52 protein-coding genes and 2 tRNA genes (2 of these 54 cut by a window edge) are annotated in these 57,671 nt (G+C 57.1%); 23 read left to right on the top strand and 31 right to left on the bottom strand.

All coding sequences use genetic code 11. The features are described from left to right. Positions 1-575, bottom strand: the beginning of a protein-coding gene (locus tag HNQ59_RS08860; RefSeq protein WP_184037940.1) for a GGDEF domain-containing protein. The gene continues 679 nt to the left of window position 1, outside the view; 575 of the gene's 1,254 nt are visible here — the first part of the coding sequence; the start codon lies at positions 573-575; its stop codon lies off the left edge, out of view. A gap of 22 nt (positions 576-597) precedes the next feature. Beyond that, on the bottom strand, positions 598-1,206 hold the full coding sequence (locus HNQ59_RS08855) for a glutathione S-transferase (RefSeq protein WP_184037937.1): 609 nt from the start codon (positions 1,204-1,206) through the stop codon (positions 598-600). Between the two features lie 140 nt (positions 1,207-1,346). Here HNQ59_RS08855 and HNQ59_RS08850 point away from each other — a divergent pair, with 140 nt between their 5' ends. Continuing rightward, complete coding sequence (locus HNQ59_RS08850) at positions 1,347-2,438, top strand: AI-2E family transporter (RefSeq protein ID WP_184037934.1); 1,092 nt, start codon at positions 1,347-1,349, stop codon at positions 2,436-2,438. Positions 2,439-2,509: 71 nt separating this feature from the next. On the opposite strand, the gene HNQ59_RS08845 is transcribed toward HNQ59_RS08850, so the two are convergent. Beyond that, positions 2,510-6,520 carry a Pls/PosA family non-ribosomal peptide synthetase gene (locus tag HNQ59_RS08845; RefSeq protein WP_425491374.1) on the bottom strand — a complete coding sequence of 1,337 codons (4,011 nt, stop codon included), beginning with the start codon at positions 6,518-6,520 and terminating at the stop codon, positions 2,510-2,512. 301 nt (positions 6,521-6,821) lie between these two features. Here HNQ59_RS08845 and HNQ59_RS08840 point away from each other — a divergent pair, with 301 nt between their 5' ends. After that, the gene (locus HNQ59_RS08840; protein WP_184037929.1) at positions 6,822-7,733 is read left to right on the top strand and encodes a recombination-associated protein RdgC; all 912 of its coding nucleotides are present in this window, start codon (positions 6,822-6,824) and stop codon (positions 7,731-7,733) included. Positions 7,734-7,893: 160 nt separating this feature from the next. Here the strand turns inward: HNQ59_RS08840 and HNQ59_RS08835 are convergent, their stop codons facing one another. The 3 genes from HNQ59_RS08835 to HNQ59_RS08825 form a co-directional block, all read right to left on the bottom strand. Next, positions 7,894-8,370, bottom strand: a complete 477-nt coding sequence (locus tag HNQ59_RS08835) for a hydrolase (protein WP_184037926.1) — start codon at positions 8,368-8,370, stop codon at positions 7,894-7,896. A gap of 484 nt (positions 8,371-8,854) precedes the next feature. Next, positions 8,855-9,400 (bottom strand): HD domain-containing protein, encoded by a 546-nt coding sequence (locus tag HNQ59_RS08830; protein WP_343074223.1) that lies wholly within the window; start codon positions 9,398-9,400, stop codon positions 8,855-8,857. 38 nt (positions 9,401-9,438) lie between these two features. Further along, positions 9,439-9,885, bottom strand: a complete 447-nt coding sequence (locus HNQ59_RS08825; protein WP_184037924.1) for a PliI family lysozyme inhibitor of I-type lysozyme — start codon at positions 9,883-9,885, stop codon at positions 9,439-9,441. Positions 9,886-9,980: 95 nt separating this feature from the next. On the opposite strand from HNQ59_RS08825, the gene HNQ59_RS08820 reads away from it, so the two are divergent. After that, the gene (locus tag HNQ59_RS08820) at positions 9,981-10,214 is read left to right on the top strand and encodes a hypothetical protein (protein ID WP_184037921.1); all 234 of its coding nucleotides are present in this window, start codon (positions 9,981-9,983) and stop codon (positions 10,212-10,214) included. A 146-nt stretch (positions 10,215-10,360) separates the two neighbouring features. Here HNQ59_RS08820 and HNQ59_RS08815 read toward each other — a convergent pair whose 3' ends face one another. Beyond that, positions 10,361-10,747, bottom strand: coding sequence for a VanZ family protein (locus HNQ59_RS08815; protein ID WP_184037918.1), 387 nt, complete (start codon positions 10,745-10,747; stop codon positions 10,361-10,363). A gap of 31 nt (positions 10,748-10,778) precedes the next feature. Here HNQ59_RS08815 and mltB point away from each other — a divergent pair, with 31 nt between their 5' ends. The 3 genes from mltB (at position 10,779) to HNQ59_RS08800 (ending at position 14,064) form a co-directional block, all read left to right on the top strand. Next, entirely contained in the window at positions 10,779-11,846 is a 1,068-nt protein-coding gene (mltB, locus tag HNQ59_RS08810) for a lytic murein transglycosylase B (protein ID WP_184037915.1), read from the top strand. Positions 11,847-12,146: 300 nt separating this feature from the next. After that, positions 12,147-13,115 carry an esterase/lipase family protein gene (locus HNQ59_RS08805; RefSeq protein WP_184037912.1) on the top strand — a complete coding sequence of 323 codons (969 nt, stop codon included), beginning with the start codon at positions 12,147-12,149 and terminating at the stop codon, positions 13,113-13,115. Between the two features lies 1 nt (position 13,116). Beyond that, positions 13,117-14,064, top strand: coding sequence for a lipase secretion chaperone (locus tag HNQ59_RS08800; protein ID WP_184037910.1), 948 nt, complete (start codon positions 13,117-13,119; stop codon positions 14,062-14,064). 48 nt (positions 14,065-14,112) lie between these two features. Here HNQ59_RS08800 and amaB read toward each other — a convergent pair whose 3' ends face one another. From amaB to HNQ59_RS08785, 3 genes are read right to left on the bottom strand one after another with little or no spacing between them, the layout of a single operon-like run. Continuing rightward, the gene (gene amaB, locus HNQ59_RS08795; RefSeq protein WP_184037907.1) at positions 14,113-15,666 is read right to left on the bottom strand and encodes an L-piperidine-6-carboxylate dehydrogenase; all 1,554 of its coding nucleotides are present in this window, start codon (positions 15,664-15,666) and stop codon (positions 14,113-14,115) included. After that, complete coding sequence (locus HNQ59_RS08790) at positions 15,663-16,862, bottom strand: saccharopine dehydrogenase family protein (protein WP_184037905.1); 1,200 nt, start codon at positions 16,860-16,862, stop codon at positions 15,663-15,665. Before HNQ59_RS08790 ends, amaB begins: the two co-directional genes overlap by 4 nt. Continuing rightward, the gene (locus tag HNQ59_RS08785; RefSeq protein WP_184037903.1) at positions 16,834-17,658 is read right to left on the bottom strand and encodes a DUF1338 domain-containing protein; all 825 of its coding nucleotides are present in this window, start codon (positions 17,656-17,658) and stop codon (positions 16,834-16,836) included. The genes HNQ59_RS08790 and HNQ59_RS08785 overlap by 29 nt, the downstream gene beginning before the upstream one ends. A 390-nt stretch (positions 17,659-18,048) precedes the next feature. Here HNQ59_RS08785 and HNQ59_RS08780 point away from each other — a divergent pair, with 390 nt between their 5' ends. Next, a complete protein-coding gene (locus HNQ59_RS08780; RefSeq protein ID WP_184037901.1) occupies positions 18,049-18,774 on the top strand; it encodes a YebC/PmpR family DNA-binding transcriptional regulator in 726 nt (241 codons plus the stop codon). Positions 18,775-19,169: 395 nt separating this feature from the next. Here the strand turns inward: HNQ59_RS08780 and HNQ59_RS19990 are convergent, their stop codons facing one another. The 10 genes from HNQ59_RS19990 to HNQ59_RS08730 all read right to left on the bottom strand — a co-directional run bounded on the left by HNQ59_RS19990 (position 19,170) and on the right by HNQ59_RS08730 (position 25,557). Next, a complete protein-coding gene (locus tag HNQ59_RS19990; RefSeq protein ID WP_184037899.1) occupies positions 19,170-19,457 on the bottom strand; it encodes an antibiotic biosynthesis monooxygenase family protein in 288 nt (95 codons plus the stop codon). A gap of 130 nt (positions 19,458-19,587) precedes the next feature. Further along, the gene (locus HNQ59_RS08770) at positions 19,588-20,022 is read right to left on the bottom strand and encodes a hypothetical protein (protein WP_184037897.1); all 435 of its coding nucleotides are present in this window, start codon (positions 20,020-20,022) and stop codon (positions 19,588-19,590) included. 23 nt (positions 20,023-20,045) lie between these two features. Further along, positions 20,046-20,456, bottom strand: coding sequence for a hypothetical protein (locus tag HNQ59_RS08765; protein WP_184037895.1), 411 nt, complete (start codon positions 20,454-20,456; stop codon positions 20,046-20,048). A 119-nt stretch (positions 20,457-20,575) separates the two neighbouring features. Next, positions 20,576-21,010: a VOC family protein gene (locus HNQ59_RS08760; protein WP_184037893.1), complete on the bottom strand. Its 435-nt coding sequence runs from the start codon at positions 21,008-21,010 to the stop codon at positions 20,576-20,578. Positions 21,011-21,085: 75 nt separating this feature from the next. Beyond that, positions 21,086-21,709, bottom strand: coding sequence for a hypothetical protein (locus HNQ59_RS08755; RefSeq protein WP_184037890.1), 624 nt, complete (start codon positions 21,707-21,709; stop codon positions 21,086-21,088). A gap of 86 nt (positions 21,710-21,795) precedes the next feature. After that, entirely contained in the window at positions 21,796-22,428 is a 633-nt protein-coding gene (locus HNQ59_RS08750; protein ID WP_184037887.1) for a M23 family metallopeptidase, read from the bottom strand. Positions 22,429-22,522: 94 nt separating this feature from the next. Continuing rightward, entirely contained in the window at positions 22,523-22,975 is a 453-nt protein-coding gene (locus tag HNQ59_RS08745) for a macro domain-containing protein (RefSeq protein WP_184037884.1), read from the bottom strand. Between the two features lie 141 nt (positions 22,976-23,116). Next, on the bottom strand, positions 23,117-23,485 hold the full coding sequence (locus HNQ59_RS08740; protein ID WP_184037881.1) for a DUF6404 family protein: 369 nt from the start codon (positions 23,483-23,485) through the stop codon (positions 23,117-23,119). A gap of 191 nt (positions 23,486-23,676) precedes the next feature. After that, on the bottom strand, positions 23,677-24,180 hold the full coding sequence (locus tag HNQ59_RS08735) for a single-stranded DNA-binding protein (RefSeq protein WP_184037879.1): 504 nt from the start codon (positions 24,178-24,180) through the stop codon (positions 23,677-23,679). Continuing rightward, positions 24,181-25,557 carry an MFS transporter gene (locus tag HNQ59_RS08730; RefSeq protein WP_184037876.1) on the bottom strand — a complete coding sequence of 459 codons (1,377 nt, stop codon included), beginning with the start codon at positions 25,555-25,557 and terminating at the stop codon, positions 24,181-24,183. 109 nt (positions 25,558-25,666) lie between these two features. Between HNQ59_RS08730 and uvrA the strand changes: the two genes are divergently transcribed. From uvrA to HNQ59_RS08715, 3 genes are all read left to right on the top strand, one after another. After that, positions 25,667-28,489: an excinuclease ABC subunit UvrA gene (gene uvrA / locus HNQ59_RS08725; protein ID WP_184037873.1), complete on the top strand. Its 2,823-nt coding sequence runs from the start codon at positions 25,667-25,669 to the stop codon at positions 28,487-28,489. Positions 28,490-28,555: 66 nt separating this feature from the next. Then, the gene (locus HNQ59_RS08720) at positions 28,556-30,235 is read left to right on the top strand and encodes a diguanylate cyclase (protein WP_184037870.1); all 1,680 of its coding nucleotides are present in this window, start codon (positions 28,556-28,558) and stop codon (positions 30,233-30,235) included. A 191-nt stretch (positions 30,236-30,426) separates the two neighbouring features. Beyond that, the gene (locus tag HNQ59_RS08715; protein ID WP_184037867.1) at positions 30,427-32,190 is read left to right on the top strand and encodes an alkaline phosphatase family protein; all 1,764 of its coding nucleotides are present in this window, start codon (positions 30,427-30,429) and stop codon (positions 32,188-32,190) included. A gap of 117 nt (positions 32,191-32,307) precedes the next feature. On the opposite strand, the gene HNQ59_RS08710 is transcribed toward HNQ59_RS08715, so the two are convergent. Both HNQ59_RS08710 and guaB read right to left on the bottom strand, forming a co-directional pair. Continuing rightward, positions 32,308-32,799 carry a nuclear transport factor 2 family protein gene (locus HNQ59_RS08710; protein ID WP_184037865.1) on the bottom strand — a complete coding sequence of 164 codons (492 nt, stop codon included), beginning with the start codon at positions 32,797-32,799 and terminating at the stop codon, positions 32,308-32,310. Positions 32,800-32,976: 177 nt separating this feature from the next. Next, a complete protein-coding gene (gene guaB, locus HNQ59_RS08705; protein WP_184037862.1) occupies positions 32,977-34,437 on the bottom strand; it encodes an IMP dehydrogenase in 1,461 nt (486 codons plus the stop codon). A 180-nt stretch (positions 34,438-34,617) separates the two neighbouring features. On the opposite strand from guaB, the gene pheA reads away from it, so the two are divergent. Both pheA and HNQ59_RS08695 read left to right on the top strand, forming a co-directional pair. Beyond that, positions 34,618-35,688, top strand: a complete 1,071-nt coding sequence (gene pheA / locus HNQ59_RS08700; protein ID WP_184037859.1) for a prephenate dehydratase — start codon at positions 34,618-34,620, stop codon at positions 35,686-35,688. Then, positions 35,688-36,269 carry an LOG family protein gene (locus HNQ59_RS08695; protein ID WP_184037856.1) on the top strand — a complete coding sequence of 194 codons (582 nt, stop codon included), beginning with the start codon at positions 35,688-35,690 and terminating at the stop codon, positions 36,267-36,269. The genes pheA and HNQ59_RS08695 overlap by 1 nt, the downstream gene beginning before the upstream one ends. Positions 36,270-36,398: 129 nt before the next feature. Here HNQ59_RS08695 and nosZ read toward each other — a convergent pair whose 3' ends face one another. Beyond that, on the bottom strand, positions 36,399-38,336 hold the full coding sequence (nosZ, locus tag HNQ59_RS08690; protein WP_184037853.1) for a TAT-dependent nitrous-oxide reductase: 1,938 nt from the start codon (positions 38,334-38,336) through the stop codon (positions 36,399-36,401). Positions 38,337-38,751: 415 nt separating this feature from the next. Here nosZ and HNQ59_RS08685 point away from each other — a divergent pair, with 415 nt between their 5' ends. After that, positions 38,752-39,087, top strand: a complete 336-nt coding sequence (locus tag HNQ59_RS08685) for a c-type cytochrome (RefSeq protein ID WP_343074222.1) — start codon at positions 38,752-38,754, stop codon at positions 39,085-39,087. Between the two features lie 201 nt (positions 39,088-39,288). On the opposite strand, the gene HNQ59_RS08680 is transcribed toward HNQ59_RS08685, so the two are convergent. Genes HNQ59_RS08680 through HNQ59_RS08660 form a run of 5 tightly spaced genes read right to left on the bottom strand, consistent with a single transcriptional unit; the run spans position 39,289 to position 45,015 of the window. Then, positions 39,289-39,915 carry a nitrous oxide reductase accessory protein NosL gene (locus HNQ59_RS08680; protein WP_246490919.1) on the bottom strand — a complete coding sequence of 209 codons (627 nt, stop codon included), beginning with the start codon at positions 39,913-39,915 and terminating at the stop codon, positions 39,289-39,291. Then, on the bottom strand, positions 39,908-40,729 hold the full coding sequence (locus tag HNQ59_RS08675; protein WP_184038056.1) for an ABC transporter permease subunit: 822 nt from the start codon (positions 40,727-40,729) through the stop codon (positions 39,908-39,910). The genes HNQ59_RS08680 and HNQ59_RS08675 overlap by 8 nt, the downstream gene beginning before the upstream one ends. Positions 40,730-40,731: 2 nt before the next feature. Next, positions 40,732-41,682, bottom strand: coding sequence for an ABC transporter ATP-binding protein (locus HNQ59_RS08670; RefSeq protein ID WP_184037849.1), 951 nt, complete (start codon positions 41,680-41,682; stop codon positions 40,732-40,734). Further along, a complete protein-coding gene (locus HNQ59_RS08665; RefSeq protein ID WP_184037846.1) occupies positions 41,642-42,898 on the bottom strand; it encodes a nitrous oxide reductase family maturation protein NosD in 1,257 nt (418 codons plus the stop codon). Before HNQ59_RS08665 ends, HNQ59_RS08670 begins: the two co-directional genes overlap by 41 nt. Beyond that, positions 42,895-45,015 (bottom strand): 4Fe-4S binding protein, encoded by a 2,121-nt coding sequence (locus HNQ59_RS08660; protein WP_184037843.1) that lies wholly within the window; start codon positions 45,013-45,015, stop codon positions 42,895-42,897. The genes HNQ59_RS08665 and HNQ59_RS08660 overlap by 4 nt, the downstream gene beginning before the upstream one ends. Positions 45,016-45,511: 496 nt before the next feature. Here HNQ59_RS08660 and HNQ59_RS08655 point away from each other — a divergent pair, with 496 nt between their 5' ends. From HNQ59_RS08655 to HNQ59_RS08640, 4 genes are all read left to right on the top strand, one after another. Next, positions 45,512-45,922, top strand: coding sequence for a hypothetical protein (locus tag HNQ59_RS08655; RefSeq protein ID WP_184037840.1), 411 nt, complete (start codon positions 45,512-45,514; stop codon positions 45,920-45,922). Between the two features lie 171 nt (positions 45,923-46,093). Next, a complete protein-coding gene (aroF, locus tag HNQ59_RS08650; RefSeq protein WP_184037838.1) occupies positions 46,094-47,116 on the top strand; it encodes a 3-deoxy-7-phosphoheptulonate synthase in 1,023 nt (340 codons plus the stop codon). Then, entirely contained in the window at positions 47,109-47,480 is a 372-nt protein-coding gene (locus tag HNQ59_RS08645; protein ID WP_184037835.1) for a hypothetical protein, read from the top strand. The genes aroF and HNQ59_RS08645 overlap by 8 nt, the downstream gene beginning before the upstream one ends. 56 nt (positions 47,481-47,536) lie before the next feature. Next, entirely contained in the window at positions 47,537-48,415 is an 879-nt protein-coding gene (locus tag HNQ59_RS08640; RefSeq protein ID WP_343074221.1) for a prephenate dehydrogenase, read from the top strand. A gap of 67 nt (positions 48,416-48,482) precedes the next feature. Here HNQ59_RS08640 and HNQ59_RS08635 read toward each other — a convergent pair whose 3' ends face one another. After that, positions 48,483-50,945 (bottom strand): DUF1631 family protein, encoded by a 2,463-nt coding sequence (locus HNQ59_RS08635; RefSeq protein ID WP_184037832.1) that lies wholly within the window; start codon positions 50,943-50,945, stop codon positions 48,483-48,485. 550 nt (positions 50,946-51,495) lie between these two features. On the opposite strand from HNQ59_RS08635, the gene ilvG reads away from it, so the two are divergent. The 3 genes from ilvG to acpA all read left to right on the top strand — a co-directional run bounded on the left by ilvG (position 51,496) and on the right by acpA (position 55,156). Continuing rightward, entirely contained in the window at positions 51,496-53,157 is a 1,662-nt protein-coding gene (gene ilvG / locus HNQ59_RS08630; protein WP_343074227.1) for an acetolactate synthase 2 catalytic subunit, read from the top strand. Beyond that, positions 53,142-53,378: an ACT domain-containing protein gene (locus HNQ59_RS08625; protein WP_184037826.1), complete on the top strand. Its 237-nt coding sequence runs from the start codon at positions 53,142-53,144 to the stop codon at positions 53,376-53,378. Before ilvG ends, HNQ59_RS08625 begins: the two co-directional genes overlap by 16 nt. Before the next feature lie 134 nt (positions 53,379-53,512). Continuing rightward, positions 53,513-55,156 (top strand): acid phosphatase, encoded by a 1,644-nt coding sequence (gene acpA, locus HNQ59_RS08620; protein WP_184037823.1) that lies wholly within the window; start codon positions 53,513-53,515, stop codon positions 55,154-55,156. Between the two features lie 96 nt (positions 55,157-55,252). Here the strand turns inward: acpA and HNQ59_RS08615 are convergent. Together HNQ59_RS08615 and HNQ59_RS08610 are read right to left on the bottom strand one after the other, a co-directional pair. Then, positions 55,253-55,328 (bottom strand) — tRNA-Glu (locus HNQ59_RS08615). A gap of 50 nt (positions 55,329-55,378) precedes the next feature. Continuing rightward, a tRNA-Ala gene (locus HNQ59_RS08610) sits at positions 55,379-55,454 on the bottom strand. A 182-nt stretch (positions 55,455-55,636) separates the two neighbouring features. Between HNQ59_RS08610 and HNQ59_RS08605 the strand changes: the two genes are divergently transcribed. The 3 genes in view from HNQ59_RS08605 to HNQ59_RS08595 are tightly spaced (at most 24 nt apart) and all read left to right on the top strand, a layout consistent with a single transcriptional unit that may run on beyond the window. After that, complete coding sequence (locus HNQ59_RS08605) at positions 55,637-56,467, top strand: squalene/phytoene synthase family protein (RefSeq protein ID WP_184037820.1); 831 nt, start codon at positions 55,637-55,639, stop codon at positions 56,465-56,467. A 24-nt stretch (positions 56,468-56,491) separates the two neighbouring features. Next, positions 56,492-57,262 carry an SDR family NAD(P)-dependent oxidoreductase gene (locus HNQ59_RS08600; RefSeq protein WP_184037817.1) on the top strand — a complete coding sequence of 257 codons (771 nt, stop codon included), beginning with the start codon at positions 56,492-56,494 and terminating at the stop codon, positions 57,260-57,262. Between the two features lie 16 nt (positions 57,263-57,278). Next, positions 57,279-57,671 carry the start of an NAD kinase gene (locus HNQ59_RS08595; RefSeq protein ID WP_184037814.1) on the top strand. 483 nt of this gene lie beyond the right edge of the window, so only the first 393 of its 876 coding nucleotides appear in the window; the start codon lies at positions 57,279-57,281; its stop codon lies off the right edge, out of view.

Genomic DNA, 57,671 nt, shown 5'->3' with positions numbered 1-57,671 from the left:
AGGCTGTTGATCTTGAGCTCAATGGCGCTGCCGGCCAGAGACATGATGGTGGGCCCCGCTGCCGCCATGATCAAGATCGCGCTGGCCAATGTGTACCAGAAATGCATGCGGACCACGATGCTGACATACATGAAAGTCAACATCAGACCCTTGACGTAGTGGATGGCGTTGGCATGGCTGCTCATGTTCATGATGAACACCAGGCTGATACAACAGAGCAGGCCCAGCGTCATGGCCATGGCGTCGAGATAGGGGTCGAGCTTGCCTAGTCGGCCCAAGGCGAGCATCACCAACATGAGCGGGGTCACCACCGTCAGCCGGATCATCCATGCTAGTTGGTAGACATCCGGCAACATCAGCTGATCAGTGAAGTTGAAGATGTTGAACAGTACCGCGGCGATCAGCCCCAGCAAGACATAGCGGCGTGACCGTGCGGGCGCGGTGTCTGTCAGATAGTGCGCTTCCAGTGGTGGCGCAAACCGGAGATGGGTGAATTTGCCGTGTAGCGTGGCTTCCAAGGCGGGCAGCAGCGCCGTGGGCGGGGTGGCTGGGTTGGCGGTTGGCTTGGCCGGCAAAATGGTGACTCCCGCTGGTGGGTCAGCTACTCGGTGGCATGGTCTGCAAGAACGACTCCCTGGTCATCAGCCGATCAAAGTAGCTGTGGAGCCTGGGGTGGCGGGCTCGCCAGTCGATCTCGGTCAATCGCAGATCCAGATAGCCCAACGCACAGCCAGCCACGATGTCGGCTAGGCTGAGCCGCCCACCGATCAGCCAAGTGTCATCCGCTGCTCGTTCAAGGGTGGCCAGCGCCGCGTCGATCTTACGCTGCTGTCGGCTGACCCACTCGACGCTTTGATGCGCAGGCGGTCGTTTCCGTTCCAGAAAGATGGCAACCGCAGCATCGCAGAGTCCATCTGCCAGCGCGGCCAGTTTGCGGGTTCTGACCGCCTCCAGCCCTGGTGGTGGAAGCAGGCTTGGCTGGCTGAGCACCGAATCGAGGTATTCCACAATGACGCTGGAGTCATAGAACACCTCCCCATCATCCGCCACCAGCACAGGCACCTTGCCGAGTGGATTGTAGTCTGGGACATGAGTATCGGCCTCCCACGGGATATCGACGATCAACTCGCAGTCGAGGCGTTTTTCGAGTAGGGCGATGCGTACCTTTCGTGCATAGGGGCTGGTCAACGACGCAATCAGTTTCATGATGGGCTCGTCAGAACGATGTGCAATCCAGTATAGCAACAATGCCTGCTTCCGTAGCGGGCTGTGCAAGCGCCCGGTGGCGGCGCTGTTGCGTCAGCGTTTATCGGATAGAATCCAATCAAGCCAATGAGGAGTCCTCCGTGATCAAAGACCCCCAGCACTATGCGTTATCGCGAATCGTGTTCTATCTGTTCATCGCGATCATCTTTTACTTGCTATACGAAATCCTGCAGCCCTTTCTGGTGCCATTGTGCTGGGCTGGCGTGCTGGCGGTCTGTGTGTATCCACTGCATCGCAAGCTGCAAGCCCGGATGAGCGCAAAACGTGCGGCATTGTCCACCACCTTTCTGGTCACATTATTGCTGGTGCTGCCTGCCCTGGGCTTGACTGCCGAGCTGGTGCGCCAGGCCTACCAGGGGATCTCGGCGCTGCAGAATGTGTTGGGCAATGGCAACCTGCCGGCGTTGCCCCATGTGTTGTCGCAGGCCTGGGATTGGGCGCAGCAGCATCTGCCGGTGCCGCCGATGTCGGAATTGAAAGCCATGTTGAACGATGGCATGAAAAAGGCGGCGGGGTTTATCGCTGGGCAGACGGCTGCGGTGGCAAGTAAATCAGCGCTGTTCCTGCTCGATCTACTGGTGACGTTGTTTGCGCTGTATTTCTGCCTGCGCGACGCCCCACGCTTGGCCGACTATGTGCGTCGCCTGATGCCGTTTTCAGTAGAGCGCCGTGACCGGCTACTGAGTCAGACACGCAATCTGATCCATGCCAGCGTGACCAGCAGCCTGTTGGTGGCATTGGCTCAAGGGGTGCTGGGCGGCACGATATTCTTTGCATTGGGTATCCATGGTGCCTTGTTCTGGGGCATGGTCATGACATTCCTGGCGCTGCTGCCTGCCATCGGCACCGCACTGGTGTGGTTGCCCACGGCTTTGTGGCTGATTGCGACCGGGGATCTGGTCAGCGGTCTGGTCTTGCTGGGGCTGGGGTTCGGGGTGATCGGCATGATTGACAACCTGTTGCGCCCGATCCTGATGTCAGGCCACAGTGAGATGAACGAGCTGCTGATGTTCATTTCCATCCTGGGGGGCATCGCGGTGTTCGGCTTTTTGGGGGTGGTGCTGGGCCCGGTGATGATGGCAACCGCGCTGAGCCTGACGGAAGCCTATCTGGAAGACGATGAAAAGCACCGTGAGGAAACAGCCCCCTCAACCGATCAAGATGTCGGCTAAGGGGGGACGGGCGAAAAACTGTAGCTGCCCGCAGGGCCTGGCTGCTCAGCCCATACCCTGGGGCGAGGGGCTCAGATCTGGTGCGGTTGGGCTGGGGAGCCGATCCAGGCGCTGCGGGCGGGTATCCGCTCACCCTTGAGCACCAGCGTCAGCGGCCCCAGTAACACATGTTGTCCGACCGCCGCATCGTAGAGGATGGTGCTGCGGGCACGCACACAGGCGCCGGTGGCAATCTGCACCTCTCCGATCTTCATGATGCGATCTTCAAACAGATGGGTCTGTGGGCCAGACCAGGCATTCATCTCGACATCATCACCAATGTGGACACAGTCGAATTCGGTCAGGTCGGTGGTGTCGAGATATACCCCCTTGCCGATGCGAGCCCCCATCAGTCGCAGCATCGGGCCGATCATCGGGGTGCCGCGCAGCATGTTGACGAAGTTGGGTACGGCAATCGCCTCATAGAGATTGGTCACCGCTTCAGATAGCCAGACGAACGGCGTCCACATCGGCGCTGCCTGCGGGCGATAACGGCCTATCAGCAGCCATTTCAACAAAAAAACGAATCCGAAGCAGCCCAAGCCATACAGCAGGCCATCTCTCGCCAGCTGCAAGGCGAATTGGCCCCATTCACCCCGCTCGGCGGCTGGCATGGCGGTGTAGACGATCAGATAACCTACACCGATGGTCAGCGCCAGCGGCAATACGATGCGGGCGGCTTCGACCAGCGCACGGCCCAGGCGCCTGCGCCAGGATGGCCGGTAGGTGAGGTGGTCAGGGAACCCGGCCAGGCATTCCCGGGCGGGCAGTCGCAAAGCGGGTGAGCCCATCCAGGTGTCGCCGGATTGCATGGCTGCGGTGGCCGGGCATTTGGTCTGCACGCCAATCAGGACGTTTTCCGGCAGCGATGTGCCATCTGGTACATACGCACCATTGCCCACAAAGCTGCGATGCCCGACCACGGTGGGCTTGAGGGTCATCCAACCGCCGTCGATCTCTTCGTCGCCGAGCATGACTGAATCGGCAATGAAAGTCTCGTCACCCAGGGTCAGCATGTCCGGCACGACACCCAAAGCGGTCGAGATCTCGGCGCGTTTGCCCACTTTGGCACCCAATAGGCGATACCACCATGGCGCGTATACCGTTGCATACACGCCATGCAAGACAGCCAGGCTCGACTCCTGAATCTGGTTGGCAAGCCATTTACGGTAATACACCCCGCCATGCACTGGATAGGTGCCGGGTTGCAGCCGGGGCAGAGCGATCCAGCGGATCGCCGCAGACAACAGGGCGGTGCACACCACCAGCAGCGCGCTCGCTGGGATGGCCAACACAAAGTATTGCAATGCGACCGACATCGGGCCGTGGTCGGGCAGGGACGGGGCCAGCCACCGGCCATCCAGCCAATCGACCAAGATGAATGTCGGAAAGATCGGTATGAAAAACAGAGCCGACGTGAACATCGCGCCCAGCGCGTAAAAGACCGCTTCCGCACATTGCCGTCGGGTAGACAACGCGGGGCGTGGGCGGCGTGTGGATGGATCGACTGACCCGACCTTACGGGCAGGCGCCCCTTCAAAACGTGTCCCTGCCGCCATCTGCTGACCATCTGCCAAGCTGGACAATCCCTCCAGGCGGCCCCCCTCACCCACCACAGTATGACCCTCCAGCACCGCATATGAGCCGATATACGCCTCGTTGCCGATGTGGATGGGCCCGATCACCAATTCGCCGCGCTCGACCCGTGCATTCTCCAGATTGACAAAGGCGCCCAGGCTCACGCCATCACCAATCTGCAATAGCGACGGGACACGCACCGAGACCGAGCCGATCACCACATCGCGCCCCACCTGCGCACCCAGGGCGCGCAGGTACCAGGCTTGCAGCGATGAGCCAGAGAGCAGATAGCGGGGGGCGATGTCGTGCAGGCGGTCTGACAACCACCAGCGGAAGTAGGTGATGCCCCAAAGTGGATACCGGCCAGGTGCCACCCGCCCCAACAGTCGCCGCCCCGCGATGGAGGCAGCGAAGGCGCTGATCTGCCCCAGCAGGAAGACCAGTAATGCGGCGCCAATCGCCAGAACGATGCTGTCGCCTTCCTCCCCGGTCAGAAAGTGATAGGTGAAAAACGGGGCCAGCCAGTGCACCATGTGCACGCTGATCAGAAAAGGCAGCGAGGCGGCCTGGGCCAGCCCACATAGCCAGTGGCGCCACGGGGGCGTGGCTTGGCGCGGGGGGGGCGCAGACAAATGCTGCTCGCCTGCGCACCGCGTCATGGCGTCAGCAATGGCCTGAATCGTCCGGGCCTGGTAAATCGCATTCAAGGTCAGGCTGTGATAAGTCGGCACGGTGCGCAGCTGCGATGCCAGTTTGGCGGCCAGCAGCGAGTGCCCGCCCAGATCATCGAAAAAGTCAGCGCCACGCCGAATGGCCTGCCCGGGGAACAGCGCCTGCAGGGCCGCGAACAGTGCTGTTTCAGCGGGTGTTTCTGGCTGGTCACCGTCCTCTGTGTGGGCGGGGGCGGCCAATGGCAGTGCCCGCAGCGCCTTGCGATCGATCTTGCCGGAGGTCAGCCTGGGCAGGCTGGGCTGCTGCTCAAAGCGACCGGGTACCATATAAGGCGGCAACGATTGGCGTAGCGCTTGGCGTAGGCTGGCTGTGTCGGGGGGCGTGTCGCCCTCTGCCACCCAAAAAGCCACCAACTGGTCCACGCCCTCACCCTGCCGGAGTACCACTGCCGCGGTACCCACACCGGGCTGGCGACACAAAATTGCTTCGATCTCCCCCAGCTCGACCCGAAAGCCACGGATCTTCACCTGATCATCGACCCGTCCCTGGCACATCACCTGCCCATGCTCATCGATATAGGCCAGGTCACCTGTGCGATAAAGACGCTGGTCGTGGGGCGTGGTGGCCCACGGGTTGGTCAGAAACTTGTCTGCTGTCAAATCTGGCCGGCCCAGGTAACCCATTGCCACGCCTGGCCCGATGATGCACAGCTCGCCGGTCTGCCCTTGTGGAACAGGTTGTTGCTGTTCATCCACAACCAACAGGCCATAATTGGGCAACGGGGTGCCGATGGTGACAGGCTCCCCTGCTCGTAATCTGGCCAGGCTGGCCGAGACGGTCGCTTCGGTCGGGCCATAGGTATTGAACATCTCCCGGCCTGTAGTCGCCCAGCGGTCAACCAGACTTGCCGGGCACATCTCCCCCCCCAGGTTGATCAGACGCAGGCTCGGCACATCCTGCGGGAACAAGGCCAGCAGCGTCGGCACGGCATGCAGCACTGTGATGCCAGCTTGTGTCAGCGCATCCGGCAGGGCCTCTGGGTTGGTGGCAAGCGACTTTGGCGCAATCCACAAGGTGGCTCCGACCAGATAGCTGATCCAGATCTCCTCGAACGACATGTCAAAAGCCACCGAAAAGCCCTGATACACTCGATCACCATGCCGCACGCCCAACAGGGCATTTTCACTACGCAGAAAGTGGCAGATACGTTGTTGGTCGATCAGAATGCCCTTGGGCTTGCCTGTCGAGCCAGATGTGTAAATGACATATGCAGGCGCTGAGGGCAATCGCTCAATCGGGCGCTGCAATTCGCCATGCACTGGCTGGCTTAGCTGATGTTCATCCAGGCTGGGGATCGACAGCGTGGCGACAGCATCCCGCCAAGCCGCTGCCGCTACCAGCAGCTTTGCCTGCGCATCCTCAAGGCACACCGCTATTCGCTCGATGGGCGTATCTGCATCAAACGGCAACCAACCTGCACCTGCTTTGGCAATGCCTGCCTGCATCACCAACAGCGCCATCCCACGCGGCAACCATAGCCCGACCAGATCGCCTGGCCGGACGCCAGCCAGCAGCAGGTGGTGGGCGACCTGATCAGCCTGTGTGTTCAAATCGCGATAACTCAGTGATTGCTCACCATCGATCAGAGCAATGGTGTCTGGGTTTCGGCTCGCGGTGTGTTGCAACAGATCGGCCAGCGTTTCCTGCCGAAGTAGATCGGGGCGGTCAGCGCCACGGATGATCAAGGGTGAAGACGGGGCGGAGGAGGAGGGCTCGGGATGCGCAATATTCAGTGACATGGTATCAAGGGTGTGGACGATAGATCGCCCGTTTATAAAAAGAGATATCGCCTGTTGTGTATGGATGGCCAAACAGAACAGCAGCCAGACTCTATCAGGGTAAGGACAAGACGGCCATCTGGCCGGTTCCCTGTATGGTACAGCATGGCATGGATCGGTTGCCGAGCTGCGAGCAAGTCAACCAAATAGTATCTGTTGCGAGGTGAGTACACCTGTTGCAATGGGCTTTCAGGTGCGATCGGGCACGGGCTGGGATAAAATGCCCGGCCTTTACCTGATTTTGGAAATCCCGCCTATGTGGTTCAAGAATCTTCAACTGTTTCGTCTGCAAGCCGAATTCAACCTCGACGCCGGCCAGATCGAAGATGGCCTGCGCCGCGCCCAGTTCCAGCGTTGCGGCAAGATGGAAATGAGCTCCATTGGCTTTCGCGCGCCACGTCCTAAGCTGTCGGATGCGCTGGTTTACCCGGTCCATGGCTGCTATTTGGTCGCACTGGCTGCAGAGGACAAGATCCTGCCGGCATCCGTCGTAAAGGAAATGGTGGAGGTCAAGGTGACAGAGATTGAAGAGCAGCAGGATCGCAAAGTCGGCAAAAAAGAGCGCCGCGATCTCGCTGAGCGCGTCACTGAAGAGCTGCTGCCGCGTGCCTTCAGCCGGGTGCGCCAGACTTGGGCCTACATCGACCCGGCCAATCGCTGGGTGGTGGTCGATGCCAGCTCACCCAAAAAGGGCGAAGAGATGCTGGAGTGGCTACGCAAATGCATCGATGGCCTGCGTGCCACCCCATTGCGCACCCAGGGCAATGCCAGCCTGATCATGACTGACTGGCTGCAAACCGGCGAGCCACCTGCCATCTTTACCATCGATGATGACTGTGAGCTGAAAACCCCGGGCGAAGATGGTGCCGTCGTGCGTTGCAGCCGTCAGGATCTGCACGCAGATGAAGTACGCAACCACCTGGCTGCGGGCAAGTTGGTCACCAAGCTGGCCGTCACCTGGCAAGACCGCCTGTCAATGACCGTCACCGAAGATCTGCAGATCAAGAAGCTGGGCTTCCTCGATATGCTGCAAGAGCAAGCCAAGGAAAGCGGCGCAGACAATGCCGATGAACAATTTGACGCCAATTTCGCCATCATGACCGGTGAGCTGGCCAACCTGCTACCCGAGTTGATCGACGTGATGGGCGGTGAGATGCCGCAGACCTGATCGGATTTCGGATCGCCCTGCCTGATTGTCGGGTAGGGATTGACGCTTGGCATGGCGCCCACATCAAGCGCCATCGCCATCCAGCGGCAGCGCTTGATGTGGGCAATCAGCCGCCCCGGCAGCGCAGAGCGCCTGAAGCGTTGCCCTGACGGTTGGATGGTCATACCTTCGCAATGAGAACAACGTAGTTCTTGCCATACTTTTTCGCGCATTTCGGGCAGGTGGTGTAGAAGAAATACAGCTTTTCGATCTGCTTACCCTGTTCTTTTACATAGTGCGACATCTCACTCATCCATTGCTTGATCTTGCTATATGAGCCTTCAAAGGCTTTTGCGAGAAAGGTGCCTGACAACTGGATGGTGGTGCGTGAAGGAATGGCCTTGGTGACCTCAAAGTAGACATCTGCGCCCCAGAGTGAATTTTCATCTGTCAGGATCAGCCTGGACTCAGGCAGGGCACCCGCAGCTTCAATGGCCTCCAGATTCCGGGCCATCACCGCACCATAATTCAGCGGAATATGCAGGAAGCTCGTGACGTGGTCTTTCACGAACTTTTTTTCATGCCAGATGACCGGATTTCCATCCCAAGGCGTTGGATCAAACTTCGGGCAGCATTCGCGGGTTGTGCTCGGCTCCATGTGCAGTCTCCTGTAAACGGGCTTGTGCCGCCTGCCGGCGCAGGTCAGCTCAAGCGTGGGGAAGCTTCACTTGCGTTTGACGATTCAGTTGGATAGGCTGTCCGTGCAGATGCCGAGATGCGTCCAGATGACGGAAGATATGACCACTCGCGTGCTTAAGCACAGATTTTTTCTCCTTCACAAACAGCCTGTTGCGTACCGCTTGTCTGAGAACGCGCAGCAGAGGCGCTCTGCGTGCATGCCGTCCGCTGCCAGTGCCATAGGGGCATGCCGTGGCAGCCAAATCGTCGGCGGTAAAGAGCTGATTGGAAGGGCGACCGTCTCCAGTTTGCGCCGAAATATGCTTGGGGACAAGGCCAGGTTTGAATGATATGAAAGCGTGTCAACGGAGCTGGATATGCCACACCCGCAACGCCTGTTCAGTTGTCGCACCCGTGGTAGTTGCAAGCTGATCTGACCGCGCCGGTTTGGCAGGGCGGGGCTGTCAGATCTCAATACCAGCGTCGAATGCGTCCTCCCGAAGCAGGTGATCGAGCTGGCTCCACAGTGTCTCGCACTGACCTGATCGGTAGGCCGCTGCTCGAAAGGCGGGGTGTTCCTCGCGATACCTGTTCCACAGCGAGGTCTTTCTGTCTGCGATGCAGGCTTTGACATTGGCGAGCCGATCCGCTGCTTTGACGATCAACGCCAGCTCTGCGTGCCCGCTCACACTAGCAAGCTTTTGATAGGTTTTCGCCTTCCGTTCCTTGCGGTCAGAGCCCGGCTCATCTGTCAACAAGGCCACACATTCCGCTACCAATGCGCCAAATTTTTCCGCGATTTCATCCAGCGATGTGGAGGTATCTTCAACCACGTCGTGCAGATAACCGATGGTTTCAGCCAACGGCCCAAAACCTGCCAGGTTTTCGACCACCTGATCGAGGTGAAAGACATATGGCTGCGCCCCATACATCTGTTCGCCGTGAGCGGTGATGGCGAACTCGCGGGCGGAGAGGGGTGTCTGGCATGCCAGTCCAGTGGTGGGCCGCACGCTGGGCCCACCATCATGGCTGCTGCCTGGGTGTCGAATCACCCCTTCGACTTCTTGGCTTTCCGGAGTGCCTCCACTGGATTGGCATCTGCTGCGAGCTCTCCTACTGCTGCGCGAAAGACCAATTTGTCTTTATTTACCGAAAACGCATGCGCCGAAAGATAGTTTCCGGAGCCCACGGAACGTACAACGACAATGATTTCCGGCTGCTTATTGCCATCGATATCGGCAAGCATGACCTTCTCGATGGTGCCGTCACGTGGGCGGATGAGTCCGGACGTGAAAAATGTCGTTTCATCCGGAGCCGCAGCGGCGTCATAGAGCCGTACACTGAAGCTACCAAGCGATCGAGCCTCGAAATCGCCTTCTGCCACGACCACTGTGTTGCCAGTTGGGAGTGTGATCTTCGAAACAAAGCGTTCTGGCTCTGCAGCATGAACGGAAGTGGTAAACAGCAACACCATTGCTGTGATCAATACTCTCATGATGACTTCTCCTTTTGGCTCATGGCCTTGATCTGGGGGATGTTCAAATTGACGTACTGGCATGGCCAGTCCCGCGTGACTGAGGTGGTCAGGCCATGCGCAATGGCCTGACCTTGATGGGGTGCAGTTTACTGGAGCCCGTTGTTGTCGCCAATGGCGGCTGGTGGCTGTGCTCCTCCTTTGTGGTGCTGACCGTGGCTCAGGGTGGTGCGTTGAGCGAGTGGCCATTGTTGAAGACACAGCGACCTCATCAATGGTTCACATTGGTGAGAAGGGAAAATATTTTAGGGTTGATATCCCGTGAATTGGCCGATCAGATCGAGCCATAGACACGGGGACATGACCAGAGCAAAGCGCAAGCGGATCAATGACCAAGCGGGTTACGTAGCTCAAAGGTGCCTGGGAAGCGGCCAAGCGCTTTATCTGCTTTGAACGTTCTGCATATCGTTCAGGCATGCGCAGTCTGGATGCGTGATCAATCAGCGGTGGCGTGCCGTTGTTGCCCAGGTAGCAGCCTGCCCAACATGGTGTGCGACAACAGCATGCCCAGCACGGCGCCTGTACCATTGGCCAGCATGTCCCACATATCAAAGCTGCGGTATCCAGTTGCTTTCTGCGCGAATTCGATGGCGATGCCCATGGTGATCAAGCCCCACATGATGACCTGACGGCGGCGGCGGGGTGGTTGGAGCTGGGCAAACCACAACATCAGGAACATATACGTGGCAGCGTGTTCCAATTTGTCTGCATGATTGATATCCAGCTGAGGCGGGGCGGGGATCAGGCACAGATACCAGACCAATGCGATCATGCCCCAGCCTGCGATCAGCCAGATGCGTGTTAGCGTGTTATGTGACATCATTTATTCATCATACCTCAAAGCCTGAAACTGTATGCGTCGCTCTCTCCGATTTGCTGTTGCCTGTTTATTCACCTGTTTGGTCGTGCCCACCACACCAGCTGAAGAGGTGGTCGTGCCCGCCCTGCTGGACAGACCAGAGGTCATGTCGTTTATCGAGCGTATGGTGGAGCAACATCAATTCGATCGTCAGGGGTTATACGATTTGTTCAACGAGGCGGTATTCAAGCCCACCATTCTGAATGTGTTGGACAAACCGGCGACTTCGCGCCCATGGTACCAGTTTCAGACCAATTTTCTCACTGATGCCAAGGTGCGTGACGGCGTAGCCTATTGGCGGCAGCATCAGGTCTGGTTGGACAAGGCACGGCAGATGTTTGGCGTGCCGCCAGAGATCATTGTGGCCATCCTTGGTGTGGAAACCAATTTCGGGCGTAATGCCGGCAGCTTTCGTGCTTGGGATGCCTTGACGACGATTGCTTTCGATTACCCGCGTCGAGCAGAGTATTTTCAACAGGAACTGGAACAGTTTCTGTTACTGGCGCGGGAAGAAAATAAGCCGCCGTTGACACTCAAAAGCTCCTATGCCGGGGCATTGGGTTCTCCGCAATTCATGCCCAGCAGTTATCGTAAATATGCCATCGACCTGGATGGTGATGGGCGACGCGATATCTGGGGGCATCCAGCAGATGCCGTTGGCAGCGTGGCGGCCTATTTCAACCAATATGGCTGGAAGGCGGACGGCATGGTGGCGGTAAGGGCACAGGTTTCCGGCAACCAGGTGGAGCAATTGTTGGCCGATAAATTCAACCTGCATTACACCATCGATGAGCTGGCCACCATGGGGATCAAACCTGTCAACGCGCTACCAGGCAACGAGCCTGCGGTGGTGTTCATGTTGGAAACCGACCCTGGCGTAACCGAATACTGGCTTGGATTGACCAATTTCTATGCGATTACCCGCTATAACCGTAGTGTGAACTATGCGATGGCGGTCAATTTGCTGGCGCAACGTCTGCGCATCGCCTATGACGACCCCATCGAGGCGGCCCCACCTCGGTCAAGCCGCCCGCCCGCCAGGCGTGGGCGAGCAGCAAGCTGAATCCCTGCCCTGTTTGAGGCGGGGCAATTTCCTTCTGGACACGCCAGACAGCCTCCCCGCCTCATGTGTAGTCGCAGAAAACACCTCAATATGGCGTGGCCAGAAGCAAGAAAATTTTCTGTGGGCGTCTTGCCTGGATGGTTATCTAATTAAGAATGGATATGGGTAATAAGCGGTGGCACGGCAGTTTCTGTCAGGCCAGCCTGCTGTGTATTTCCCATATTCATCATGTGCTGATTTTCCATCATGTTTTTTGTGGGATGTTGACTATTTACTTTCGAAAATGTTGGCTCTACCCTGATGTTGCCCTGCCCGCCATGGGCAAAACATATTCAGGAGAGCAGCGTGAAACATAGAGCCATACTTGGTGCAGCTGTCATTGCAAGTGCTGTGTGGTTGCCGCAGACGGGGCTGGCATCTGGGTATACCGAAACGCAATACCCGATTCTGTTGGTGCATGGGCTTTTCGGATTCGATCATTTTCTGGGGGCCAATTATTTTTACAAGGTGCCAGGTGAGTTGAGTCGGGATGGTGCACGTGTATTTGTTTCGACAGTGTCCGCCGCCAACAGCAACGAGGTGCGGGGCGAGCAGCTGTTGGCGGAAGTGAGGCGGATATTGGCCCAGACTGGGGCCGCAAAGATCAACCTGATTGGCCACAGCCAGGGCAGCCCGACCGCCCGATATGTAGCTGCTGTCCGGCCAGACCTGGTGGCATCGGTCACCAGTGTTGGCGGGGTCAATGCTGGCTCCAGAGTGGCGGATATCGTGCGCAAGGTTGCGCCCCCGGGCTCAGTGTCGGAGTCCGTGGCTGCGGCAGTGGCGGGTGCTTTTGTCAAAATGCTGACTTTTGCCACCGGCAGTGACCACCTGCCCCAGAATACCATTGCCGCCCTGGATGGCCTGACCACACAAGGTCTGGCCACATTCAATGCCAAATACCCCGCCGGCGTGCCACATGGGTGTGGTGAGGGAGCGCATGTAGTCAATGGCGTTCGCTATTACGCCTGGGGAGGGAGTAGCCCAGTGACCAACGTACTGGACCCGCTGGATGGCCCGATTGGCTTGTTGTCGCTGGCTCATGGCGTGCCCAATGATGGCCTGGTGGACACCTGCTCCCAGCGGCTGGGGCAGGTGATCCGGGTGGATTACAAGATGAACCACCTCGATCAGATCAATGGTTTCTTCGGTATCACTCATCTGTCTGAAACCAGCCCACTGACTGTCTATCGTCAGCATGCCAACCGGCTGAAGAATGCGGGCCTATGACATGAAAACCATCTGGATCGGCGTTGCCACGCTCGCCGCGCTGGGGATGGGGCTGGCCATGACAAACCAGACGGATACTGTCATTGCGGCGGGGCCACATGGCCAACCCACCGCGCCATCCAAGACAAACCAGTTTGCAGCCTCGTTGACCGGCACCGTGAAGGATGGCGTGATCCGTCAGGGGCAGGGGGAGCTGGTAGTCGGGCCAGGGCTGATCCAGCGGTTTGAATATTACCTGGCCACGCTGGGTGAGCAGCCGTTGTCGGTGATCCGTCATCGCATCGAGCAGGATATGGATCAGGAGCTGCTGCCAGAGCATGCCCTGCGGGGTAAGCAGATCTTGGTGCAATACCTTGAATTCAAGACTGCTTTGGCCGAACGTGGCAAACGGGCGCGATTGGAATCGCAGGCGCTCACATTTGAGTCCGCCAAAGCGCGCCTGATGTCGATCCGGCAGCTGCGTGCCCATTTCTTCACGCCGATCGACAGCTACGCTTTGTTTGGGGAAGCCGATCAGATCGATGACATTGCACTGGCGCAGATGCAAGTTGAGCAGGATGCCAGCTTGTCACCCGTGGCGAAGTCGCAGCAACTACAGGCATTGGTGGATCAATTACCCGCCAATGAGCGGGCCGCACAGCAAGCGGCCACCTCGCATGCCGCGCTGGCACAAAAGGAAGCATGGGCTCGACAGCAGGGCGCAAGTGATACACAGATCGACGCATTACGTACCGCCGAGGTGGGGGCAGAGGCCGCCGCCCGCCTGGCTAAGTTGGACCAGGAGGAGGCAGAGTGGCAGCGGCGTATCGCAGGTTATCGAGCCGAGCGTGAAAGCATTCTGCAAATCGGGCTGGCCGCAGCACAACAGCAGGAGGCATTGCAGCGGCTGCGTGCGCAGCATTTCTCTGATCAAGAGCAGCTCAGACTTTCAGCCTATGAAGGTGGTTGAATTGAAACGGGCCTTGGCGGCCCGTTTTGCTGAAACTGCCACTACTCGTCACACATCAAATTTGATGCCCTGCGCCAATGGCAGCGCATTGCCATAGTTGACGGTATTGGTGGTACGGCGCATGTAATTTTTCCATGAATCCGACCCGGATTCGCGACCGCCGCCGGTTTCCTTTTCACCGCCGAATGCGCCACCGATCTCGGCACCGGAGGTGCCGATATTGACATTGGCAATGCCGCAGTCCGAGCCTGCGGGAGATACGAACCGTTCGGCTTCCTGCATGCGATCTGTGAAGATGGCGGACGACAAACCCTGTGGTACGCCGTTTTGCAGCGCCATGGCTTCATCCAGCGTCTTGTAGGTCATCACATACAGGATGGGCGCAAAGGTTTCGTGGCAGACCACTGGCAGGTTGCCGTTGACGCGCACGATAGCGGGTCGCACGTAGAAGCCGTTGGCTGGTACGCCTGCTGTCACCCGTTCGCCGCCGAATACCACTTCGCCACCCTGGGCTTTGGCATCGGCCAATGCTTGTTGCTGGGCTCGGAAGGATGGCTCGTCGATCAATGGGCCCACCAGCTTGCCGCTTTCACGCGGGTCGCCAATCGGCAGGGTTTCATAGGCTTTGGCAATGCGGGGCAGGAGTTGATCCACCACCGATTCCTGAACGATTAGGCGGCGCAAGGTAGTGCAACGTTGTCCTGCTGTGCCGGCTGCTGCAAACACGATGGCGCGCAATGCCAGCTCCAGGTTGGCGGTTTCAGTGACGATCATGGCGTTATTGCCACCCAGCTCCAGCAGTGAGCGGCCTAGACGACCACCAACTGTAGCCGCGACGGCTTTCCCCATGCGGACCGAGCCAGTGGCAGAAACCAGCGGGACCAGCGGGGATTCGGCCAGTTGCTTGCCGGTTTCGACTTCACCGATCACGATCTGTGACAAGCTCCGTGGTGCGCCGTCGAATTCGGCAATCACCTCGTCCACTACCGATTGAATCGCCAGGGCGCACAGGGGGGCTTTCTCAGAGGGTTTCCACACCACGGGGTCGCCACATACGAAGGCGAGCATGGCATTCCATGCCCACACGGCCTGTGGGAAGTTGAAAGCAGTGATCACGCCGACGGTGCCCAGTGGGTGCCATTGTTCCATCATGCGGTGCTCAGGGCGTTCTGACACGATGGTCAGACCATGTAATTGTCGAGACAGGCCGACTGCAAAGTCACAGATATCGATCCATTCCTGCACCTCGCCTTCCGCTTCGGCAACGATCTTGCCGGCTTCCAGCGTGATGACCTGTGCCAGTTCTTTCTTTTTGGCGCGGACTTTCTCTCCAATCAGTCGTACCAGCTCACCTCGCCGGGGGGCCGGCACCGTGCGCCATTTCAGGAAAGCGGCGTGGGCTTCCTTGATGGCTTGCTCCGTAATTGCTGCTGGGGCGTTGACGTATTGACCAAGCGATGCGTGGTCGATCGGTGAACGGAGGGGCTTGGCCGGGCCGTTGTCGAAGACAGCTTCGCCATTGATGATGGCGCTGGCCCACTGCTCGCCTTGCAGATATTTGCCAAGGCCCAGGGCCGCGATCAACTGGGTATCGAGTTTCATAACTTGACCTTTTCTGCGTGTTCGGAGTCCGTGGAGTAGTAGCGCCCGAAGCGGTTGGCCAGGAATTCGTCCAGATTGACTTGTTCTTGGCTGACAAAGCCTTTGCCGGGCAATTTGCCGGTGCGGTGCAGGTCGATGACTGCAGTTGCCCCTGCCGACGTGGTCAGCTGGATCGACGACCAGTGCTCGCCATGGATGTCCTGGTGGTAGATCTTGCGTGCATCGGTTTCCTGCATATAGAAGCCATCCTTCCAGCCTGATGCGGACACATACACCAACACCACGTCCTGGCGGGTGATCGGCAGCGCGTTCTCCATGATCTCTTTCAGCTGTTTGCGGCGAGCGACTTCCGACCCCATCTTCAGGCCATTGATCAGGAAATCCATCAGGTATTGGTGGCCAGGGTAGCGGACCGTCTTGTAGTTCAGCTCATTGATCTTGCCATCCAGCGTTTCGCACAGGGTGCCCAGGCCGCCAGACGTATTGAATGCTTCATATTCCAGGCCATCCAGCGAGAAATGCTCCAGCCCCTCCAGCGCCAATACTTCGATCGGCTTGCCACCGACAATGGCCTCGCATGGGTTGCAATATTCATTGATCAAGCCATCGGTGGACCAGGTCAGATTGTATTTCAGGTGATTGTGTGGGTATTGAGGCAGTGCGCCGACACGCATCTTGACGCTGTCGAGCTTGTCAAAGCGCTTGGCCAATGCATAACCGAGGATGCCGATGAAGCCCGGTGCCAGCCCGCATTGTGGCATGAAGATCTGGCCCTGCTTGGCCTCTTTGGCCAGCTCGCGGATACGGCGTGTGGTTTCGACATCTTCTGTCAGGTCGAAATAGGAGACGCCCGCATGCAGCGCAGCCTCGGCAATGCCTGGGTTGATGTCGAATGAGCAGGCCGACAGCACGCCTTTCTTACCATCCAGTGCGCGAGCCAAATCCTCGGGAGACTTCACATCCAGCAAGGTGGTTTCAACCGGTACATATTTGGCCAGCCGCTCCAGCGCAGCCTGGTCGCGGTCAGCTACGGTCACCTTGTAATCACCGCTGTGGTGCAGCAGTTTGGCAATGCTGGCGCCGATTTTGCCGGCGCCGACGATAAGAATCGGGTACATGGTGTTGTCTCCTGTTGCTTTCTTTGAGTGGTGGGGTGATCTGCAGCACCTAACTGCCAGCCGCAACCCCCGCCACATTCACGTTGGTTGACTCGAAAATCTTGTCGGCACTGGCCGCAATGAAGCCCTGGTAAAGCTGTCCGTCCGCATCGGGGTAGCGTTTGGCGAATTCGTAATAACAGGTCGGGATGGTATGCACACTACCATCGCCAAAGGTGACGGGCATGCGGTCGGCCAGTGTGGAGCCCTGCTCCAGCAGTTGGGTAGCCGTGCCTTTGATCTTGCCGCCAGCACTGTTGATGGCGAAGCCTGCGTGTTCGACGCGATCGATCACCTCAGCCAGCGTAGTGGGGCGTACCAAGTGATCGACGGAAATGGTGAAGTGATTCACCCGCATGCCAATGGCAGCCAGCCAAGCGGCGTATTCGCTTTCTGCGAGCAGCGTCTGGTATTCGTCCCAGCTGGGCATCTCCCACAGTGGGCCAGACCAGAACACATCAATCATATCAGCGATACCCTCGTCTATTTGTCTACACATTTTGTCAATGATGCCCTGGGCGGTCGGGCTCAGCTGCTCAACCAGCAGTTCTGACAGGAAAATGCGAGGCTGCTTAGGGTCGTCATGCACATATCCCCAGGCAGAAAGCTTCTTTTCTTCAAAGATATAGGGCTCTAGCCTGCGGTAACCCAGCTTGAAGAAATGTTGTTCAAGGCGTGCCAGATTGATCGGTGCGCGGTTGAAGGTGCGGAAAGCAACGTGATCGTTGTAGACCTCGGGATTGTCTGCTTTGAACAATGCGTGGATTTGCTCGGCCTGCGGTGCCATACGAACATAGTCCTGCCACAGCAGCTGATAAAACGTATTCAGATTCATGTGTACCTATCTCGATTCCTTGGGACGATCATCCCTGCCGGGTGGTGACGAAAGCTGCTGTCAGGCCGGTTCAAATGTATATACAATTTGCGCGTAAAAGTGTGTGCTTGCCGCTACGCTTTGTCAAGCCCCGCAGGCTTGATTGCTAGGGTTTACCAGGAGTGCCTTGACCGTGACTTGTGAAGCCATACCGGCCATATCACCTCCGCCCTCGCCAAAGCGGCATTGCGGCGAGTAGCGGGCCTAACGGATCAGGGCCTCCTTGGATGCCGCAGCGGAGGGCGATGAGGCCGCATCGGCAGAATCTGGGCCAACGTGGCCCAGCCAGGCTGGTGGTGGGCATGGTAGAATCGCGTTTTTCCCAGACTCAAGTACTTAATCGAGGTCAATATGGCTGGTCACTCCAAATGGGCCAATATCCAACACCGTAAAGGCCGTCAAGACGCCAAGCGCGGCAAGGTGTTCACCAAACTGATCAAGGAAATCACCGTGGCGGCCAAGATGGGCGGTGGTGATATCAATTTCAACCCGCGCCTGCGCCTGGCGGTGGACAAGGCCAAAGAAGAGAACATGCCCGCCGACAACATCGACCGCGCCATCAAGCGCGGTACCGGCGAGCTGGAGGGCGTGACCTATGAAGAGGCCCGCTACGAGGGCTACGGCATTGGCGGTGCGGCGGTCATGGTGGATTGCCTGACCGACAACAAAACCCGTACCGTGGCGGATGTGCGCCATGCCTTCAGCAAGTACGGCGGCAATATGGGCACGGACGGCTGTGTCTCGTTCCAGTTCAAGCACTGCGGCTATTTGATCTTCGCACCTGGCGTTGACGAAGACTCGATCATGGAAGCCGCACTGGAGGCGGGCGCTGAGGACGTGGTCAGCAATGACGACGGCTCGATTGAGGTCATTACGCCCCCTTATGAATTCACCCAGGTTAAAGAAGCGCTGGAAAAAGCGGGTTTCAAGGCTGAAATGGGCGAAGTCACCATGAAGCCACAAAACGAAACCGAGCTGACCGGCGACGACGCGGCCAGAATGCAGAAACTGCTGGATGTACTGGAGTCGCTGGATGATGTGCAAGAGGTCTACACCTCAGCGCTGATCAGCGAATAAATACATCGGCTGGATAAGCAAGCCCTGTGCATGTCTGTGCGCAGGGCTTTTCTATTTGCATACTCTGCGTTGGTAGTTGGTTCTCTGCTTGTTACAGGGATAGCCGTTTTGTTGAAAACTACAACTGACAATGCTGCTTTTTAGTGGGTCACTATAGCTCGTCACTGAGCATCGATCGAGGCATCACAAACCTGTAGGAGATAGGTGTAGGAACCTTATTCTTGCAGGTTTGCACTCCTTCCATCTCCCCCTCGCTGTAAAACGTCAACCGCCCCTGCCGTTTGATATGAGAGGCATGACCCGGCTTGCCGGGGCATGTCCTCTCGATGGAAGGGTTAGGCATCACAAATGCTTAGGCGAAGGCGGTACTCAGTCGGTGAGATGCTCGGTTTCACTTACAGATGAGCTACCAGTTGCTCTGCGACGGGGGGTGTTTCAAGCAGGGGGGCTACCTTTCTGATCTGTTCCATTAGAAATCCGCTGCTTGAACTGGCTTTCAGGGCTTCCTCCGACTGCCAGATCGTTATGGACATACCTTTTCCAGTTGCGGGATCTGTCAACAAGAGAGTTGAGACAAATCCTTCTTGTCGCCTCAGAGCTGGGAGAACGGAATCCTGGAATAGGCTGGTGATCTCTGCAAGCCTTCCTGGCTTCGATTGAATATGCATTACGCGTGAAAACATGGAATGACTCCCTATGGTGAAAAACTGGACCAGTTCTGTGCCGAAAGAGCACTGTACTGCACCCGCGATGCCTAACGTGGAAATAACCCGACGACCGTCAGGCCGGTCAGGTTGATTGCAGGGTTAGGAGTCACAGCGAACCCCACATGTACAAGCCTTTACATTGCGAAATGGATTGTTGCGATAGGCGCACAAGCGCAACTACAACGGGATGTATGTCGTCAGCAGAACAAGATAGTTCTTCTGTTTGGCTCCACTCGTGCGCTGCTGCGTTGACATCAGTCTCCTCGAGTTTTGAAAGTAACGCGACATACTCATCTTGAAATTGATGAAGCCATGATTCGCCGCCCTCGCCAAAGGCGACATCAATCAACATGTGCTTCTCGGGGTTCCATTCTTCGTTTTCCAGAATAGCCCAAAGAGTACCGAACTCCAGACTTGTAAGTCCCTTGAATTCTACAGGGGCAAACCGCTTTATTCTGTTACTTCTATCCAGCGAAGCAGTGCTTTCGTAAGCCAAAGCCTCTTCGCGGGAATTGACGAATAGATCGCAGAGCAAGCTCATTAATACGATTCCTAATGTTTGAGTTAGGCGTCGGGGCGAAGGGCACGCACTGGCCCAAGAGCACGCAGAATATCATCTGGAATTGCCCCCTCGGATTTCGCGACCTCTTCCATGGTGGCAAGCCATTTAAAGTCATGCTCACTTTGTGGATGGGCGCGAAGTTGCTGCAAGAGCACTGTCGCGTGCACCCATGACACCTCAACCTGATTGATTGCCTCCCATACGATCCTATTCTCTTCCCGAAGCCTCAATCGTTCAAACACTACGGGTCGTTCGTAGCCTAAACGTACTAACTCACCAGTGGAAGATTCTTCAGAGATTAGCTCGAAATGAAGGCAATAATTTGACCCATTGACTCCTATGAATTCAGCTCGCAGGGATCCCCCATCTCGAATCATTTCGATACCGACGATGGCGCTGACGGGTGGCAACATGAGGCGCCTAGTGTTGGACATGAGCGGCGGTTGGAGGCGGGTGAAGCCCGCCGGAAACCGTCCGCTCGATAAAAGGGTTGGGTCGCACCAAAGTGTAGGGGCAATTCGCCATGTGGTACTCAGCGCAGTTGCTCGGCAAGGGCAACAATGATGCCCTCAGGGCCACGTATGTAGGCCAGACGATATGCGTTCTCGTAGTTCATTTCACCGATGAGCTCCGCGCCGTGTGCGAGCATGTGTGTGACCATACCGTCGATTTCCTCAACCTCGAACATGATGCGGCGTATGCCGAGGGTGTTTACTGGTGCATTCACAGGGCCAAAGCGGATCGGATTGGGAGTGTGAAACTTATCTAACTCAACACCTTGACCATCGGGAGTTCGGAGAGTGACAAGTGTGGCCTTCACATCTGTCAGACCGATGAGAGCCCCAACCCCTGGCCCTTCGACGGTCGCTTCGCCCTCCAGTTTGAGGCCCAGTTCGATGAAGAATGCTTTCGTCGCTTCAAGATCATCAACAACGATGAGAATATTGTCCATTCGTTTGATTGGCATGTGCTTGCTCCTGTACTTGACCCCGGCGCGTCTATGTGGCCCAGCGTGGAAGTGAGCGTCCGCTCGACTGTAGGGTTAACCATCTTGCTTTGCATAAGTGGCTTTGTAATTGGCAGGAATTTTGACGGGCTGAAGCTTTCCAGCAAGCGATAGCACAATGAGCAAAGCAATGACACCACCGGCGACTATCGCGCCTCCAACCACAAATGCCCTGGTTGAGTCAGATGCTGTTTGAAGTTGCCAGTACGCGGCGCAACCGAGATGCGTAAAAAGTGCGGTAACGGCAAGAAAATAGTAAGGAGCAAAGAATAATTGATTGGGCGGGACGTGAAGACCTGCCGCAGCGTAGTAAAAGTTGGTATCAAGCTGCAGGACAGCGCGCCCAAATAGAACGGCTCCAACGTGAACGAGTAAGAAGAAGGCGAGGTATGCACCCGACCCAGCCTGTAGCCAGGGTATTAAGCCTTTGCGCTGACTCCAGCCACGAATCACAAACCACAAGCCGCTGGCCACCTGAAAAGCCACACAGAAGAGAAGAATGCTCTCGATGGCCCAATGACGGTAGACAGTGCGAGCAATTTCCATAAACGCTATGTGCGTGGAGACGCCTTTTAACGACGCAAGATGATTGGCAATGTGCATTGCCGCAAACGCGACAATGACAAATGCCGAGGTTCGATGGAAGTCGCGAAGAGTCATATGAAGACGCCTAACGTAGAAGTAATCGGCCTGCGCCGCTTTTCGCGCAGGTTCGGTTGATTGCCTGGCCGGGCATCATTGCCAGGCTACAGTTGTAGATGCACACCATTCGCCAATGCCTCGCGTTCGACTGACTGCCATTTGCCATTCATACGCTTCTGCGCGGAAGATATCACAAATGGAACAAGATTTTTGAATAGCGGGAACGGCTCCGGGGTAGCCATGACTTGGAAGTGGAGATGAGGTTGAAGTGAAGACCCCGAGTTTCCTACCAGCCCCAATTGGTCACCACTGCGCACTATGTCTCCTGGACGAACACACACAGAGCCTTTTTTCAGATGCGCATAGAGCGGATAGACATCGCCACATTTCAGAATGACATGGTTACCACCCAGAGCAGAAAATGGAGGCGCAATCTTCGGGCCGAAGAACATAAGCCGAAATAAGTCTCTGGCCATAGAGATTCGTTGCCGATCCGGGGTGCCGTCGCTTGTGGCCACCACAGTTCCATCCATCACTGCGAATACAGGCTTACCCCAGGCGAGCGTAGCGTCAACAGATATGGTGGCAAAAATGTGTTGGAGCAAACTCACCCCGTTGTAGGGAGATCGCTGGTCATCAACGGCCAAGAAATCGAAAGCAAGTTTGGGGTGGCCTGGCGGATTCAGGATCGCCCACTGACCATGCACCGGAGGATTGAGTATGAGAGACTGGCTCATTGCTTATGGTGCCTAACGTTGGAGGTATGGGACGTTGCGCGGCGCTTTATCGCGCAACGTCCAGCGATCGAAGGGAGTGGCCTTGACCGCAGTGTTAGGGCAGGTACTCGACAAGACAGTGATTTTCACCTGCTAATTCCTCTTCGATGATTACGCTAATGCAATTCCAATCACCGCCGGCGAGGCCTGTACCAATTTTTGGATAAGCGATGCGCAGCCCAGAAAAATCTTGCTTAACATGCCACATGACTGACCGCAGTGCGTCGTAGCTAACCTTCACGCCAGCACCGCGCCAATGAATTTGAGTATACCCATTGACAATGACAAAAGAATGATCGGTCAGATGGACGTGAGCTGTACTGATGCAGCCAAGCTTGTGAGAGCCCTTTTCGGTACACAAGTCAGCCTCATACGCTTGCGGAAAGCGGGTTCGAATTTGCTTCGCAATGCCGGCGCCCATCGTGTGCTGACAGTTACAACCATGGATCAGGACATCGAAATGCCCTTCCATGGCTAAGGTAAGAAGATCACCTTGCAGAACATGCATGGCAGCGAGTCCTAACGTTGTAGGTATAGTTACGCCGAGTGTTTTGGTGATGGTTAACGTTGGAGATAACGTGCGACCGGAATGCCGCAGGCACGGAGGGAACCCGAAGCGCAGCTTTGGGCCGTCACGTTGACCGAAAGGTTAGGAGCGGGATACTTCAGTACCAAGCGAACTCCAATTGGGCAATTTGTATTTGTACTTTCCGTATGTGTAATAAAGCGCCATGAGAAAGCCAAAAAGCAAGCCAGCGAGGCCGGATGCCCAAAGTGCGTGCTCCAATTCAATGCCTGTATGTGACCACATAAACAGCCACATGAAAATTCCCCACATAACTCCGAAAGTTAAACCCATGCAAATGGCGAGAGGTATGAATGGAGTGAAATGAGGTGGCGGAATTTTGGCGCCCATTTTCCAGAGAGCCCTGAAAGCGGGTGGCTCGTAGTGATTACGCCAAACGCCAGTTTTGGCCATTATTTCTAATGCTTGATTCCGCTTGAGTTCAAATTTCATAGGTAAGCTCGCTAACGTGAAATATACACCTGTGCAGGTGCATATTTGGTTTATGTATGTGTGACTCAGCATGTTACACGCTTTTTTTCATTATTTGCTATTTACTCATTTCAAATATGGTCGATGAATAAAAAATGGAGCCTGGTAAGGCTCCATTTTTGTCTCCAGCGGTGACGCACCTGCGTGGTGCATCAGAATGGGATGTCGTCCTCGAAATCGTCAAAACTCGCGGGCTTCGAGGCAGCTGCTTTGGGCGGGGCGGGGCGGGGTGCGGCTTGGCGTGGGGCGGGGCTGCTGGCGGGCATTCCGCCACCCATGTTGTCACTGTAGCCGCCGTCATCAAAGCTGCCGCCGCCACCACCGTCACGACCACCCAGCATCTGCATGCGGTCTGCGATGATTTCAGTGGTGTAGCGCTCGTTGCCTTGCTGGTCTTGCCATTTGCGGGTTTGCAGGCGGCCTTCGATATAGACGGGACGGCCTTTTTTCAGGTATTCGCCGGCGATTTCCGCTTGACGACCATACATCACCACGCGGTGCCACTCGGTGCGCTCCTGTTTGTCACCATTTTTGTCTTTCCAGGTGTCGGTCGTGGCAATCGCCAGGTTGGCGACGGCATCGCCATTGGGCATGTAGCGGACTTCCGGGTCACGGCCCAGGTTGCCAATCAGCATCACTTTGTTGAGAGAGGCCATTCAATTCGTCTCCTGAATCAGTTTCATTACGCCGGCTTCGTCCCAGTCCTGAGGCAGGACTTTCAGGTACGCCACGCGTTCTTCGGCAATCACAACTGCTTCCTTGACGCCGTGCAGGCCGCCCAGGCGGCGCGACAGTTCGCGTACATCGCCTTGCCAGTCATCACCAATATGGAACATTTGTGTCTTGACCGGAAGGGGCGGGCGCATTGAGCTGGCGACCAATAGCCAGCCCAGCATCATCAAGCTGCACATGCCGAATACGGCAGGCGTGCCATAGTGGTTGTATAACCAACCACCTGATGCACCACCAAGAAAAGCACCGAAGGATTGGGTGGCATTATACACGCCGATTGCGGTTCCCTTCGCGGCTGCTGGGGCGATTTTTGAGACCAGCGAGGGTAGGGTGGCCTCCAGAATGTTGAAGGCCAGGAAATACAACGCCAGCAATGCAACGATCTCCCAAAACGAATTCAACGCCAATGCCATGCCTGCCTGGGCAAGCAGCATCAGCGCAATGGCACTGACGAATACCTGTTTCAGGCGGGCTTTTTTTTCACCGTAGATGATGGCCGGAACCATGAAGATGAATGCCCCGACCATGATGGGCAGGTACACCTGCCAATGCTGGTCGGCGCTGAGATGGCCGGTGTTCTTCAGCACCAGTGGCATGACCGTGAACATGGCCATTTGGGCGGCATGCAGCGCAAAGATGCCATAGTTGAGCCGGAGCAGCTGCGGGTCGCGCAGGACATCGCGTAATTTGGTGGGGCTGGCCTCGGCGTCTGAGTGGAAGCGTGACAAGGTGGGTTGCGGCACGATCTGCCAGACGCCGATCAGGGCGGCGATCGATAAGACGCCGATCAATACGAAGATGCCTGGCATGCCCAGCAAGTGATAGAGCGATGGGCCAGCGGCGAGCGAGGCGGCGAAAGTCAGGCCGATGCTCATGCCGATCATGGCCATAGCCTGGGTGCGGTGCTCCTCGTGGGTGAGGTCGGCCAGCAGCGCCATGATGGCCGCCGAGATTGCCCCAGCGCCTTGCAGGGCGCGGCCCAGGATCATGGTGTAGATGTCAGTGGCCGAGGCGCAGACCAAGCTACCCAGTGCCATCAGGATCAGCCCGATGTAAATCACCTTTTTGCGGCCAATGCGATCAGACAGTATGCCAAAGGGCAATTGCAGAATGGCCTGGGTCAACCCATAGGCGCCGAGGGCCACGCCGACCAGGGTGTGATTGTCACCACCCTGCAGTTGCGGCGCGTACAGTGCGAAGATCGGCAGAATCAAAAACATGCCGAACATCCGCAAGCTGTAGATTCCGGCAAGGCTCAAGCTGGCACGTAATTCGAATGCGGATAGAGGGGAGGATTTCATCAAGAACGAAAAAGTACTGAATGGAATGGGAAAAAGAAGTCCGGTATATTAGCAGATTGGCCTGCTCAATCCTAACGCGGGCGCCGCACAACCGTTGACCCTGCCTTCTATGAACGATCTCATCCGTATCCGGGGTGCTCGCACCCACAATCTGAAGAATATCAATCTGGACTTGCCGCGATTGAAACTGATCGTCGTCACGGGCTTGTCTGGGTCTGGCAAATCCTCACTGGCTTTCGATACCTTATACGCGGAAGGCCAGCGTCGCTATGTCGAGTCGCTGTCGGCTTATGCCCGGCAGTTCCTGCAACTGATGGAAAAGCCTGATGTTGATCTGATCGAGGGCCTGTCGCCAGCGATCTCGATCGAGCAGAAAGCAACCAGCCATAACCCGCGCTCCACGGTTGGGACGGTCACGGAAATCCATGATTACCTGCGGTTGCTGTTCGCACGGGTGGGGACGCCATATTGCCCTGATCACGAAAAGCCCCTGGAGTCACAGACGGTCAGCCAGATGGTGGACCATGTGCTGGCGCTGCCAGAGGATACCAAGCTGATGATCCTGTCCCCCCTGGTGATCGGGCGCAAAGGCGAAAACCTGGATCTGTTCGATGAATTGCGGGCTCAAGGTTTTGTCCGGTTGCGGGTGGATGGCGAGGTTTATGATATCGACAGCGTGCCCAAGCTCGACAAGAACAAAAAGCACACCATCGAGGCGGTGGTGGATCGGCTGAAAGTGCGGGCCGACATGAAGCAACGGTTGGCCGAATCATTTGAAACCGCGCTACGCCATGCTGATGGTCGTGCAATTGCAGTCGAGATGGAAACGAACCAGGAGCACTGGTTCTCGGCCAAATTTGCCTGTCCGGTGTGCAGTTATAGCCTGCCAGAGCTGGAGCCACGTCTGTTTTCATTCAACAACCCGATGGGGGCGTGCCCGAAATGTGATGGTTTGGGCAACATCAGCTTTTTCGACCCTAAACGGGTTGTCGAGTTCCCGCACCTGAGTCTGGCAGCAGGGGCGGTGAAAGGTTGGGATCGACGCAATCAGTTCTATTTCCAGATGTTGGAGAGCTTGGCGCGGCACTATGCCTTTGATACCGATACGCCTTTTGAGGAGTTGCCGGACAAGATCCAGAAGGTGGTGTTGTATGGCTCGGGCAAGGAAGAGATTGCCTTCACTTATATGAACGAGAAGGGCTCCAAATTCGAGCGGGTGCATGGCTTCGAGGGCATCATCAACAATCTGGAGCGGCGCTACCGTGAGACGGATTCCGTCACGGTGCGGGAAGAGCTGGCCAAATACCAGAACAGCCAGCCTTGTCCGTCATGTGCGGGCTCGCGGTTGCGTAAAGAGGCGCGTTATGTGCGGGTTGGTGGCAAGAGCTTGCACGAGGTCAACCAGATGGCGCTGCGTACTTCGCGCAAGTTCTTCGAGGATACGCAATTCGAGGGGGCGAAAGCATCGGTCGCAGAAAAGATCGTCAAGGAAATCGCGGATCGTCTGCAGTTTCTGGTCAATGTGGGCTTGGACTACCTGTCACTGGACCGCTCTGCGGATACTTTGTCCGGTGGAGAGGCCCAGCGCATCCGGCTTGCCAGTCAGATCGGCTCGGGCCTGACCGGGGTGATGTACGTGTTGGATGAGCCCTCGATCGGTTTGCACCAGCGCGACAACGACCGGTTGTTGGCGACCTTGCAGCATCTGAAGAATCTCAGCAATACGGTCATTGTCGTCGAGCATGATGAAGATGCGATCCGGGCGGCGGATTTCGTGGTGGATATGGGGCCAGGCGCAGGGGAGCATGGTGGTACGGTGGTGGCCATCGGTACGCCGGAAGAGATCATGGCCAACGAGGCATCCAGCACGGGCCAGTTCCTGTCAGGCCGGCGCAAGATCCAGGTGCCGGCGCAGCGCCGAGAGCCAAACCCTGAGCGCTATCTGCGGGTGCTGAATGCGACCGGCAACAACCTGAAGGGCGTCAATCTTGAGATTCCAGCGGGTTTGTTCACCTGCATCACCGGCGTGTCCGGCTCGGGTAAATCCACTTTGATCAATGACACTTTGTATGCATCGGTCGCGCGCCACCTGTATGGCTCGTCGCTGGAGCCCGCACCACATGATGCGATCGAAGGGCTGGAGCTGTTCGACAAGGTGATCAATGTCGATCAAAGCCCGATCGGGCGCACGCCGCGCTCCAATCCGGCCACCTATACCGGGCTGTTCACGCCGATCCGTGAGTTGTTCGCCGGCGTGCCCGCTGCACGTGAGCGGGGCTATGGGCCTGGCCGCTTCAGCTTCAATGTCAAAGGGGGGCGTTGCGAGGCGTGTCAGGGCGATGGGGTGATCAAGGTGGAGATGCACTTCCTGCCTGATATCTATGTGCAATGTGATGTCTGTCATGGCAAGCGCTATAACCGTGAAACCTTGGAAGTGCACTATAAAGGCAAGAGTATCCACGAGGTGCTGGAAATGACAGTCGAGCAGGCGCATGAATTCTTCTCGGCGGTGCCTGTGGTGGCGCGTAAGCTACAGACCTTGCTGGATGTAGGGTTGGGCTATATCCGCCTGGGGCAGTCGGCCACTACCTTGTCAGGTGGTGAGGCGCAGCGGGTCAAGTTGGCCCTGGAGCTGTCAAAACGTGATACGGGCCGCACTCTGTATATTCTGGATGAGCCCACCACGGGTTTGCATTTCCATGATATCGATCTGTTGTTGACAGTATTGCAACGGCTGGCAAGCCACGGCAATACCGTGGTGGTGATCGAACATAACCTGGACGTGATCAAGGCAGCGGACTGGCTGGTCGATCTGGGGCCGGAAGGGGGTGATGGTGGCGGTCAGATCATTGCCACCGGTGCGCCGGAAGTGGTTGCAGCCAGTCAAATCAGCCACACCGGCCATTATCTGCAACGTTTGTTGCAGAACTGATCTGAGAGGCCCTAGGGTGGGGTGTCTCACCTGCAGCAGTTGGGGCAATATGGAATGGGATGTGATATGTCGGATTCATCAGCCAGCTATCAAGCACATTTCGAGCGATTGAAATTTCTGCACAATGAATCACCAGTGGTGGCGTGTGAGCTGGCCGGCACGGTGATGGCGGAGGCGGAGCAGGTGGGTGATCGGCAGGCCCGCGCCGAGGCGTTTTACTGGCGCGGCATGGCGCAACTGGCGATGTGCTCGTTACGTTCGGCATTGATGGATTTCGACCAGTCACTTGCCTTGTCTCGACAGGTCGATGCCCAGCGGGAGCAGGGCCTGGCATTGCGAGGCTTGGGCTTGGCCTATGAGCAGAGCGGCGATTACGAAACGGCAATTGATTATCTGATCAGAGCGTATCAGTGCCTGTCTGCCTCACCTGACTGGGTCGAGGAAAAGCTGTCAGCCCTGCATGGGGTGGCCTCTACCTATCTTGCCATAGGCCGGGCAGCCGAGGCACATAAACATTATCTTGAATTGATAGCTGAATGTGAGGCGCGAAGCTGGTGGCGACACCTGTCGATTACCTTGTCTTCATTGGGCATCTGCTTGGATCAACTGGGCGATTACGATGGTGCAGAGGCCGCCTTTGAGCGTTCGTGCGACATTGCAGCCCAGCATCATCTGCCGCGTAGTGCAATTGCCAAACTCCATCTCGCCTGCTTTCGCATCAAATACCGTGGTATGAGAGATTCTGGTCTGAAATTGTTGAGAGAGGCGGTCATTTCGTTGCAGGAAAGCGGCGATCTGGCGGGCGCATTGGCTGGGCGTGTCTCATTGGTTGAGGCCCTGATCGACTGCGGCTTGTTCAAAGAGGCCGAAGTCGAATTGGGGTGGGCGCTGGAGGTGGCTGTCGAAACCCACTCCCGCCGACAGGAGCTGGCGTTATACCAGCACTACACTACGCTCTGCCGCACCGCAGGCGATTTTGTCTCGGCGCTGACATGGTTTGAGCGTTATCACAATCTGTATCGCGAGCTGGAGCGCGAGTCATTCGACAGCCGCCTGTCGGTATTGCGAATCGGCTTTGAGCTGGATATCGCCCGGCAGGAGACCCAATTGCTGCGCTCGCAGAATGAAGCCCTGGCTCGTTCCCATGCGGATCTGGCTGCAGCGAATGAAGAGCTGCAACGTGTCAGCCGAGAGCTGATCGAGGCGGATCGGGAAAAATCCCGGCTGGTGACGGAATTCAGGCAATTGGCCCTTACCGACCCGCTGACCGGGTTGCACAATCGTCGTTATCTGGAGCTGCGTGTGGCCGATGAGAGCACGATGGCGCGGCGTGGTGATACAGCGGTGCTGATCGCCGTGGCGGATGTGGATCATTTCAAGCAGATCAATGACTGTTTTGGACATGCCATGGGTGACGAAGTCCTGAAGCGGATTGCCTTGGTGTTGCGCCGGTGTGTGGGCAATGAGCACATCGCGGTGCGCTTTGGAGGAGAAGAGTTCGCCATCCTGCTGTTTGATGTCCCGATCGCAGAGGGCATCGCACTGTGCGAACAAGTGCGTAGCGCCGTCGAGGGCTTTGCCTGGCACCTCTCCCACCCGGATCTGCGGGTCACGTTGAGTATGGGGCTGGCGACGTGGCCCACTGGATGGGCCTTTCCGCTGGCCATGGCTGAGGCGGATCAGTTGTTGTATCGCGCCAAGCATCTAGGCCGTAATCGTGTGGTAGCAGTGCCTGGTGTTGCCTGATGCATCCTGAGTGAGCATTCGCCTTCATCATCGCTGATATCCAGGGGGCTGGATGCCTCTGGCTGATCGGCAAGTGCGCCGTATGAGAGCTGTGGTCAAAATTTCATCTAGATGTCTTGTGTGCGTCACGCCTTTTTCACGTCGCCACAGCATGCTTGTTGACTCGATCAATGCCATTACGGAGAGGCACGATGTTTCGTCAACGAGTTCTGTCTGCAAGCTGTCTGTTGGCTGTCATGCTGGGTACGGCGCATGCTGCAGACCCCAAGGTGTTGCTGGTTGGTATCGATGGGGTGCAGTATCAAAAGTTGCAGGCTGTCAACCCTGTCAATTTTTCCCGCCTTTACAGTGCGCAAAGCTACACCGGCGGTGTGGCGGGAGCGGCAGTTGAGCAATCCACGGTCAGTGGGCCCGGTTGGTCAACCATCCTGACAGGGGTGTGGGCAGGTAAGCACGGTGTATACAGCAACGATAAAGTGCCGGCTAATCCGGCTTTCCCAAGCTTGTTCAAGCGCATCCGCGACGCCCGACCCAATGCCTATATCGCCAGCATCAATAACTGGGCGAGCATCAATGAGAACTTCTACAAAAATGATGTAGCCACCAATAATCTGACCGTGTCGGGTATTGATGATCAGGCAGTGACAGATCGTGCGGTTGATACGTTGAAAAACACCGCTGCAGATTTCACTTTTGTCCATCTGGACGACCCGGATCATGCCGGGCATACCAGCTGCTTTGGTGCCGCATACGATCAATCATTGCGTGACAGTGACCGTCGGCTGGGGCAGATGCTGGATGCTGTGGCCGCCAGACAAGCCAAGGGGGAAGACTGGCTGGTGCTGGTGACCACTGATCATGGTCGCGACAGCGCGGGCTGCAATCACGGACAGCAAACTGTCACCGAGAAAACGACCTTCATTGCCAGCAATAAGCCATTGAATCGAGAGTTCACAGATGTGGTGCAGGGGCTGGAGAACAGTGACTTTGGTGGCATCTATGGCCGCCCAGCGCAAACCTCGATCGCGCCCACTGTATTGCGCCACCTCGGTATTCCATTGCAGAGCAATTGGCTGTTGGATGGTTCGCCGCTGATCGGCAATGCCGGGGTGCGTAAGCTGATCGCCTCGCGTAGCGCGGATGCGGATTTCCGTTGGTCGAATGACGACGCATCCCCGGTGCAGATCTATCGAAATGGCCTGCATGTTGCAACAGTTCCCGCTTCGCAAAATGCCTGGAAAGATCCCAGCCCTCAAGCTGGCCAGGTTGATTACAATCTGGTGCTGAATGATACTGCTGTAGCCCTGCGTATCAATAGCCGTGAAATCCAGGCTACATTGGATTGGGACAACACCCGGTCATTCTTCTTCCTGAATGGCGGCAGCTATGTGCGGTATAACCAGAGTCTGGATCGTGCTGATGCGGGCTACCCCAAACCTGTGGATGATTCGACTTGGCCCGGTTTGGCTGCGTATAAAGATCAGATCGTGGCGGCTTTCAGCCGTGACAACACAATCGCTTATGTTTTTCTGAAAGACGGTCGTTACATCCGTTATAACAAGGCTGCCGATAAGGTAGATGCAGGTTACCCAAAGAATATCGATAACCTGTCCTGGCCGGGCGTCGGCCCTTATGGCAAGCAGATCCGCGCAACCTTTCGCTGGCCAGGCAACAAGGTCTTTTTCTTCCTGAATGATGGTCGCTACATTCGGTATGATCTGGCAAAAGATGCTGCCGATGCAGGCTATCCACTGGCGGTCACGGAATCGAATTGGCCAGGGTTGGCCCGCTATTCACGCGATATCATCGCCGCTATGAAGTGGGATGACTCGCGTGGGTATATCTTCCTGACCGGGCGTCGTTTCATTCGCTATAACATCAGCGCCGACCGAGCTGAGCAGGGCTACCCTAAACAGGTGGACAATCATACCTGGCCCGGCCTGGGCGTGTATTGAAATATTGGTAAATCTGTCTGTTGAATCTGAACGGTGGCACTCGATTGGGTTGCCACCGTTGTTTTTCCGGGCTGCTACAGAGCATGCCGGTGCAGATGGCCGTTTAATGGTGCGGGATCAATCCCCTCCCACACAATTCGACATGGCCTGAATCGGCAGTGGTAATTGCTCGGGGGGCGTCCAATCTGGCTGTGCATCCTGCCAGCTCATTGCAGAGATGCGCCAGCCTTGCGGGGTTCGTACAAACTGCATCTGTTTGAGCCCGCGAGCGGTGAAAGGCTGCCCGTCCAGCAGGCCCTCTTTACAATACAGACTCAGGCGTTGCGCCAGATGGCCGTGGATCTGCGTTTGTGACGATTCCTCCCATTCCGCGAAGCCGGTCAGTCGCCCTTCGGTGAGTAGTTGCTGCCGTGGCGTCGTGAACGAGGCTAGACTCATGACATTCATCCGATCACCTGCGTGATGCACGATTACGCATTCTGGTAGGCAAAGATGCTGAATCTCCGATAGATCAGGCACCCGGTCTGCACGATTGGTGAATAGACTGAAAAAGCGACCGACCAACGCATTGATCAAGGCCTGCTCAGCGGGTGGTGTGGCGATATCCATAATGTAACGCCCTGAAGTGGGGGGGGAATCATAGGAGGCGACTGACAGCCTGCTCATATAGTGCCAGCGCAAACCGCTCCAATGCAATAGGGAGCATGAGTGGTGTGACAGCGGTGGTGCTGGCTGCAACAAAAAGCCCGCATTACAGCGGGCTTTGAGCGAAGAACCAAGCGTCGATCAATCTACGTGGTAGTTCGGCGCTTCCTTGGTAATCTGCACATCGTGGACATGCGATTCCCGCATGCCGGCAGAGGTGATCTCGACGAATTCCGCGCGGGCATGCATATCAGCAATCGAGCTGCAACCGACATACCCCATGGAGGACCGCAGGCCACCCACCAGCTGGTGAATGACTGCCGTGATCGGGCCTTTGTAAGGGACGCGACCCTCAATGCCTTCCGGCACGAATTTGTCGTTGGATTTTGCGCTGTCCTGGAAGTAACGGTCGCTAGAGCCTTGCTGCATGGCGCCCAGGCTGCCCATGCCTCGGTAGCTCTTGTATGAGCGGCCTTGATATAGCTCAGTTTCGCCTGGGGATTCCTCCGTGCCTGCAAACAGGCCACCCAGCATGACAGCATGCGCGCCTGCCGCGATGGCCTTGGCGATATCCCCCGAGAAACGGATGCCGCCATCGGCAATCAAAGGTACGCCAGTGCTGGCCAGCGCATCAGCAACATTGGAAACAGCACTGATCTGCGGCACGCCGACACCTGCGACGATACGTGTGGTGCAGATCGAACCGGGCCCGATACCGACCTTGACTGCATCGGCACCGTTGTCAACCAACGCTCGCGCTGCGGCTGCTGTGGCGATGTTGCCACCGATCACCTGCACCTGCGGGAAGGTCTTCTTCACCCAGTTGACTCGGTCGAGCACGCCCTGGTGGTGGCCATGTGCGGTATCGACGACAATCACATCCACGCCAGCTTCCACCAGTAGTTCAACGCGCTCCTCGGTGCCGGCACCTACGCCAACAGCCGCGCCGACGCGCAAGCGGCCTTGTGAATCCTTGCAGGCTTGTGGGTGTTCGACAGTCTTGATGATGTCCTTGACTGTGATCAGGCCCTTCAATTCAAAGGCTTCATTCACCACCAATACCCGTTCCAACCGATGTTTGTGCATCAATTGGCGCGCCTCCTCATTGGATGCGCCTTCCTTGACAACGACCAGTCGCTCGCGCGGGGTCATGATCGAGGACACAGCCTGGGTCAGATTTGACTCGAAACGCAGATCGCGGTTGGTGACAATGCCCACGACCAAGCCATTCTGCACCACCGGAAGGCCAGAGATCCGATGTTGGCGGGTCAGGGCCAGCACATCTGCAACGGTCATGGTCGGCGGGATGGTGATCGGGTCTTTGACTACACCAGATTCAAAGCGCTTGACTTTGGAGACTTCCTGGGCCTGCGCTTGCGGCAACATGTTTTTGTGGACGATACCGATACCGCCTTCCTGCGCAATAGCAATGGCCAAGCGCGATTCGGTCACGGTGTCCATTGCTGCGGACACCAATGGCAGGTTCAGGGTAATGTCACGGGTCAGTTTCGTGGTCAGGCTGACGTCTTTGGGCAAGACGCAGGAATGGGCTGGGATCAGAAGAACGTCATCGAAGGTGAGCGCTTTTTGAATCACTCGCATGCGTGGCTCCTTGCGGCAAAGAGGCATTATACGTAAATCAGGCATCAATCGCAAAATCATTCATGCAAATCAGTGAGAAACCGTCATCACTGGTGCAAACCCGCGGCCTTTCAGGGCTTTGGTCGGGCAGTTCGCTATGTTATGCTGGTTGTACCTTTCCCTGTTATCAGCAGTGCGACCATGTCCGACGACCAGATCCGCCAGCATCGTGATGCCATCGATGATATCGATGTGCAGATTCTCAAATTGATTAATCAGCGTGCCCACCATGCCCATGAAATCGGTGTGTTGAAGGGCGGGGGCCTGGTCTATCGGCCTGAACGTGAAGCGCAGGTATTGCGACGGGTGAAAGATCTGAATCAGGGACCGTTGCCTTCTGAGTCGGTGGCACGCCTGTTCCGTGAAATCATGTCGGCCTGCCTGAGCCTGGAAAAGCCGTTGACGATTGCTTTTCTGGGGCCATTAGGGACATTCAGTGAGTCGGCTGTGGTCAAGCATTTTGGCCATGCGGCGCAGTTGCAGCCTAGCGTCTCGATCGATGAGGTATTCCGGCAGACCGAGGCTGGTATGGCTGACTACGCGGTGGTGCCGGTGGAGAATTCGACAGAGGGTGCCGTTGGGCGCTCGCTGGATCTGATGACGCAGACGCCGCTCAAAGTGTGTGGCGAGGTGGTGTTGCGTATCCATCAGCATCTGATGCGAAAGCGGCCTGATCTGGTGGGTATCACCCGTATCTACTCGCATTCGCAGTCTTTGGCGCAGTGCCATGAGTGGCTGAATCTGCATCTGCCCAATGCGGAGCGGATTGCGGTGGCCAGCAATGCCGAGGCGGCGCGGTTGGCTGCGGAGGATGTGAATACCGCAGCCATCGGCGGAGAGGCCGCAGCAGAGCGCTATGAGCTGGTAAAGGTGGTCAGCAATATTGAAGACGAGCCCAACAATACCACGCGCTTTCTGGTGTTGGGGCAGGCTGATGCAAGCCGGTCTGGCAAGGACAAGACCTCATTGGTCATGTCCGCCAAGAATCAGCCCGGTGCTGTCTTCCAGCTGTTGGCGCCATTGGCCGAAAACGGCGTCAGCATGACCAAATTGGAGTCTCGCCCATCAAGAGATGGGTTGTGGGAATATGTTTTCTTTGTAGATGTCGAGGGGCATCGGGATGATGCCTTGGTGCAAAAGGCGATGAAGGAACTTGCCGAGCGTGCGGTCATCCTAAGAGTCCTCGGTTCTTATCCTGTAGCGGTGCTTTGATGAAAAAAGTTTGTGTATTTTGTGGTTCTCGGTCTGGTAAAAATCCTGCTTATAAGGCAGCGGCTCGTGCGTTGGGTGAAGCCCTGGCCAGGCGCGGGTTGGCGTTGGTCTATGGTGGCGGTAATGTGGGTTTGATGGGTGAGATTGCCGATGCGGCTTTGGCTGCAGGCGGTGAGGTGATCGGCGTCATTCCGGATTTCCTGATGGAAAAGGAATTGGGGCATGGCGGCTGCACGGAGCTGCATGTGGTTGATTCCATGCATACCCGTAAGGCGATGATGGCAGATTTGGCAGATGCGTTCATCGCCATGCCAGGTGGTTTTGGTACATTTGACGAGTTGTTCGAGATCGTGACCTGGTGCCAGGTGGGTGTGCATGCCAAACCAATTGGCTTGCTGGATGTGGAGCATTATTTCGATCCACTGATCAAGATGGTGGAGTATGCCATCGACGAAGACTTTGCCCGCCAGGACAATCGCAGCCTGTTGATCGTGCGTGATGAGGTGGAGACCTTGCTGGATGCGCTCAAGACCACGCCGGTTGTGCTGGGCCCTAAATGGGATAAGCCGGTCACTTGTTGATGTGAGCCGGTAGCATAAAAAAACCGCCAGGAATGGCGGTTTTTTTATGCGTGAGGGGCCGACGGATACCGTTTCATCGATTGGTCTGGTCATGAAACGGCATCCATTCAGGGGCTTTTCCCGCGTCGATCAGCTCTTCTCCACGATCATGCGAGTCCGCATTTCGAGGTGCAGCGCGTGGCAGAAGTGCGGGCAATAGCACCAGAACACGCCCGGTTTGTCTGCTTTGAATGTAACGGATTTGGTCTCCTGCGGGTTCACGATGAAGCAGATGTCATATTGCGGAATCGCAAAGCCGTGTGCCAAGTCCTCCACCTTGTCGTGGTTGGTCAGGATGATGGTGACTTCGTCGCCTTGTTTGATGGTGAATTCCCGCATCGAGAACGCAGGGGCCTGGCTGGCCAAGTACACCGTCACCTTTTTCCCGTTGCGCTCGATCTTCTGGCTTTTCGGGTCGAGCACGGCATGGGGAAACTCTTTCATGTCGTAGATCTGGCGGGTCTTGATCACATCACGGCGTACGATGATGGCGTCATGCGGCTCGGGATAGGCGGTGTGGTCATGCAACAAGACCATCTTGTCACCGCTGATATCGATCAGTTGCTCGGTTTCGACATGTAACGGCCCGACTGGCAGGAAGCGGTCTTTCGAGAATTTATTGCCGGAATTGAAGAATTTGCCGTCTGCCTCCTTGGTTTCCCCCATCGAGGTATAGCCGTGGCCCGGTTGATAGTGGACATCGATGCGATCCAGTATCACCTTGGCACTCTTGTCACCTTGGAATTGCTTGATCGCCGCTTCGACATTCCATTTCACGATCTGGCTGTCGAGAAATAGTGATGTGTAGGCATTGCCTCGGCCATCGAAGCCGGTATGCAATGGCCCCAGCCCGACTTCCGGCTCACCGACGACGCAATCGCGGGGGCTTTTCAGCTCGCCTCTGAACCAAGCCTGGACACGGTCATTGGCAATGACGGTGCAGGTGGGGGAGAGCTTACCCGCGCACACGAAATACTTGCCATCTGGGCTGATATTGACGCCGTGCGGGTTCTTGGGTACCGGCACATAGCAGGTCAAGGCAGTTTTCGGATCGCTGTTGGCTTGGCTGCGGCCATCGACCACCGGCACTTTGCTGTCCCCGATGGTGACAAACTTACCGGCAGCCACGGCGGCCTCGACACGAGCAATGTCGAAGAACACACAGGCATCGCGCTCTGCCGGCATCATGTCTTCATAATGCACACCGTTTTCTGTGTTGTATTGGTTGGATGCTGCCAATTTGCCATCGTAACTGGTGGCCACCAGATCCATATTGCCATCGACCCGCACCTGCCAGCGAACCTCCATGGTTTCGGCGTCAAGACAGGAAAACAGGCAGCCATAAGCCGCTGTATCGGTCAACCCTGCGCCCTGATTGGGCAGGGGGATATGGAACTCTGCCCCGGCGAACACACGGGTGGTGTAGTTGATGTCAGCTTTGACCGGGTCTCGTTTGTCTGGGAACAGACCATGGTGCCCCTGTACATTCGGCAGCTGGGTGATCTTGTCGCACTCCATGGTGTCGCCCCGGATGCGCGCCACGCGGGAGTTGAGTTTGTCGTTGACCCAGAAATACTTGCCATCATAGGTGCCATCACGATACGAGCCGTGTACATGGTGGGTATCGCCGGTTTTGAATTTGGCACTGCCATCGGGCTTGGTGCCGAGAATGGCTTTTGACTCGTTGGTGATGCCCCAGCCAACCATACAGTCGATATTGAATACCGGAATCTCTTTGATGGTGCGGCCCGAGGGGAGGCCGTAGATACGCACATCACCGCTATGGCCACCTGAAGACAGGATGTAGTACTCATCCAATTGCCCAGGCGGGACATCGAATTTGCCGTGCGGTGCGCTTTTTGCATCACCTTGTGCATTGGCTGGCGTTTGTGCTGGGGTGGTGGATTGCTTGTCCTGGCAGGCAGTCAGCCCCATTGTCACACCGGCACCGGCCAGACCTGCCAATGCAGATTTACCGAGAAATGAGCGGCGACTTGGATCTGCGGGGGGGGTGTCGTGTTCGTGCATGGCGGGCGTCCTTGGTCAAATGATCAATGCAAAAACCAACCCGACAGGCTGCAGATGGCAGCTCCGTAGTGGCTTTGCGACCATTGTATGGCGCGCTGGTACTGGATTCCTTTGATCCGGGTCAATTGGAACGGCGAAACGTTTTCGTACACTAGGTTTGGTTCACATGGCTTCATGGCCGCCACCGGCCAAAAGACCTTGTCAACTCAAACCCAACAGCCAGGGCCACTGCCATGTGGGCTGAGTAGGCACGCTGTCTGGTGCTGACCGGCCTGCTTTCAACAGCAGGCCCTCTCATAATCAGGAAAGATTGGTCATCATGTCTATGCGCCTCATGTCCCCGATTGCGGTCACATTTCTTATTGCTCTGACAGGGTGTGGGCCCAGCCAGCCAACGGCTACCCAGCAGGCTTCGATGGAAACGACCGTTGCCAAACCTGTCGGGGAGGCGCATGCCAACCACGCTGCCCATGGCGCTGCTGGTGACCCCAAGCCTGGTGAGGCGGTATTCAAGCAGACCTGTGCGATGTGTCATCAGACGGGACTGTCCGGTGCGCCAATTCCTGGCAACAAGCAGGACTGGCAAGCTCGCATGGCCGCAGGCAAGGAGCGGCTGTACCAACATGCGATCGAGGGCTTTACCGGCGAGAAAGGCATGATGCCCGCCAAAGGGGCCAATGCAGCGCTGAGTGATGCGGACGTGAAATCTGCAGTGGACTATATGCTGGGCGCTGTTGATAAGGCTTCGTAACCGACCTGGCAGCGATTCCAGAGACAGGCCGTCGTTGTCCCTCGCAACGGTGGCTTGCCATCAGGCGTCTTCGAGGTACATCGGTTTCCCTTGAGCACAACCTTGCACCGTTGATGACCCCGCGTCAGCCGTGCGCTGGCAGGCTTTGGTGTATTGGCTGTATGTGTGTCAGGCAAGGCAAGGTGGCCTTGCCTGTTTGATTTACATGCCTGTGTCGTGTAATACCCCGCCATCCAGGCGGGCCATATCTGGTGTGATCTGTGCCAGGGTCAGCACTTTGCCGCCAAATTGCTTGGCAAAAGCATCCGCATCAGCGCGTTCCGCAAAGCTGGCGAAGGTCGGGCCCATGCTGCCCAGACGTTTGCTGCCCACTACGAACCAAGCCTGATTGGCATCGATCCAATGCTCGACCGGTTTTTCCCAAGGCGTCTTGCCGATATCCTGCACGTAGGCGCCAGCCACGCGGGTTGCCGTTTCGGGCTGTTTGAGCATGGATACCAATTCAACGGTATCGCAGAACGCATCCAGCTTTCCGTCCACATATTGGATCTGGCCTTTGGGGCCCGGGTAGTCAGCCAGCAGCATGCCGTCCAGCGCACAGGCAGCGCCAGCCGGCAACACCTGTGGGCCATTATTGGCGCCGGGCTTTTCACCGCATGCCGTCAAGGCCAGGCTGGTGCTCAGCATGCAGACGACCATTATCCGCCGAAATGTCGAGGAGGGCGGGGTGTCGGCGTGCGAGGCAGGGAGGGGGATCATGACAGGTTCCTTGGCTTCTGAATGAGTGAAAAACAAGCGTGTGGGTTGGCGGTCGGTCAGATCAGCCATGATGTTGTCTGAAACGATGGGTGGCCAGCGCAAGTGGCAAGACAATCCACCCGAGCATGACGCCGCCCAACACGCCAGGATGAGTCAACCAGCCTGGCAGGACGGTGGCCAGGCCATAAAAAGCGGTCAATTCGTCAGACGAGAAAATATTGAGGATGCGAAACACATCGGCAGGATTGAGCAACATGGCGAGGATCAGCGGTGCACCAGCGCGGTCACCCACCATCACCATGGCGCCCAGCAGCAGCAAGTCGAATGCCAGCACCAATATGAACCACAACGCGATTGCCAGCGCCCCGGCCCGGGCCCGGTCTGTTGCATATACGCTGATCAGGAAGGCCAGACTGAGAAAGGCGTAGCCAAGCAACAAGGCGCTGAGCACGAAGCCGCCGTAGTGAAAGGCGGCATTGGCATCCAGGCTGGGTAGCATGGCGATTGCCGCTACACCGAAACCGGCAATGGTGGCCACGGTCAGCGCCAGGGCCAACCCCAGATATTTGCCCAGCACCAGCTCGAACCAAGTCAGCGGCATGGAGGCCAGCAGATCGAGGGAGCCACGTTCGCGCTCACCGACAATGGAGTCAAAGCCAAGGATCAATGCGATCAGGGGTAGCAGATAGATCACCAGGCTGGTGAGACTGGCAATAGTAGGACCAATGCCACGAAACCCGACGCTGCCTTGCTGGGCCGCGCCAAACCAGGCGATGACCAGTGCAAACAGCGCGAACAGGATAGCCACCGCCACCACCCAGCGGTTACGGATGCGGTCGCGGAATTCCTTGGCTGCGATGGTGGTCAATGGGGTCAATGCGATCATCATGAGTGGGTTTCCTGCCATTGCCGCCGGTGGTTGACAAACAGGGCTTCCAGTGTCGGCTCCTGTAGTTGTATGTCGTCGATATGGGTGGACCAGCGCCCCAGTGCCGACAGCAGCCTGATCTTGTCTTCGCGTGGGATGTCCAGTACCGCGCCGGATGGGTTCTCCCGCACTGGCCAGCCAGCTGCCGCCAGCTCGCGGATGACGTGTGCCCGGCTGGCTGTTGTCAGGCGTAGCGCAACCCTGACCGGCAACGCGGCGGCGGCAGACAATTCGGCCACCGGGCCCAATGCCACGATGCGGCCATTGTTCATCATGGCGATGCGATCGACCCGGTGCTCGATCTCCGCCAGGATATGCGAGGACAGGATAATGGTTGCGCCATCCGCCTTGACTTCGTCCAGCAGCGCATACATCGCGTGGATGCCCTCGGGATCGAGTCCAGACATCGGCTCATCCAACAACAGCAGCCTGGGGCGGCCAAGCAGGGCCTGTGCGAAGCCCAGCCGCTGACGCATGCCTTTGGAGTAGGTCTTGACCCGGCGTTCGGCGGCGGCAGCCAAGCCAACCCGTGCCAGCAGGGCGTTGCAGCTGCTGACCGGCACGCCCTTCAGTCGGGCGAAAAAGGCCAGCGTTTCCAGTCCGGTCAGGTTGTCATACAGCACGATGTTTTCCGGCAGATAGCCGATCTGCTGGCGAATCTCTCTGAAAGCGGGGCCATACAGAGGCTTGCCCGTCAGGTGGATATGTCCTTGGCTGGGAGCCAGCAAGCCGAGAATCATGCGGAACAAGGTGGATTTACCTGCTCCGTTGTGGCCGATCAGCCCGAACAGCTCGCCGCTGCTGACGGTGAAATGTGCGTCATCCACTGCCAACAGCTCACCAAAGCGACGGCTGACATGATCGATTTCAATGATGGTTGGGCTCAAGCCATTCGCTCCAGTTGGCATGATGGGGCTGCATCGCGGGATGGGGGTCTACAATCGATGGGACACGCAGGATCGGGAACTGGCGTGACACCATGCGCAAGGTCTGCACGGCTGCGCTGTGGATCAACAGCTTGGCCAGCGGGTGGCGCCAGACCAGCCGATCAACGACATCATTGGCTTCATACTGCACATCGCCCCGTCCATCGCCGTCGTGATCCCAGCCCAGGTAATTGCTCCAGTAATTGCCGGCGGTCTTCCCCCAGATCTCGTCCCGGGTCGCTACATAGCGGATCGGCTCGCGATTGCCGATGAAGTCGTTGCCATCGACTGCGTTGCGATACGACCCGGCCCATAGATGCACGCCAACACGGTTGCCGATCACCAGATTGTTTTTCAATGTGTTGTATTCGGCGTCATAGATGAAAAAGCCACGGGCATTGCCAGCCACGACATTGTCTTCGATCACTGCATCCTGAATAGTGCGCAGCATGATGCCATGATCGGTATTGCCCCACGCCTTGTTACGGCGCACGATCTGCTCTCGTACCTCCATCAACGCCAGGCCGCCACGGTTCAGAAACACTTCGTTGTCTTCCCACACATTCTGGTGCGAATTCATGTAGTGGGTACCATACCGGGCGTGGTGCATGCGGTTGCCACGGAACAGCGCCTGATGCGACACATCCACATAGATACCATCACGCACGAAGCTGATGTCATTGCCGATGATGCGGGCGCGTTGCGAGTTATAGAGCTGGATGCCGTTGCCGCGTTGCGCGCTGGCATAGTCGCGTTTGCCGGTGATGCGGTTGTTTTCGATCAGAACATCATCTGCTTTTTCGATCCACAGCCCGAACAGCGTCCAGGCGAAATCGCAGCCCCGTACCACGGCCCGATGCGAGCCGCGCTCCAGATAGATGCCCGCATGCTGTGCGCCCAGATCGTTGCCACTGTCGCGCACGATGAAGCCCTCGATCATCACATCGGGCGACTTGACTCGGATGACATCGCCTTGCTCGCCGCCCGACAGCGTGGGTTTGCCTTTGCCGATCAGGCGTAGTGGCTTGTCGATGACCAGGTTGACTGGGTACACCCCAGGTGCCACCTCGATGGTATCTCCCGACGTAGCGCGGGCAATGGTGAGCGGCAGATCATCACCAGCGGTCACCTGCCAAGTCTTGGCGGCCACGGGCGTGCCCAGGCACCAAGCGATTGCCAGGCACCACCCCCACCTCATTTCACCACCTTGATCGGAATGAAGTAACCGTCTCGGCCCACCGCTGTCAGCGGCTCTCCGGCTTTGGCCCGCCGCTTGCGTTCTTTGGCCAGGGGTGGGCAGGCGTGGTCATCATAGTAGTAGACCATACAATCGAGACACTGCAGGCACTCCATCGGGTCGATCCGGCCATCGGCGCTGATGGCTTGCGACCCGCAGCTGACCGCACAGGCTTGGCAGGTGCCGCATTCATGCTTCCGACGTAAGGCAAACAGCCTTAAACGAGAGGGCAGCCCCAGCCCTGCACCCAGCGGGCAGAGATACTTGCAGTATGGGCGCTCGATCAGGATCGATGCCCCAAGAATCACCACCACAAACAAACCATATGGCCAGCTGCGCTGCCAGATACCCAATAGAAAGGTAGTCTTGAATGGCTCGATTTCCGCAAGCTGCTCAGCCAGTATCATTGAATGGAACGATATAGCGACCAGGATGGCCAATACGATGTATTTCAGCCATTTCAGGCGGTCATGCCACTGCTGAGGCAGCTTGCGCTGAAACCGACGCAACCCCAGCCCACCCCCTAGTTTGAACATCAGCTCGGACAAGGCGCCAAATGGGCACAGCCAGCCACAAAATACCCCGCGTCCCCAGAGCAGCACGGTCAGCGCGATGAACAGCCAGAACAGGAAGATCAATGGCTCGGACAGAAATAGCGACCAGCGCCAGCCATCGAACGGTGCATGCAATAGGGTCAGCAGTTGGGTCACCGAAGGCTGGGCCATCTGCCAGCCGCCCAGGGCGAAGATGGCGATCAGCCAACAGGCCATCTTCGGCCAGCTGATCCAGCGCTGGTGACCACGGCGGGATCGGCGCTGCCAAAGCGTCCGTAGCGAATGGAATACCACTACTGTGATCAGCAAGCCGGCAAATGCTGCTATCACCGGCATCTTGGCTTGCCACGCCGCAAGCCAGGGAGAGTGCGCCTGCTCGACCACGGGCCGTCCACCCTCCAGATAGGCGGCAGGCAGCCAGTAGTCGGCTTCGAAATTGGTAAAGGTCTTTTGATTGCTGGCCGCGTCGAGTTGGTTGCCAAGAAAGGTGAATGACCATGGGTAGGCTGCCGAAAAGGCCGGGTCACGCACGATGAAAATGCCCGACTCGGTATAGCCGGGGTGGCCTGCCGCCATGAGTGCATAGAGATTGAGATAGTCGCTGTCGCGGAAGGTCACGATGTCTTGGCCTTGCCGCAGCTGGATACGGTCATAGATGCCGCCTCTGACAAAGCCGGAGCCCTTGAACGACCCCGTGCCGCTGGCGATCACGAAAATCGCGTGCTCGCCCGGCTGCAGTCTCGCCATCAGCGTCTGAAAACCTGCATCACCCAACACGCTACGACCGATGGCTGGCGCATTGAGATAGCCGAAATACAAATCCAGATAGGGGGTGTTGCCTTGTGCCGGCTGGCCAACGTCCTGATGTGATATCTGCAACCTGCCGATACTGCCCTCCGCCAGCAAGGTGGCCCAATCCACCTGCTTGTGCGCCTTGGTCAAGGCTGCTTGTGGCCGTTGCTCGCTGGCAATCAGCCCGACCTGCCGGGCAATGGCGCGGCTGGTGCGGGTGATCAGCTGATTCTCGGCAATTAATGTCACCGTTGCGCCGGAGATGGCATCGACCGATACATGCTGCCCTTCCGCTTTGCCCAGCTCGAAACGAGTGCCAGCCAGATGGCCGAGATACTGCTGCACATAATCCACCAGCTTTTGCTCTGGAATGCCCAGTAACAGAATTGGCTCGCTGTGTTTCAGAATACGCACCCCAGCAATGCGCCCCTGGCTGTCCAGGCCGACCAAGGTCACCACCGGTTTGCCGGAATAGGCGGGAATGTCTGCCACGTCGGTACTCAGATACACATACCCCATCACCTGCCCATCCTTGGCGTAGGCCTCAACATAGGCAGGGTTACCTTTACGTTGTGAAAAACGCACGGCGTTGGGCATGACGCTGCCGCAATCCACCAAGCGGCACAAATCCGGGTCGGTAGCGAGCGTCGCTGGCAGCGTGACATCGTAGGTGGAGGCAGTCGCGACGGAGGAGAACAGCAGCAGGCATAACAACAGACAGCGCAACAACATCAACTTCCTCCCCATCGCCAGTTGAATGGCAGGATCATGAGTGGAATTGTAGGGATGCCTTGCTTGGCCGGCATTGATGTAAATCACACACTGGACTGGGCACCTGCTGGTATGGTTGCATGGCCCTGTGTCAGTTTGGTGCGGTGTCTGGGTTGTGGAGCAACGTGCCGAGTGGTGAGCCGGGCAAGCGGGTTATGACAATGGCACATGATCCGTGATATTGCCATGGCGCGTTGGCGGGCAATATAGACACAAAAATGATGTCAACGGAGCTGGCGGCCCAGGGTGGCCATCTCGTGCCGCATGTTATATCGCGCTGCCCCACAAAGCCCGCCGGTATTGCCTTTCCTATGATCAGGGTATCGCTCGCCGTGGCGCAGGTTGTTCATCAATCAAGAGGAGGGCGTGCGGCTACGATCGATTTGCGGGATGGTAGTCTGGAAGGTGCCTGGCGCAGAAAAGGATCAACTCAAGCTGGCCGTGTCGTGGACTTGGCGTGCCCCGGAAATGGCCATACTCAGCGCTGCCCACCAATCTGGCCCGCTATGCCTTGCAAGTGACAGCCATTCCCGGCCTGAACAATCGTTTGGGCAGGCAGGTGCCTTGCTCGATCACACTCGGGGCTGACCACTGCGTCCCTGACAAACCACTGGCCTGGGGCACTTCTTTCAATTATGTGAAACAAAGTCCTGTCAGGCTGTCTGCCTATGAGCAGGCAGATGCTGGCAATCAACGTGATCTGGATGTCTATGCCTGGTGGAAAGTCACCCCCAAGCTGCGATTACGTTTGGTGGCCAGTAATCTGCTCAAACACGACGAGCACAGGGAGCGCCGGTTTGTGAGCAATAAGTGGTCACGGGCTGGTCACACGGTGGTGAGTCGTGCATCGTTGGAGATGAAATGCTAGGTGTTGTTGCCACGGTTGGCGGGATGCGGGTTGTCTCTAAATGTGCAACAATGAAAAAATAAACTCAATCAATGCGCAATAAAATTGCGCTGCTGCGTTGGCATAACCACATTCAAGCCATTGTTTGCAATACACAAGCCCTGCAGCAGATTTTCAGAACTGGAGTAGATCATGTTGATCATCATGGATCGGGGCGCGACAGACGCCCAGATTGACGCGGTCATTCACCGCATTCGTGACGCGGGGCTGTCAGAGCATGTCTCGCGAGGGGTGGAGCGTACCATCATCGGCGCGATCGGTGATGAGCGCAAATTGGAAGCCGATATGTTCGAGCTGCTGCCTGGGGTGGAGCAGGCGATTCATATCGTCAAGCAATACAAGATCGTGGCCCGCGAGTGGCATCGTGACGATACGGTGATCGATATCGGCGGGGTCAAGCTGGGTGGGAGCTCAGTGCAGGTCATCGGTGGCCCTTGCTCGGTCGAGACCCAGGAACAGATGCAGCTGGCAGCGCGTTACACTCACGAGGCAGGTTGTAAATTGATGCGAGGGGGGGCATTCAAGCCTCGCACCAGTCCGTATACCTTCCAGGGCTTGGGGGTGAAGGGGCTGGAGTATTTCCGCAATGCGGCTCAGCAATACAAGTTGCCCATTGTCACCGAGCTGATGGATGTGCGCATGCTCGATACCTTTATGGAGTGGGATGTCGATGTGATCCAGATCGGCACGCGCAATATGCAGAATTTCGATCTGCTGAAAGAAGTGGGCAAGGTCAACAAACCTGTCATCCTGAAACGTGGCATGTCTGCGACCATTTCGGAATGGCTGATGTCCGCTGAGTATATTGCCGCAGGCGGCAATCACAACATCATTTTCTGTGAGCGGGGCATCCGCACTTTCGAGACTGCTTATCGCAATGTTTTGGATGTGACAGCGATACCCGTGCTGAAGCGTGAAACCCATCTACCGGTCATCGTTGATCCGTCACACGCCGGGGGCAAATCCTGGATGGTGCCGGCCCTGGCCCGTGCTGCGGTGGCGGCTGGCGCAGACGGGCTGTTGGTGGAAATGCACCCCAACCCTTGTGAAGCCTGGTGTGATGCTGATCAAGCGCTGACACCGCAAGAGCTCAAGGATCTCAACCAGACCTTGGCAGCGATTGCCGGGGCCTTGGGGCGGACGCTGAATGGTTGATCGGGTTGGCATGGTGGGCAGGCTGCTGCCCTGCGTATGCCTGCTGCTCGGGTCAGTTGCGTTTGCTTCTGAGGATGCGGAGACCCGGGTGGCCGTGAAGGCAAATGGCCTGCACGAGGCATGTTACAAGCTACGTGCGCGTGAAGCCCTGGTGTATCGGTTCGAGTCCGATCAGCTGATGGCGTTCAGCATTCATTACCACGTTGGGAAAAAGGTGATCTATCCCGTTCCGGTTCGACCCCTGGCATCACGCAGCGAAACCCGGTTCGTGCCACCCAAGGCGCAGGAGTATTGCCTGATGTGGGAAAACAGCGCGGACCAGCCGGTGCAGCTGAGTTATCACGCACATGTATCAAACAAATGATGTGTAGGCCGGCCCCAGCTGCCTGCGTCGAGACAAGCACGGAAAGTAGAACGAAAGTGTCAGAACCTTTTATATCCAAACTGGTGGTGATTGGTGTCGGGCTGATTGGTGGCAGCTTTGCATTGGGGCTCCGCAAGGCGGGGCGGGTTGGACAGGTGGTTGGCGTCGGGCGCGGGCAGGCGAATCTGGATCGGGCTTTGCATCTGAACCTGATCGATGAAGCCAGCCAGGATGTCCGCTCTGCAGTGCAGCAGGCGGATATGGTATTGCTCGCCATGCCCGTCGGGCAGATGGCCGAGGTGATGCAGGCCATCCGACCTGTGCTGCCCAGCCATGCCTTGATTTCCGATGTGGGCAGCACCAAACAGGATGTAGTCGCCATGGCGCGCGCCCATCTGGGTGAGCATCTGCCACGTTTTGTGCCAGCCCACCCTATTGCAGGTGCTGAGCAAAGTGGTGCTCAGGCGGCGCGATTTGGCTTGTTCGAGAACAAAAACGTCGTCCTGACCCCGTTGCCCGAAACCAACGAACACGCAACCCAGGTGGTGAGCACGCTGTGGCAAGTCTGCGGTGCGCGACTCAGCACTATGTCGGCAGCGGCGCATGATCAGGTTTTTGCTGCTGTCAGCCATCTACCGCATCTGCTGGCCTTTGCGCTGGTGGATGATATTGTGCACAAGGCGAATGCTGATCAGTGTTTCAAATATGCAGCCTCCGGGTTCCGCGATTTCACCCGTATTGCCTCCAGCCACCCCGAGATGTGGCGTGATATCAGCTTGGCCAACCGCGAGGCGCTGCTGAAAGAGCTAGCCTGCTATCAGGATCAATTGACAAGGGTTCAGACCATGCTGGCTGCCAATGATGCAGATGGGTTGGAACGCATGTTCGATGTGGCCCGCACTGCACGCAATGCTTGGCTGGATGGTCTGAAATAGGCGTTGCTGCCCCCGGTTCGGGGGCGGTAGGCGTGCCCCGCCGGTAGGCAGGGTCTGCTTGCGGTGATCAGGTCTTGGCGGGTTGCTGTCCCATCTGATCCGCTGTTTGCAACAGCGACTGTATCGCCCGCTCAAATAGCGGCTCGGTCTCAAGGAACTTGGCGCGGCCATTTTGCAACAGCCGTTTGAACAGGCGTAGGCTGATCATGGCGGGTTCGCTCTGGTCATCGATGCTGAGCACCAGGCTGCGGGCATGTTCGCTGAACCAGTTCAGGCGGGCCAGTGCTGGGTGCCCATCCAGATTGATTTCGATCATGACACCATTTTGCAGGTGGGTGTTCCAATCCGTTTCCAGCGGCTGTTCGTCTTGTGCCTCCGCCGACTGCCCCTCACTTGATGGATGATCGGGGTCTTGCAGCAATTGTTCATAGCGCTGATCGATGATGGTCAGCTGGCTTTCCATTTCACTTAAAGCATCACTCAGTACATGCTGGTCGATTTCAACTGGCTTGCCATTGGCGTTGGCCATGTCTGCCTCGGCAGGTTGTTGGGTCAGCGGGGTGAATTGTTCGTGGATCTGTGAAAGTGACGGCACGACAGCCTGTACCGAGCCAGCACGCAAGGCACGGGTATGGAATTCGGCCAGCCAGTTCAGAAAATTCTGTTGCTGCCCTGGCGACCAATCAAGCAAGTTCAAGCCTTCACGCAGTGTGTGCAAGAGTGGTTGCAATAACAACACCAGTTGCTTGCGTTCCTGATCGTTTGTCTTGGGGGCGATGCTCCAGATCAGGTCTGGCACCACCAAGCGGTAACGCTCTGCCTTGCCTGGGTCTTCCCGTTCAGCCCGCTCGATGACGCGGGGCCAATGGTTCACCAGGAAATCCTGCAGATCGCCATCGATGGTGATCGTGGAAAGCGAGTCGGCCATCGCGGCTGAGATGCGCGCAAAACGCAACGTCCGGTTCACGGCATGTTCCATGACCTTGACTGCGCGCTCGACTTTGACATTGCTGGAGCGTAGTTCCCGGGCAATGAAGGCATCCAGCTCATCGAGCATGTGCTCGAACAGCGCGAGTCCTTCGTGATCACCACTCAGCAGCGATTCGACGATGCGGACGATTTCCTTGGTCACCCGCTCGCCACTGGGGTCCATGTGTTTCAGACCGAGTGAGATGGAGCCGATACGATTGACCAGCAGGCGGGCAGGATGGTTTTTCTGATTGAACAACGCCGGGTCTTGCAGCGCATGCTTCAGAACCAGGATCTGCAACCGCCCCAGCTGCGCACGTACCTCGGCGGGGACCTGGTTATCCCGCAGAATGAATTCGAACAGCATCGCGACCACGTCGATGATCATTTGCTGATTCAAATCCGACGTGGAGTTCTTGAGCGCCTGCCGTTGCTCCATCATCAGATTACGGACGCTGCCGTCATCCTGCGCAAAATCGGCAAATGCGCTCAACGCCGTCTGTGTCATCTGCTCGATTGACAGGGCCAGCGACTGGGTAATCGGCGCATGTTGCGTCGGGCTGGCCGCTTCTTGCCCGATGAACAACTTGCGTAAGACCTGGCCGACCTGCTGTGGTGCTCGCAACCAGCCGCTACCCTTATTGGCGCTGGTTGTGGCTGCGCTGGTGGGCTCTCGCTGGGGGAGCCCCCAGGTTGCAGACTGCTGCTGAACCCATTGCATCAACAGGTCTTCGTTGGAGGTCAGATAACCTGTCGGCTCCATATGGGACTGAGACTGGGGGGGCGCGTAGGGGTTGCCTGTTGTGCCGATTGCGGGTTGGTAGACCTGTGATGGGCTGGCGGCATAGTCGGTCGTGGCGGCGTGTCCATTGCCGTTGTCAACGCCGCTGGCGCCGCCATTGCCCAGGTTGGCCGGGCTGCGTCTGATCTTGAGCTGTAGTTCGGCAGCAATACCATGGCCTGCCAGCAATGCATTCAGGGCGCCATAGATGTCTGCAATCCGCCCAGCCAGGGCCTCGGCCATCTGCACCGTCAGCACGGCTGAAATGTCCTGGGGAATGTCGAGCTGTTCGGTGGCGCTGGCGATGCAGCGGGAAAACAGGTAGGGGCGGAACGGGTTTTCCCGCTCCTTGATATTGTCCTGCTCGAACAGCAGGGCGATGCGGATATTGAGATCGCGCAGCTGCTCTTCGGCCTCGTTGCGCAGCAGCTTGGTGATGGTGTCGATCCGCAGCTCATCATCAACGGTACTGGTGTCGACCAATGACAGGCTCAGGGTGCCGACATTGGAGAATGACGGGCGGAAAGTGCTGTAGGCGGTCTGGAAGCTGCGATTGATCAGCTGCTCCATCGAAGATTTCAAGCTCTGTTTCAAGGACTTGCTCTGGCGGATCAGGATGTCTCGCGCATCCATCAACTTGCGGCGTTCGACAGGTGAGGGGTGTATATCCGCTTTGTTGAACAAGTGATCCGAGCATTGCTGCAGGAGGGCGTCCAGCGGGTCTATAAAGGCATGCATGAATTCAGCACGCGTAGCCGCCAACAAGGCATTCCGATCCATCAGATGCCCACTCCCCGTAATAAGGTGTCAATCAGATGACCCATTTATCATCGATTCCTAATAGAACATTCTGGTTTTTAAGAAACAGCAATTGTTATTATTTTTCAAGCATAGCGGGCCGACTGGCATTTTTCTAAGCCAGGATCATATAAGCAGATTGGCCTGGGGTTGAATCATGTATGCGTTATGTTATAAATGTCAAGGCGCATTAATTCGCATGCGAAATAAATTGTTTGCAATTTGCCAATTGCTCAGGGTAAGCTCATCGTCAAATTAATGTTTTGTGCCGCTTTCAATACCCATGCGTTTATCCGCCAGTAGCATCATAGCCGTGATTATTTGCACCGTGATTAAACATCACGGGGCGCGTTGCTGCTTGGCTGAACGAATGAGATAACCGATCAGTCAAACATGTGACGAAGCCCCCGCACCGAGAGGTCCGGGGGCTTCGTCGTTTTGGGGACATGAAACGTGCCTGGGCTGATACGGACAGCCATTGGCCACCACTGGTTGCGTGGTGGAAAGGGGCGGCCAGATGAAAGGAGTTAGCGTGCGTGGTGCAGATTTGATGGTGCAGGCCCTGGTGCAAGAAGGGGTGCAGGAGATCTTTGGCTATCCAGGCGGGGCCATCATGCCCTTTTATGATGCCCTGTATGGGGCGCCACTTCGACACATTCTGTGCCGGCATGAGCAAGGGGCGGCGTTGGCAGCTTGCGGCTATGCCCGTGCATCAGGTCGGGTGGGTGTCTGCGTGGCAACCTCTGGCCCTGGCGCCACCAATATCGTGACAGCGCTGGCTGATGCGCTGTTGGATTCTGTCCCGCTGGTGGCCTTGGTCGGGCAAGTGGCTCGTCCGTTGATTGGCACGGATGCTTTTCAAGAGATCGATGTGCTGGGTATGACGCTGCCACTGGTCAAGCATTCCTACCTGGTATCGTCCCCTGACGAGCTGGGCGAGGTGCTGGCGGAGGCATTTGAACTGGCTCGTGGTGGCCGTCCTGGGCCGGTGTTGGTGGATATTCCGAAGGACATCCAGCTGGGCCGGGTGCCGGCAGGATATCGACCGCGACCTTGGCATGCCGCCAGGCCCGCGAATGAGCATGCAATACGCCAGGCCCGTGCGTTGATGGCCGAGGCCGCACGTCCGCTTTTGTATATCGGTGGTGGCGTGGTGCTGGCCGAGGCGGTGAATGCATTGCGGGAATTTGTCGATGTGACACAGATGCCCGCAGTTTGCACCCTCAAAGGCATCGGCGTCCTGCCGCATCATCATCTGCTCAATCTCGGCATGCTGGGCATGCATGGGACACAGGCTGCCAATCGTGCTGTCCAGCAATGTGATCTGCTGATTGCAGTGGGTGCCCGCTTTGACGATCGCGCAACCGGGCAGCTGGATACCTTTGCACCATTGGCCCGTGTCATCCACCTGGATATCGATCTGGCGGAGATCGGCAAGTTGCGCAAAGCGGAAGTGGCGCTGACCGATGACTTCAATCATGTGTTGCCTGGGTTGAGCATGCCGCTGCAGGTTGACCCCTGGCGAGCACAATGCCTTGCGGACAAGGCTGGATATGCCTTTCGCTATGATGCCCCAGGCCCTGCCATCTATGCGCCAGCCTTCCTCCAAGCCCTGTCACAGAGCATGCCTGACGATGCCATCGTCTGCTGTGATGTCGGGCAGCATCAGATGTGGGTTGCCCAGCACATGGGGTTCAATCTGCCGCGTCAGCATCTGAGCAGTGGCGGGCTGGGGACCATGGGGTTCGGCTTGCCAGCAGCCATTGGCGCACAGATTGCCTTTCCCGAGCGAACTGTCATCAATGTGAGTGGGGATGGCAGCTTCATGATGAATGTGCAGGAGCTTGCCACCATAGGGCGGTATCAGCTGCCAGTGAAGATCGTGCTGCTCGATAACGCCATGCTGGGCATGGTGAAACAATGGCAAGAGCTGTTCTTTGATGCCCGTTATAGCGAAACGGATCTCTCCGATAACCCGGATTTCACTCAGGTGGCTGCGGCATTTGGCATTCCCGCGCGCAGCATCCACACCCAAGCGGAACAGGCCGAGGCGCTCCAGTGCTTGCTGGCAGAGCCAGGGCCTATGTTGTTGCATATCAAAATCGATCGTCGAACCAATGTCTGGCCGCTGGTGCCGCCAGGCAAATCAAACCTGGATATGATGGAAGGAGCGTTATCGTGCGAAGTCGTATGAGTTTGTCAGTACTGGATCGGGCCGGAGCCTTGGAGCGATTGCTGCGGGTGGCCCGTCATCGTGGCTTCATCCTGCGTGAGATGACCGCCAGCCGGCATGAGAGCGGGGTGTTGAATATCGTGGTGGAGGTGGAAAGTGACCGGCAGCCCATGCTGCTGGCAAGTCAGTGGTCCAAATTGCCCGATGTTCGAGCATTGCAGATCGGTCAGACTTTGATCTGAAGGATCGACCCATGCTACTGCAGGCTGTAAATGGTGGTGGCAAATGATACCAAGACGCAGTTGGCTTGGTCTCCGGCGTAGGAATCCAGTATTCTGATCCCTTCGATTGATCATGTCCGGCAAGGAGTACTTGGATGAAGCATCTTTTCAAACCTGGTATTGGATGGAGGATCGCCACCTGTCTGGCGGTGGCTTTTCCTGGCTTGGCGACGGCGGTGACCGACGCACAGCTGGCGCGCATCAAACATGTAGTGGTCATCTATGGTGAAAATCGCAGTTTCGACAACCTGTATGGCCTGTTTCCCAAAGCAGAGGGAATCAAACAGGCTAAGCCGGAACACACCCTGCAGACAGACCGCGATGGCAAGCCCATGGCGGTGTTGCCTCCCATCTGGAAAGGCATGAGTGATGCCGTGTCGCAAGAACAGACCACCGGCTTGCCCAACGCGCCATTTCAGATAGATGACCCTAAAGGCTTCAATCAACCACTGGACGTGCCAACTCGTGACCTGGTGCATCGCTTCTACCAGCACCAGATGCAGCTCAATGAGGGCAGGAACGACCGCTTTGCCGCCTGGTCGGATGCGGGTGGATTGGTGATGGGTTACTACGACGGTCGTAAATTGCCAATGTGGCGTTGGGCAGAGCAATTCACCGTGGCGGATCACTTTTTCATGGCGGCATTCGGTGGGTCTTTCCTGAACCACCAATGGTTGATCTGTGCTTGCACGCCCCAATACCCTGATGCTGGCAGCAGCCCAGCCAAGGATAAGATCGCGGTGGTGAGCGATGATGGCAAATCGCTCAAGGTGGTTGAAGCGCTGGGGTCTGCGTTGGTAGACAAGCCTAAATATGTCCGTGACGGAGCCCTGACGCCCGATGGTTACGCCGTCAACACCATGCAGCCTCCGTACCAGCCTTCCGCCGTGCCACCCGTGGAAGGAGGGGATGTGCGGTTGGCGAACCCGCAGGATGGGCAGATGCTTCCACCGCAACAACAGGCGACCATCGGGGATCGGCTGACGGCTAAGAAAGTCAGCTGGGCATGGTATGCAGGTGGCTGGCTGCGCTCGCTGGCGGATCGATCCACCATCTATGGCGATCAGCCGCCGAAATTCCAGGCACATCACCAGCCTTTCAATTACTACGCCAGCTATGCACCGGGCACCACTGCCCGTGAAGAGCATCTGAAGGATGGCGAAGACTTCCTGAAGGATATCGATGCCGGTAAGCTGCCTGCGGTGAGCTTTTACAAGCCACAGGGAGAGTTGACCCAACACCCCGGTTACGCCGATGTGCTGAGTGGAGATCAACATATCGCGGATACGGTGGCCCGCTTGATTCGTGGGCCGCAGTGGAAGGACATGCTGATCGTGGTGACCTACGATGAGAACGGGGGCTTCTGGGATCACGTTGTGCCGCCGAAGGGGGATCGTTGGGGCCCAGGGAGCCGCATCCCGGCCATCATCATCTCACCGTATGCCCGTCGTAATCATGTGGATTCGACGCCATACGATACTACTTCCATCCTATGGTTTTTGACCCGCCGCTTTGATCTGGAGCCGCTGCCGGGCATGATCGCACGGCAGAAGGCATTGCGTGAGAATGGTCTGCCTGAGATGGGTGATCTGGTGTCTGCATTGAGCCCGGAAAATCTGGGCACGCGGAAAGGTTATGGCCGAGATGCTTCGCGGGCATCAGCGAGCAAGCCCGCCAAACATGGCAAGACATCAAAGACATCAGGAAAAGCGAAGAAGTCGGGTAAGAAAAAGCGCTGAGCATCGCGGCCTGGCAATCCGCCAGGCTGCTTTTCAAAGCGTAATCTGGTAAAAAAGGAAAAACCCGAAAATCTTTTCGATTTTCGGGTTTTTTTGTGGCGTCCCCACGGGGATTCGAACCCCGGTTATCGCCGTGAAAGGGCGGTGTCCTAGGCCTCTAGACGATGGGGACTTGGCCTTGTAATCATCAGCAGCGTCCTGTTTTGCCGATGATCTGAATCTTGGTGGAGGTAAGCGGGATCGAACCGCTGACCTCTTGCATGCCATGCAAGCGCTCTCCCAGCTGAGCTATACCCCCGAGACAGGCTGCGCATTCTAGAGAGGTCATTTCGGTTTGTAAAGGGGGTAAGCGAAAAAATTTGAATAAATCGAAAAAAATCCACCGATAGCTGCCTGCTATAATTCGCGTTGACCTGATTGAGGAGTGGCCATAAGGCAGCTGGGTGGCGTGTGTGCCGAATGCCGTAGGCCAGATATATCTTGGATTTCCATCAATATTGTGAACAAAAGGCGGCGCCTGTCGGCTCTGCTTTCTATTATGCGCTACGTGGGGTGCCCATTTCGGGCCGTCGAGGCATTGTCGCTATCTATGCATTGTCGCGTGAGTTGCACGAGGGGTTGGATGAATGCAGTGATGCCACCATTGCAGAGGCCAAGTTGGCCTGGTGGGCCACCGAGCTGGATCGCTGGGCTGCCGGGCGGCCAGAGCATCCCGTGACCAAGGCGCTGCACGATGCGGTGCCCCAGGACACCGTCACCCGCGAACAATTGCAGGAGATGCTGGACGGCGTCGAGATGAATCTGCGCCACGCCCGCTACAATGATTTCAAAGGGCTGCGTCTGTACTGCCACCGACATGGCGGTGTGGCCATGCAGTTGGCTGCGCAGATGCTGGGCTGTCGTGACAAACAGACCATGCGATACGCCCATGAGCTGGGGGTGGCGTTGAGCCTGAGCGAGCTGGTCTTGGAGGCCGGTGCGCATCTGCGCAAAGGTATCGTGTATTGGCCGGTGGAGGATCTGCAACGTTTTGAGGTGCCTGCAGCAGATCTGCTGGCGCTGAAGGTGCACCCCAATCTGGCCGCTTTGGTCGAGTTTCAGCTGGCGCGTGCGTTGACGCATCTGTCTGATGCTGCCAAAACGTTGCCGCCCGCGGCAGAAGCGCGTAGCCTCAGATATGGCAGGATATTGGCGGCCATTGCCGGTGCGACCTTGGGCGAGGTCAAAGCGGCGGGGGCCAACTGTGTGTTGAACCAGCGGGTTTCGTTGACACCGATTCGCAAACTCTGGATTGCGCTGAAAACGCGTTGATCCGCATATTGAATGACAAACAGCATGATCGATTTTCGTACTTATCAACCCACTGCAGATGCACTCAAAGACCGTGTGATCCTTGTGACGGGCGCCAGTCAGGGCGTGGGGAAAGAGGCTGCGTTGTGCTTGGCCAAGCATGGTGCCACTGTGGTTTTGCTGGGGCGGCATGTGAAGAAGCTGGAGGCGGTCTATGACGCGATCGAAGCCAATGGCGGGCCGAAGCCGGCTGCGGTGGCCATCGACCTGGAGCGCGCTACCGAAGCGGAGCTGGCCAATGTGGCGACCCAGATCCAAAGCCAGCTGGGGCGGCTTGATGGCATCTTGCACAATGCGTCGGCTTTTGTCGGGCTGTTCCCGCTGGAGCAGGAGCCGATGGAGTATTTTATGACCCATTTGCGAGTCAACGTGGTGGCGCCTGCGGCGTTGACCCGTGCCTGCTTGCCCTTGTTGCGGGCCAGTGGCGATGGCAGTGTGGTGTTGGTGGGGGAATCGCATGGCCTGAAAGCAAGCCCATACTGGGGCAGCTTTTCCATCTCGCGTGCTGCAGCCATGTTCTACGCGCAGATCGCTGCGTCTGAATGGGATGCTGCCCATGACCCGCGTGTCAACATCGTGGTGCCAGGCCCGATTCATTGCCCGCAGCGCACCAAGACCCACCCCGGCGAGGTGCGCGAATCCTTGCCACAACCAGCGCAATTGATGCCGATCTATCTGTATCTGCTAGGCGCGGACAGCAAAGGGGTCACGGGGCAGACTTTCCAGTGTGCTGAATGGTTGACGGTGCAGGCGTAAGGGGGCAGGGCGGCGTATGACATCACTTTTCAAGAAGGTTGCACTGGTCGCCCGCCATGGCAAGCCAGAGATCATTACCTCGATGCTTGATCTGGCGGGGTTCCTGGCAGAGGACGGGGTTGTGGTGCTGTTCGATGACCAGAGTATCGATGCCGATCAGGCGGCGGGTTATCAACGTATCGAACGCGATAAGATCGGGCGCATGGCGGATCTGGTGGTGGTGCTGGGGGGGGACGGCACGATGTTGTCGGTGGCTCGCCTGATTGCGCCTTACCGTATCCCCTTGGTCGGCATCAATCAAGGTCGGCTGGGGTTCATGACGGATATTCCACTGCACGAGATGAAGCAGTCGGTGGCGGAGATCCTGAAAGGGGAGTTCATTCCAGAGGAGCGCATTCTGCTGGAGGCG

Source organism: Chitinivorax tropicus, from assembly GCF_014202905.1.
In the GTDB taxonomy this organism is placed as follows: Bacteria; Pseudomonadota; Gammaproteobacteria; order Burkholderiales; family SCOH01; genus Chitinivorax; species Chitinivorax tropicus.
The sequence above is the reverse complement of the archived record's forward strand: the minus strand, read 5'-3'. Positions and strand labels throughout refer to the sequence as shown.

Coding starts and splice junctions, on each gene's coding strand:
- HNQ59_RS08855 (WP_184037937.1), bottom strand. CDS start 1,206: ATGAAACTGATTGCGTCGTTGACCAGCCCCTATGCACGAAAGGTACGC.
- HNQ59_RS08840 (WP_184037929.1), top strand. CDS start 6,822: ATGTGGTTCAAGAATCTTCAACTGTTTCGTCTGCAAGCCGAATTCAAC.
- HNQ59_RS08835 (WP_184037926.1), bottom strand. CDS start 8,370: ATGGAGCCGAGCACAACCCGCGAATGCTGCCCGAAGTTTGATCCAACG.
- HNQ59_RS08825 (WP_184037924.1), bottom strand. CDS start 9,885: ATGAGAGTATTGATCACAGCAATGGTGTTGCTGTTTACCACTTCCGTT.
- HNQ59_RS08820 (WP_184037921.1), top strand. CDS start 9,981: ATGCGCAATGGCCTGACCTTGATGGGGTGCAGTTTACTGGAGCCCGTT.
- HNQ59_RS08815 (WP_184037918.1), bottom strand. CDS start 10,747: ATGATGTCACATAACACGCTAACACGCATCTGGCTGATCGCAGGCTGG.
- mltB (WP_184037915.1), top strand. CDS start 10,779: ATGCGTCGCTCTCTCCGATTTGCTGTTGCCTGTTTATTCACCTGTTTG.
- HNQ59_RS08805 (WP_184037912.1), top strand. CDS start 12,147: ATGTTGCCCTGCCCGCCATGGGCAAAACATATTCAGGAGAGCAGCGTG.
- HNQ59_RS08800 (WP_184037910.1), top strand. CDS start 13,117: ATGAAAACCATCTGGATCGGCGTTGCCACGCTCGCCGCGCTGGGGATG.
- amaB (WP_184037907.1), bottom strand. CDS start 15,666: ATGAAACTCGATACCCAGTTGATCGCGGCCCTGGGCCTTGGCAAATAT.
- HNQ59_RS08790 (WP_184037905.1), bottom strand. CDS start 16,862: ATGTGGCGGGGGTTGCGGCTGGCAGTTAGGTGCTGCAGATCACCCCAC.
- HNQ59_RS08785 (WP_184037903.1), bottom strand. CDS start 17,658: ATGAATCTGAATACGTTTTATCAGCTGCTGTGGCAGGACTATGTTCGT.
- HNQ59_RS08780 (WP_184037901.1), top strand. CDS start 18,049: ATGGCTGGTCACTCCAAATGGGCCAATATCCAACACCGTAAAGGCCGT.
- HNQ59_RS19990 (WP_184037899.1), bottom strand. CDS start 19,457: ATGTTTTCACGCGTAATGCATATTCAATCGAAGCCAGGAAGGCTTGCA.
- HNQ59_RS08770 (WP_184037897.1), bottom strand. CDS start 20,022: ATGAGCTTGCTCTGCGATCTATTCGTCAATTCCCGCGAAGAGGCTTTG.
- HNQ59_RS08765 (WP_184037895.1), bottom strand. CDS start 20,456: ATGTTGCCACCCGTCAGCGCCATCGTCGGTATCGAAATGATTCGAGAT.
- HNQ59_RS08760 (WP_184037893.1), bottom strand. CDS start 21,010: ATGCCAATCAAACGAATGGACAATATTCTCATCGTTGTTGATGATCTT.
- HNQ59_RS08755 (WP_184037890.1), bottom strand. CDS start 21,709: ATGACTCTTCGCGACTTCCATCGAACCTCGGCATTTGTCATTGTCGCG.
- HNQ59_RS08750 (WP_184037887.1), bottom strand. CDS start 22,428: ATGAGCCAGTCTCTCATACTCAATCCTCCGGTGCATGGTCAGTGGGCG.
- HNQ59_RS08745 (WP_184037884.1), bottom strand. CDS start 22,975: ATGCATGTTCTGCAAGGTGATCTTCTTACCTTAGCCATGGAAGGGCAT.
- HNQ59_RS08740 (WP_184037881.1), bottom strand. CDS start 23,485: ATGAAATTTGAACTCAAGCGGAATCAAGCATTAGAAATAATGGCCAAA.
- HNQ59_RS08735 (WP_184037879.1), bottom strand. CDS start 24,180: ATGGCCTCTCTCAACAAAGTGATGCTGATTGGCAACCTGGGCCGTGAC.
- HNQ59_RS08730 (WP_184037876.1), bottom strand. CDS start 25,557: ATGAAATCCTCCCCTCTATCCGCATTCGAATTACGTGCCAGCTTGAGC.
- uvrA (WP_184037873.1), top strand. CDS start 25,667: ATGAACGATCTCATCCGTATCCGGGGTGCTCGCACCCACAATCTGAAG.
- HNQ59_RS08720 (WP_184037870.1), top strand. CDS start 28,556: ATGTCGGATTCATCAGCCAGCTATCAAGCACATTTCGAGCGATTGAAA.
- HNQ59_RS08715 (WP_184037867.1), top strand. CDS start 30,427: ATGTTTCGTCAACGAGTTCTGTCTGCAAGCTGTCTGTTGGCTGTCATG.
- HNQ59_RS08710 (WP_184037865.1), bottom strand. CDS start 32,799: ATGGATATCGCCACACCACCCGCTGAGCAGGCCTTGATCAATGCGTTG.
- guaB (WP_184037862.1), bottom strand. CDS start 34,437: ATGCGAGTGATTCAAAAAGCGCTCACCTTCGATGACGTTCTTCTGATC.
- pheA (WP_184037859.1), top strand. CDS start 34,618: ATGTCCGACGACCAGATCCGCCAGCATCGTGATGCCATCGATGATATC.
- HNQ59_RS08695 (WP_184037856.1), top strand. CDS start 35,688: ATGAAAAAAGTTTGTGTATTTTGTGGTTCTCGGTCTGGTAAAAATCCT.
- nosZ (WP_184037853.1), bottom strand. CDS start 38,336: ATGCACGAACACGACACCCCCCCCGCAGATCCAAGTCGCCGCTCATTT.
- HNQ59_RS08685 (WP_343074222.1), top strand. CDS start 38,752: ATGGAAACGACCGTTGCCAAACCTGTCGGGGAGGCGCATGCCAACCAC.
- HNQ59_RS08680 (WP_246490919.1), bottom strand. CDS start 39,915: ATGGCTGATCTGACCGACCGCCAACCCACACGCTTGTTTTTCACTCAT.
- HNQ59_RS08670 (WP_184037849.1), bottom strand. CDS start 41,682: ATGCCAACTGGAGCGAATGGCTTGAGCCCAACCATCATTGAAATCGAT.
- HNQ59_RS08665 (WP_184037846.1), bottom strand. CDS start 42,898: ATGAGGTGGGGGTGGTGCCTGGCAATCGCTTGGTGCCTGGGCACGCCC.
- HNQ59_RS08660 (WP_184037843.1), bottom strand. CDS start 45,015: ATGTTGTTGCGCTGTCTGTTGTTATGCCTGCTGCTGTTCTCCTCCGTC.
- aroF (WP_184037838.1), top strand. CDS start 46,094: ATGTTGATCATCATGGATCGGGGCGCGACAGACGCCCAGATTGACGCG.
- HNQ59_RS08645 (WP_184037835.1), top strand. CDS start 47,109: ATGGTTGATCGGGTTGGCATGGTGGGCAGGCTGCTGCCCTGCGTATGC.
- HNQ59_RS08635 (WP_184037832.1), bottom strand. CDS start 50,945: ATGGATCGGAATGCCTTGTTGGCGGCTACGCGTGCTGAATTCATGCAT.
- acpA (WP_184037823.1), top strand. CDS start 53,513: ATGAAGCATCTTTTCAAACCTGGTATTGGATGGAGGATCGCCACCTGT.
- HNQ59_RS08600 (WP_184037817.1), top strand. CDS start 56,492: ATGATCGATTTTCGTACTTATCAACCCACTGCAGATGCACTCAAAGAC.